Raw genomic sequence first — 57,671 nt, forward strand, 5'->3', positions numbered from 1 at the left:
GCGCCCATTGGGCGTCCGTCAGTACAAAACGATCCATACAAAGCCTGAATCACATCTGACGATAAATGGAAATCCTAAATCCCCACAAGCCTTAGAAAAGGACTTAGGCAAAGTTCTTGATAGGATGCCTTGCCAAGAAACGAAATTAGCCATTCGATATCTGAACCGCTGGCCACCACAGGTTCAAAAATATGTATCCGGTCAAGCAGTATTCTGCCCAGTCTCACTTAAGGCAGATACAGCAGGCGGCGGTGCGATTGAAGCAGCAAAGCGCGTTCGCAATAACCTGTTTCACGGTGGGAAACACACACCTCATTCACCTCCGTATCGAGACGAAAATCTAATCCGATGCGCAAGCCAAATTTTGAACGCTTGCTTGGAAGCGGATGCGAATTTGCGGAACGAGTTTGAACACCAAGTCTTTTGAAATCTAAGTTGCCGGAGCAATCTGATTTTTCTGCGCCAACGAAAAAGGCCGGCCCCATCGGGACCCGCCTTTCGTCAATCGAACAGCTCTTCCAGAAAGCTCTTCTTGCGCTTCTTCGGGTAGCCGCGCCCATCGTCGCGATCCGGACGATAACTCTGCTGCGCAAAGGGCGCAGGCTGCGGCGTCTGCGCGCTCGCCTGCGCGCTCCGTTCGATGATCTTGTCCAGTTCGCCCCGGTCCAGCCAGACGCCCCGGCATTGCGGGCAATAGTCGATTTCGACCCCCTGCCGATCCGTCATCGCCAAACCGACATGACAGACCGGGCAAAGCATCGCCGACACTTGGGCCTGATCCCGCATTATTCGCGTTCGCCCGTCAGGCTGAGCAGCATCTGGAACAGGTTGACGAAATTCAGGTAGAGCGACAGCGCGCCCATCACCTGCATCTTCCCAGCGACTTCATGGCCGGCATAATAGAAATATTCCGACTTGATGCGCTGCACGTCCCAGGCGGTGAGGCCGGTGAAGACCACCACGCCGATGATCGAAATGACCATCGCCATCGCGGACGAGCCGATGAAGATGTTGATGAGGCTGGCGACGATGATGCCGATCAGGCCCATGATCAGGAAGCTGCCCATCTTCGTCAGGTCACGCTGGGTGGTATAGCCCCACAGCGCCATGGCGAGAAACATCACCGCGGCCGAGAAGAAGGCCTGCGCGATGCTGCCGCCGGTGAAGACGAGGAAGACGCTGCCCAGCGACACGCCCATGACGGCGGCGAAAGCGTAGAAGGCGGTGCGCGCGCCCGAGGTGCTCATCTGCTCCATGCGGAAACTGAAGAAGAAGACGAAAGCCAGCGGCGCGAAGATCGCGACCCACTTCAGCGGCGTGCCATAGATGGCGGCGGCCAGCGCCGGGGTGTTGCCGACCAGCGCAGCGACCAGACCGGTGATGACCAGGCCGATACCCATATTGCGGAAGACGCCCAGCATATGCGCGCGCAAGCCGGCATCGGTCTGCGCCGTCTGGCTGGCACCATAGCCCGGCGTGCGAACGGGATTATTCATGAGAAACACTCACTCCATCATCAAAATGTGGTTCGAGTGGCCCGGCGCAGTGTCCTGCGGTCCTGAGAGGGGGCTTTTGACCGCAAAACCTGCACCGAGCGCACTCGATGCGGTCCGACATCGCGACAGGATCAAGGGGGAGATCCATGTCGCCAGAGGGGCCCGGGCCGCACCAGCAATATCGGATGACGAAACGCCGCCTGCAAGGGATCGGCCCGCCCGCAACATTTTATTACAATTGCAGCCGATCCCCCCGGATCATCCAGCTTGGCGCACTTGCCCCACCGCCCTGATGAAGGCCCAGACATCGGCGGAGAAAGGCGGCGTATGTTCGGCCTGCCATTCACCGATATTGTCGTAAAGCTGCGTCACCCCCTGCGTCATGGCAGGGGTGGCCACCGCCATGAAGGGCGCCAGCAGCGCTTGCCATTCGTCATAAAAGGCTCCGGCCTGCACCGACGCCGGGTCAAGCGGCAGGGCATCGTCGATGCGGGCGGTCAGGTCCGCCCATTGCGCCCCATAAGCCGCCTGATCGAAATCGGCGGGCAAGGCCCCCTGCGCATCGGCGAAATCCGCTTCCGCCTGCGCGCTCATATAACGATCGGTCACATTCTTCCATTTTTCCTGATCCATATCGATATCTCCGGTTCGGATCAGCGAGCAAAGGGTCGCGGCATCGAGCGGCTCGCCACGGTCGATGCGGGACAAAGCGGTGGCGAGATGGGCGCGCGCCTGCGCCAGCCCCTGCGCCTGTTCATCCAGCACGGCGATCTGGGCCCGCAGCAGCGGCGCCAGATCGACCGGCCGGTCGTTCAACAGTCTTTCAATCTGGGACAGGCTGAACCCCGCCCGCTTGAGTGTGATGATCCGGTGCAGCCGGGCCAGTTCGTCCCGGCCGAACAGCCGCCGCCCCGAAGCGGTGCGCAAGGGCGCGACGAGGCCGCGCCCTTCGTAGAAACGCAGCGCCCGACTGGTCAGGCCGGTCAGGCGGGCAACAGCGGCGATATCCATCAGATCGGTCATGGAGCGGGGATAGCGGTTGACGCTGGGTCAAGTTCAAGCGCTTTTTTGCCTTATTCGCGCTGTTGACGCCCGGCCCTTCTGACGACATGGCTGGCCATCATGTCCGACGACCAGCATATCCCCGCGCCGCTGCGCCTGTTCAACAGCCTGACCCGCACGATCGAGCCGTTCGCGCCGATCGAGGATAATCATGCGCGCGTCTATAGCTGCGGCCCGACCGTCTATAATTATGCCCATATCGGCAATCTGCGCGCCTATGTGTTCGTGGACACGCTGCGCCGGACCCTGTTGTGGAAGGGGCTGAGCGTCACCCAGATCATCAACATCACCGATGTCGGCCATTTGACCAGCGATGCCGACGCCGGTGACGACAAGATGGAAGCCGCCGCACGCGCGAGCGCGAAGAGCATCTGGGATATCGCCGCCCATTATACCGAAGCATTCAAGTCGAACGTCGCCGCGCTCAACATCATGGCGCCCAGCGAATGGACGGTCGCGACCGACTATGTGCCGCAGATGATCGCATTTGCAGAGAAGATCGCGCCGGATCATTGCTATGAACTGGAGAGCGGCCTCTATTTCGACAGCACGACCGTCCCCGATTATGGCGCGCTGGCCGGCGGGCGGGATGACGCCGCGCATGCCCGGATCGATCCGGTCGCGGGCAAGCGCAACGCATCCGACTTCGCGATCTGGCGCAAATCGCCGCCGGGCGAGCAGCGGCAGATGGAATGGGACAGCCCCTGGGGCAAGGGTGCGCCGGGCTGGCATCTGGAATGCTCCGTCATGTCGCAAGCCCGGCTTGGCCAGCCGTTCGACATTCATACTGGCGGCATCGACCATCGCGAGATTCACCACCCGAACGAGATCGCCCAAAATCAGGCCTTCCATAGCTGCTGCGGCGAACCCAATGCGGCGACGGCGGGCTTCACCGGTGCGCGCTGGTGGATGCACAATAATTTCCTGGTCGACCGGCAGGGGAAGATGAGCAAGTCCAAGGGCGGCTTCACCACCCTGTTCAGCCTGATCGATGCGGGCGTGCATCCGATTGCCTATCGCCTGCTCTGCCTTGGCGCCCATTATCGCAGCGAGCTGGAGTTCAGCGCGGACAATCTGGCGGCGGCGCTGACGCGGCTCAAGCGGCTGGTCATGGGCGTAGAAGGCCTGAAGGCCCGCGCCGAGGGCGTGACCTGGCAATCGCCGCGCATCGACTATTTGCGCGCCAATCCGCACCCCAAGCTGGCGCCACTACTGGAGCAGTTCGACGCTGCAATCGCCGACGACCTGATGACACCGCGCGCCCTTCCCCTGCTGGAGGAAGCCATTGGCATGAAGAAGGTGCCGGTGGACGAGAAGCTGTGCCTGATCGCCGCTTTCGATCAGGCGCTGGGCCTCAACCTGCTGACGCTGAGCCGTGCCGACCTGCGCGTGCAGCCCAAGGATGCGCAGATCACGCCGGAAGAGATCGAGGCCGAACTGGAACGCCGCACCGCCGCCCGCGCGGAAAAGGATTTCGCCCTGTCGGACGAGATTCGCGATGCCCTGATCGCGCGCGGCGTGGAGGTGATGGACGGCGATCCGTTGCGCTGGGACTGGCGCCTGACGCTGGCCTGATATCGTAACGGCGGGGGGCTGACCCATGCTTCACTTGACGCCTGCCTGCGTCCGGCCGAAGACATATTCGGGTCGATAGATGGTGGGGGCGCGATGAGTCTTTCCGCTTACCGATCGGCTGTCCTGTTGGCGCTGCTTCTGGCGACGCCTGAGGTGATCGCTGCGCCGGTCGCCTTTTCCGCTACCGATCCGCGCCATGCCTGGCTGCACCGGCTGGAGACGCAGGCGTTCGACCTGTACAATAGCGATGATTATGCGCTGTCCATGTCGCAGAAGACGCGCGACGCCTGGTTGCGCCTACACGCCGCAGCGGTCCGGACGAAGGTAAACGGAAAGGCACATCCGCTGGCCGGCGTGGCGCTGGTCAACCTAGCCGCCATGGATCAGATCGACGGCAAGAATCCCGATGCGCTGACCCGGTCGAATGAGGGGCTGGCGCTGCTGGCGCCCTTTGCCGACGCTTATCCGATCGCCTGGATGCAGGGCCTGTCGGTCAAGGCCTATGTCCAGATCGCGCTGGGCGACGTGCCAGGCGGCGCAGACACGCTGGCGCAGGCGAGCCATTATATGGATGGCTATATCGCCCGGACGCCGGCCGACAAGCTGGACAAGGATACGCAGATGCTGCGGTCCAACATCGCCTTTTCCCATGCGCAGGCGCTGACCCGACTGGGGCGGAATAGCGAAGCGGTCGAGGCGCAGAAGGCCAGTATGGAAGCCCGGATCGCGGCGGCCGGGCCGGATAGCGCGGATACGATCGGCTCCTATTATGGCTATGCCCAGATGCTCCAGCGTGCGGACCGGGATGCAGAGGCCGAAGTCTATGCCCGACTGGCGGTGGACAAGGCGACCGACCATGTCGACCGCAAGCATCCAAGCTATGCCCGTGCGCTGGAGGCACTGGGCCTGCTGCTGTCGCGCACCGGGCGGCGCGCGGAAAGTCTGGACTATCTGCAACGCGCCATCGCCATCAAGCGCGAGACGGTGGGCACGGACAGCCTCTATTTCCAGTTCGGCCTGCAAAATCTGGGATCGGTGCTGCTGCCGCTGGAACGCTATGCCGATGCAGAGCCGCTGTTTCTGGAGGCCGAGCGCGGCTTCCGCAAGATCGAAGGTGAGGGCAGCCCGCAGTCGGCGCGCGCATTGGCCTTCGCCGCATCAGCGGAACTGGCCGAAGGGCAGCGCGAACAAGGGATAGACCGACTGGAGATCGCGCTGGCCCGGGTTCATGCCGGATCGGACAAGGATCGCGAGATCGGCCAGCGCGTCTATCCCTATCTGATTCCTGCGCTGATCGCGGCGGGCCGGACGGATCGAGCGCGTACCGCCGCTACTGCCTTTGCCGCGGAAACGCAGCAACTGGACAATGCGCCCGCCTTCCCGCTGGCGCAGGCGGCGATGCTGGCGTCCTGGACGACGCCGGATCATAAGGCGCTGAGCGACAATGCCCGGCGGCTGGCCGGGGTGGTGCGCGACGGCGCAACGATGAACGACAATGGCGAACTGACGGAGGATCAGCGCGCCGCTCTGGATTCGCTATTAGCTGTTGCGGCGGAGACGCAGGATAGCGCATTGGCGCTAGACGCGATGGCCGTGCTGGCGGGATCGCGCATCGCACAGGCCAATCGTCTGGTTGCGCAGCGACTGGTGGCCGACCCGGTGCTGGCCAGCCGGGTTCGTGCGCTACAGGACAAGGGCAAGGCGCTGGAAGCGGCGGACCGGGACTTGCTGAAGGCGCTGGCGGTGGACAGCGGCGTGGCGGAAGCGCGCGCCGCACGCGCAGCGGTGGCGGCCGATGTCGAGGCGGAACGCGCCGCGATCGCCCGCGCCTATCCCCGCTGGGTCGAGGCACGGGGTGGCGAGCGACCCGATCTGTCGGCGTTGCAGGCTGGCCTCGGCAAGGATCAGGCGCTGCTGGCGGTGATGCCGGCCTTTGACGGCGTCTATCTGCTGGCGGTGAGCGCCAGGGGCACAAGGATCGAGCGGGCGAAGCTGGATCGCGCGGCCATGGTGGCGCTGGTCAATCGGCTGCGCCTGTCTCTGACCCCGGCGGGGTTCGATCAGGCGGCCGCACAGACGCTGTACGACCAGATTTTCACGCCCGGCATATTGGCGGCGCTGGGCAAGGCCCCGATGTTGCGGATCGTGCCGACGGGGGCCTTCGCCTCCCTGCCCTTCGCCATGTTGCCGCAGCGCCCCGTGGCGAAGGTGGATCGCCGCACGCCCTGGCTGATCCATCGCTTCGCGATCGAGGTGCAGCCGGGCTTTGCCATCGATGCCGACAAGCGCACCCGGATCGCGGCGCGTGACCAGCGTTTTCTGGGCATCGGCGCGCCGCAGGCCTTCGCCAGTGCCGTGTCCATCCCGGTTTCGCGCGGCGGCAATGCGCTACTCGCGGCCAATCATTATTTCCGCAATGGCGGGGCGGATGCGCGCGCCCTGTCCGAACTCCCTCCCCTGCCCGGGTCGTTGAACGAGTTGCAGGCAGTCGCCCGGCGCTTCGGTGCGGACCATGCGACATTGCTGGTCGGCGCGGATGCCAGCGAAGGGGGACTGAAAGCGCAGGACCTGTCTGCCTATGGCGTGATCCTGTTCGCGACCCATGGGCTGGTAAGCGGCGAGATGGAGGGCGTGACCGAACCGGCGCTGGTCCTGTCCCCCCCGGCAGATGCGAACCCGGATGAGGATGGCCTGCTGACCGCATCGGAGGTCGCGTCGATGCGGATCGGTGCGGACTGGGTGATCCTGTCCGCCTGCAATACCGCAGCGGGCAATGATGCGCAGGCGGCGGCCTATTCGGGGCTGGCGCAGGCGTTCCGCTATGCGGGTGCGGGTTCGCTGTTGGTGTCGCACTGGCCGGTGCGGGATGATGCCAGCGCCTTCGTGACGCTGGAGACGGTAAAAGGCGCCAATCGCGGCCTGCCGCGCGCGGTCGCGTTGCAGCGCGCGATGCTGAAGCTGATCCGAGCGAAGCAGGACAATGCGGCGCAGCCCTATATCTGGGCGCCCTTCATCCTGATGGGCCGATGACGCCGCATCCGGGATAGTCCTTATAGGTTTCCGCAAACGGAAAGCCGATGATCCGGAGTGAGGCGGCCCAGCAGAGAGCGCCGTTCCCGGAGTGAAGGACTGTTCCGATGATCGCACTTGAAACCCGCTATGGCTTCCGTTTCGACATCCGTCTGGCGACGCACAGGGATGAGCCGGCGCTGGCCGATTTCTTTGCTGATGTGACGGACGAGGACCGGCGTTTCCGCTTCCTGTCAGCGGTGCGGCAGGTGAGCCCGAGCCAGTTGCATGCCATGACCGATTTCGATCATCACCGGCATGAGAGCTTTCTGGCCTTTGCCCCGGAGAGTGGGGCGATCATCGCGGCGGCGACGCTGGCGGTGGACCCGGAGGGCAAGACCGGCGAAGTCGCCATCTCCATCCTGCCCGATCATAAGGGCAAGGGGATCGGCTGGACGCTGCTGGACCATGTCGCGCAGGAAGCGCGGGCCTGGGGCGTGACACGGCTCCAGTCGATCGAGAGCCGGGACAATCGCGCCGCGATCAGCCTGGAGCGGGAAATGGGCTTTTCCGCCCGCGCCATTGAGGGCGATCCGGCGCTGGTGCTGCTGGAGCGGGCCTTTTAACCCGCTTCCAGCGCCGCGCCAGCCTCCATCCAGACTTCCTCGGCCGCTTCCAGCTTCTTTTCGACGTCCGCGCGCTTGACCATCAGCTGGCTGGTGGTCAGCTTCGCTTCGGCGCCGGTGGCCGATTTGGGATCGGACAGCACGGCGTCGATGCGCTTGCGCTCGGCGATCAGGCTGGTCATCTCGCGCTCGGCCTTGTTGACCGCGTTCTTGAGAACCTTCTGCTTTTCGCGCCATTCGGCGGCGGCCTTCTTGTCGGCCTTGCGGTCGACCTTCGGCGCATCGCCGCTGCTGCTGGCATTGCCGTCCGCCTTGCGCAGGATGATGTCGGTATAATCGTCCAGCGACCCGTCGAAGGGCTGGGCCGTGCCATTGTCGACCAGCACCAGGCGATCGGCGACCAGTTCGATCATGTGGCGGTCGTGCGACACGATCACCACCGCGCCGCTATATTCGTTGAGCGCCTGCACCAGCGCCTCGCGACTGTCGACGTCGAGGTGGTTGGTCGGTTCGTCGAGGATCAGCAGATGCGGCGCGTCGCGGGTGATGAGCGCCAGCGCCAGACGGGCGCGCTCGCCACCGGACATGGAGCCGACCTTCTGCGTCGCGCGCTCGCCCGAAAAGCCGAAGCGACCCAACTGGGCACGCACCGCACCGGGGGTCGCACCCTTCATGACGCGGGTCATATGCTCCAGCGGCGTGTCGGTAACGTCCAGTTCCTCCACCTGATATTGGGTGAAATAGCCGACATTCATCTTGGCCGAGCTTTGCATCGTCCCCTCCATCGGGGCGAGTTGCGCAGCGATCAGGCGGGCCAGCGTGGTCTTGCCGTTGCCGTTGCGACCGAGCAACGCCAGCCGGTCGTCCGGGTCGATGCGCAGGTTGACGCGCTTGAGGATCGGCGTTTCGGTGTAACCGACCGAGGCCATGTCCATGGTGATGAGCGGCGGACGCAGTTCCGCCGGGCTGGGAAAGCCGAAATGCAGGGTCGGATCTTCGATCGCGGCGGCAATGGGCTGCATCCGGGCCAGCGCCTTGGCACGGGACTGGGCCTGTTTCGCGGTAGAGGCGCGGGCCGAGTTGCGGGCGACATAGTCCTGCAACTTCTCCCGCTCCGCCTGCTGCTTGGACCGGGCGGCTTCCTGCTGGGCGAGGCGTTCGGCGCGCTGGCGCTCGAAAGCGTCGTAACCGCCGGGATAGAGGGTGATCTTCCCGCCTTCGAGGTGGAGGATATAGTCCACCACATTGTTCAGCAGATCGCGTTCATGGCTGATGACGACCACGGTGCCGCGATAGGCCTTGAGGAAATTTTCCAGCCAGAGCGTGGCTTCCAGATCGAGATGGTTCGACGGTTCGTCGAGCAGCAGCAGGTCGGGATTGGAGAAAAGCAGCGAAGCGAGCGCCACGCGCATCTTCCAGCCGCCCGAATAGCTGTCGAGCGGGCGACCCTGCATTTCCTCGTCGAAGCCGAGGCCGACGAGGATGCGGGCGGCGCGGGCCGGGGCGGTATAGGCGTCGATCGTGGTCAGCCGCTCATAGATATGGCCGAGGCGATCGGGGTCTTCGGTATGCTCCGCCTCCGCCATCAGGGCGGCGCGTTCCTTGTCGGCTTCCAGCACGGTGTCGAACGGGGTCGCGGTGCCGGAGGGGGCTTCCTGCGCGATATAGCCCAGCCGCGTGTCGCGGGGCATGTCGCAACTGCCCTCGTCCGGGTCAAGCTGGCCGATCATCACCTTCATCAGGGTCGACTTGCCCGCGCCGTTGCGGCCGATCAGGCCCACACGGCTGCGCGGCGGCAACGCAGCGGCTGCGCGGTCAAGGATAGTGCGGCCGCCCAGGCGCACGGTGATACCGTTCAAGTTAAGCATGGGGGCGGCCTGTAGCAGAGGTGCGCCGGGTGGTGAAGGTGTTGGCGGTGCGTTTTGCAGGGGGGCCTGGCGTTGCGAAGTTCACAGCGTTGTGGGCCACGCAAAAGTGGGGTGGACGCACGGGTGCCATGGATTTCGCAATAGGAAAATTTTTGCGAAATGGCGCGCGTTGGGATGTGGGCCGACGCGGGACGCGAAAGGGCGGACGGTGGGAAAGAGCGAAGTGGATTATGGCGCAGGGGCGGGGTGTAGGATAGAGTTGGTGGTCGCGGAACGGGTTTTCTTGGGAGGCGCTATCAAAAAAAGCGGCCGTGCCACCTGCTTGCATCGCGCGCACTTATCTGGCGAAATCTGAAACCGCATGGCTATCTTCGCCCGCCGCCGCCTCCAGACGATGCTCGACGAGCTAGCCCGGTTAATGGACAACGAGCAATCTCGCGACCTGACGCAACGCATGGAAAGCAAAAAGATTGAGCAGGCATTGCCTGCCGAGATGGAACTTGGCCTTATATGGGCAATTGCCGAGCTGGGGCCCGTTGAGATCGAGCCGGAATGGTATAGCGAAAGGTTTAGCGCAAAACGTTTGCCGGACCTGTTCTCGGACGATCTAATCCCCGGACAGGAAACAATCATTGAAATTACCGCACTATCTGATGCGGTGCTGCCCGCAGATGAAGGCATGCGCAACGCATCCGGCAAACTTTCGGAAGAAGCGGGCAAACTCCGACGCGGTGCCGGACGACATATTTCGTACTACTTTTATGAAGAAACGGTACGGATCGGACGGGATTCGATCAGGCGTGTATGCGTCCCGACCAAACTTGTCATATCCGATGCCATCAGGACACAGCTTTGCCATTGGATCAAAGGCCAAGATCGAAAGGACGGAGACAAGCTTCAGTTGGCTGATGGGATGCTAAAGGTCGTGCTGACTTGGCATGCCCACGCGCAGAGTCGATATAATTTTACAACCTCAATGCCACCCGAAATCAGGCACATTTCGGATAATTATATCTTCAACGCGCTGGAGGGAAAGGCGAAGCAGCTTCGCAATACACATTTCAAAGGCATCCGGTGCGTGATCTTGGCAGATGTCGGCAGCACCGCGCTTCGTCGGTTTGATAACTTCGACTATACCAACCGGGTCTACAATGGCGGTCAGATCGCCGACCATTTCTTCCGCAGCAAAGCCAATCCCGGCATCGACGTCATCGCGATCGTTACGCCGAACCGTAAAAACTGGGGGCTGGCCGGCTTCCGCGAAACGATTGAATGGAAAATTGGACTGCATTGCCGTCCATGCGTCAACATTGATCCCGCTGGATTCGAGCGTCTCGCTGAGACATTGCCGCCACCTCGACGGGAAGGGTATCAAAGTAGACAGCTACATGAGCAATCTGTCTTCGCACCTAACGCAAAGGGAAGATATTTGAGCACCCAAGTTTCTTGGCGAAAGGGCGATAAATCGGAGATCAAATTTTCCGCCCGCGCGATCCTTGATCTGCTCGCTGGCCGGATAACTCCGGAGCAGGCGAAAAGAGCTTTCGATTCCCTAGCCGGTAAAGCCCTCAAAGCGCATCTTGATCGCGGAGAGACTATCGCTGATCTACGCCTCGAGCCGGGCGGCCCCGATCAAGATGATGACCACATCGTTTTCACCTTTAGCGATGACCCCGCCGCGCGCGAGCTTAAAGCTTCCGAATAGCAATAGGCTGCTGCCTTATGTCCGCGACACAGCGTATCCATCGTCAGCGGGTTGACGACTTTGCCCATCAAGGCGCGGGGGCGATGCCACGGACACCACCCCCGCGATAAGGATCAGAAGTCGACCGTCGCGGAAAGCCAGAGGCGGCGGCCTTCCTGATTGATCGAATAGGCCGGAGTGAAGGCCGTGACATTGGCCGCCGTCTGATAGGGGACGTAGACGGCATAGTCGGTGTCGAGAATGTTGTAGATCGTCGCCGACAGGCGGAAGGCGGGCGTGATCTGGTAATTGCCGCCAAGGTGGAAGACTTCATAGCTGCGGAAGTCGCCCAGCGCCGTCTGCTGTATAGTATTGCCGCGATAGCGAGTGGAGCGGATTTCGGCGCGGGCCCAGAGGCTGGCCTTGTCATCCAGTTTCCAGCGCAGATTGCCGTTCAGCATATGTTTGGGCATGCCCACCAGCGGCAGGCCCTTTTCCGAGCCGCTCAACTGTTCGGTTTCGGTGTAGGTATAGTTAGCCGACAGCGACAGGCTGGGCGTGAAGGCGAAGCGAGTTGCGACCTCGACGCCGCGGGTGCGGGCCTTGTCGATGTTGATCTGCTGGCCGAACTGTTCGACATTGGGGAAATTGCCGACATCGACGCAACCAGCCGGCGGCTGACCCTGGAAGCCGGAGAAGGTGCAGTTGTTGACGCCGGGGCCGGACGCGATCTTGTCATCGAAATCATTGTTGAACAGGGTGACGTTGCCGCTGAAGAAGCCCTGATTGTCGAAATAGAGGCCCGCTTCATAGCTGGTGCTGGTTTCGGGCGTCAGGCCCGGCGACCCCAGCAGCGGCACGCGGCCCTGACTGCCGAAGCCGATGATGCCGCTGGCGATCTGTTCCACGCGGGGCGTCTTGAAGCCCCGGCTGACGCCGCCCTTCAGGGTCAGGGCATCATTGATGTTCCATACCGCATAGGCGCGCGGCGACCATTTGTTGCCGAAGGTCGAATGATCGTCATAGCGGGCGCCGCCGGTGATGTTGAAGCCCTCGGTCACGGTGAGGGTCGCTTCGGCGAAACCGGCCCATTGGGTGAATTTGAACGGTTCGGGCGCGACGCCCTCGACCATGCGCGCCTTCCAATATTGGCCGCCTACGGTGAAGGCCAAAGCGCCGAATTTGCCGGCGAAGCGGGAGTCGAGAATATCGTTGCGCGCCTCCAGCTTGCGCGGGCTGCCCGGCACCGCGCCCGGCGTGCCATTGGGGATGAGGCGGCCGATGGTTTCGGTGTCGTTGCGGGTCAGCGTGGTGTCGAGCTGGCCAAAGCCCATGCGCCAGCTATGCGCGGCGACATAGTTGGTGCGGTTGAACCGCTGTTCGGGGGCATAGCCGCCCGATCCCAGCGTGCCGAGCTGGCCCCGGCTATTGTCATAACGCTGTTCGTTGCGGTCATATTCGAACCACAGGTCATGATCGGCATGGGGCGTGATGCTGAGGCGGGCGCCATAGGTGTAGACGTCGGATTCCACCGGATTGCGGCCCAGCGTCAGCGCCGGATCGCCGGGGATCTCGATATTCGATCCTTCGCGGTGGAAGACGCTGCCGCGCAGCGTCAGGCCCACCAGATCCTTGACGATCGGCCCCTGGGCAAAGCCGTTGATCGACTGGATATTGCCGAAACGATCATCGCCCTGAATGGTGCTTTCGGCGGTGGCGGTGCCGACCCAGCGGCTGCCGACCTTGCGCGTGATGATGTTGACGACACCGCCCATCGCGTCCGAGCCGTACAGGGTGGACATGGGGCCGCGCACCACTTCGATCCGGTCGATGGCGGAGAAGGGCGGCAGGAAGCTGGTGGAGGTTTCGCCAAAGCCGTTGGGCGTGACGCCGCCCGGCGCATTCTGGCGGCGACCGTCGATCAGGACCAGCGTATAGTCGCTGGGCATGCCGCGAATGGAGATGTTGAGGCCGCCGGTCTTGCCCGCTTCGCCGCCGACATCGACGCCCTGCACGTCCTGAAGCGCCTCGGCGAGGCTGCCGAAACGCTTTTCCTGCAATTCCTCGCGGCCCAGCACGGTGATGCTGGCGGGGGCTTCGGTGATATTCTGTTCATAGCCGGCCGCGGTGACGACGATGGCGCTGCTAGATTGATCGTCCGCGTCTGGCGCGGGCGCATCGGCGGCGAAGGCGGGTGTCGCGAGCGCGGCAGCCAGAACAAGCAGGCTGCTACACAGCGCAAAAGGACGCGCAGAAAATGCTGAAGACATGGAAACCCTCCCCCGAACTAAGAACGCGAATAAGTCGCATTAGAGATGAGAGGCCTGTGCGGAGGCGGTCGGCAGCGGTCAATTGCGCGACGCGGCCGAGCGGCGTGGGCAATAATTCCTTACAGGAAGGGCATCAGATGGCAGGGAGCGCGCGCTAGGCTGAAATATTCACGCTACATTTGCAATATTCAGCTACAATCAGAGCGGGATGACTGCATGTTGAATCGTCATTGCGAGCGCAGCGAAGCAATCCATGGGCGCGCCATTGGATTGCTTCGCTGCGCTCGCAATGACGGCGTGGGGCAAAGCAATCTCATCTCACACTCTATGAGGCCGTCCCCTGCCCTTTCACCTCGGCATAGAGGGTAAATTGGGCGTTCAGGCCGCCGACGCTCGACTGGCCGACCCACAGGTCGAAGACGCCCGGTTCGGCAAGGCGCTGATTACGGGCGCCGACAAATTCCAGATCGGTGCGCGACAGGGAGAAGCGGACGGTCTTGCTTTCGCCCGGTGACAGGGTGACGCGCTCCATATGTTTGAATTCCCGGATCGGGCGGGTGCGGCTGGCGACGCGGTCGCGGGTGTAGAGTTGGACGACCTCGCTGCCTTTGCGCTTCCCCTTGTTCGTGACGCGGGCCGTGACTTCGATCGCGGCGTCCCAGCGAAGCGCCGTGTCGGACAGTTTCAACTGGTCGAGCGCAAATTCGGTATAGCTCAGGCCATGGCCGAAGGGGAAACGGGCGCTGTTGTCGGTGGTGGCGTAGCGCGCCTTATATTCGGTGCTGCCCTTGTCGACCACGGGGCGGCCGGTGGATTTGCGGTCGTAGAAGAAAGGCTCCTGCCCGCTTTCCCAGGGGAAGCTGACGGGCAGCTTGGCCGAGGGATCGACCTTCCCCAGCAGGATATCGGCGATGGCATGGCCCGCCTCGCTGCCCAGAAACCAGGTCGCCAATAGGGCGTTGGCGTTGGCGACACCATCATGCAGGGCGAGCGCCCGGCCATGGCGCAGCAGGACAGCGACGGGCTTGCCGGCCGCGACCACGGCGTCGGCCAGCGCCTGTTGCGCGGCGGGGATTTCGATCGTGGTGCGGGACTGGGCTTCGCCCGACATGGCCTGCGATTCGCCGATGGCCAGCAGGACGATATCGGCCGCCTTCGCCGCATCGACCGCGGCGGCTATGCCACCGTCGATGGTCGCACTGATGTCGCTGCCGCGCGTGACGGTCAGTTGCGACGGATCGGGGAGCGCGGCGCGCAGGCCGGTGGCGATATCCACGCCCTTGTCAGGGTCGCCATAAAAGGCCCAGGGGCCGTAGAGATTGGCATGATCCTCGGCAAAGGGACCGATCAGGGCGATCTTCTGCCCCTTCGCCGGATCGATCGGCAGCAGCCCGTCATTTTTGAGCAGCACGACCGACTTGGCGGCCGCTTCGCGCGCCAGGGCGCGGTGCGCGGGCGTGAAGATGCGGGTTTTTTCCACCTCCTCATTCAATGATCGATAGGGATTGTCGAACAGGCCGATCGCCGCCTTCACATAAAGGATGCGACGCACCGCCACGTCGATCGTGCCCATGGGGACGGCGCCGCTCTTCACCAGATCGGGCAGGTAGCGGATATAGAGGCCGCTCTGCATCGACATGTCGACGCCCGCCAGCACGGCAAGGCGGGCGGCATCGCGATCATCCTCGGCAAAGCCATGGGCGACCAGTTCCTCGTCCGCGGTGTAATCGGAGAAGACGAAGCCCCGGAACTTCATCTCGCCGCGCAATATGTCGGTCAGCAATTCGCTGTCGGCGGTGGCGGGAACGCCGTTAATCTCGTTGAAGGCGGCCATGGTGGTGAGAGCGCCGGCCGCGAACGCCTGACCAAAGGGCGGCAAATGGGTTTCGCGCAGCGTTTCTTCGCTGATGTCGACATTGCCATATTCAAGGCCGGCGGCGACCGCCCCATAGGCGGCGAAATGTTTCGGGCAGGCCAGCAGCGAATCGTCGCGGCGCAAGTCACGGCCCTGAAAGCCGCGAATGCGCGCGGCGGAGAGGAGGCCGGTGAGGGTCACATCCTCCCCTGCCCCTTCGACCACGCGGCCCCAGCGCTGGTCGCGGGCGACATCGACCATGGGGGCGAAGGTCAGATGCAGACCGGCGGCGGTAGCTTCGACCGCCATGGCGCGGGCGGTGCGCTCCACCAAGGCGGGATCGAAGCAGGACGATTCGCCCAGCGGCACGGGGAAGATCGTCTTGAGGCCGTGGATCACATCCCCGGCGAAGAGCAGCGGGATGCCAAGGCGGCTGTCCTTGACCGCCATGTCCTGCGCGCGGCGGGCGCCAGCGACGCCGATGCCGTTGAACAGGCACCCGACCCGGCCCCGGCGGACTTCCTGCGCCAGCCGCTTTTCATCCTGAATGCCGGCCTGCGGATTAGGCGGGTTGAAGGGACGGAAACTGTCGGCAAGGCAGGTCATCTGCCCGGCCTTTTCCTCGATCGTCATGCGCGCGATCAGATCATCCACCCGCGCCACGTCATCGGCGGCAAGCGCACTATGGGGGCGGATGAGCGTAAGGGCGCTACCCAATATTCCGGACAGGAGGGTGCGGCGGCGGATGGTGGTCATGCTGGCAGGAATAACGAGCCCCGATGAATGCAACTTGTCCGGATGAATGCATCAGGACGATTTATGTTGCACCGCAAGATGCAGCATATCGTCCCGGTAAAGGCGCAGCCTCCCAGAATTATTCTACCGGCCGCAACTCCGGCGCCTGTTCTTCGGGCATATGGTTGCGGCGCGCAATGCGGGGGGCTGCGCTGTAGGTGCTGAAGCTTTCCATCGGGATGGCGGAGCCGCAATAACCGCATTCGGCCATCATCCGGCCCACGATCCATTGCTGGCCACCGCAGCCGGGACAATGATTCTGCCCGCCCACATGATAGAGCGGCATGAAGCCCCTGGCACCCAATGCCGAAGGCGGCGAAACCGTCGCTGTGATCATCGACCAAGCCCTTTTCTCAGTTGACCTTAGTCAAGCAACGGGTCGGCCAGCAGATGGTTTCATTAACAGAATGAAATGATCGGATATTTCGCGGTTTCCGTAGCGGATATGGGCGAAAAATAAATTGGCGGGGCTGTGGATAACTAGCCCGAAAGCCCCATGGGCATTGCGCATCCCCGTGCGGGGGAGCGTGGTGGACAGGGCTGGATTCGAACCAGCGTACGGGAAACCCGGGCAGATTTACAGTCTGCTGCCTTTAACCACTCGGCCACCTGTCCAGTGCCCTACCCGGTGAGGAATTTTCGTTCCCCGCCGCGCTGGAGGCGGCTCAATGGCGAAACGAGGCTTGCCTGTCAATGGGGTGATGTGAAAAGAGCGAAATCATGAAAAAGCCCAATCGCTCCACCAAGCCCAAGAGCGCCTTCCCGCGCTTCTATGGACGTCACGCCGTCATCGCGGCCCTTGCCAATCCCGACCGCATCGTGCGCAAGATCTGGGGCACGCGCGAAGCGCTGGGCCAGCTCGACCTGCCGCCGGTGCTGCCGATCGTCTATTCCGATGTCGCCGACATGGGCCGCATGGTGCCTTCCGACGCGCCGCATCAGGGCATCGTCGCCGAAGTCGAGCCGCTGGACGATGTCTGGCTGGGCGAGATTCTGGAACAGGGGCAGGATGACAAGCGGCCGATCCTGGTGCTGGATCAGGTGACGGACCCGCATAATGTGGGCGCGATCCTGCGTTCCGCCGCTGCGTTCGACGCGCTGTGCATCGTGACGCAGGACCGGCATGCGCCGCCCGAATCGGGTGTGCTGGCGCGTGCGGCATCGGGTGCGCTGGAAAGCGTGCCATGGGTGCGCGTGGTCAATCTGGCGCGCGCGCTCGAAGAGATTGCGGAAGCGGGCTATTGGCGAATCGGGCTGGATGGCGATGCCAACGCCACGCTGGGCGAGGCGATCGGCGAATCGCGCGTCGCGCTGGTGCTGGGCGCCGAGGGCGAAGGGCTGCGCCACAATACGATCGCCCATTGCGACATCATCGCCAAATTGCCGATCAGCCCGCGGATGGAGAGCCTGAACGTCTCCAACGCGGCGGCCATCGCGCTTTACGCCGCCACGACGCGGTAACAGCCGACAAGGGGGGAGAGGTTGATGCACCGTCTGTTTCGCAGCCTGAGCGCGCTGGCAGGCCTGCTCACCCTCTCCGCCTGTCTGGTGACGCCGGGCAAGTTCGAATCGAGCCTGGACATTCGCGCCGATCGCAGCTTCGCCTTTGCCTATAAGGGCGAGATATTGGCGTCCGACATGGACAGCGATGCTTTGTCCGGCACGACATCCTCCGGCGATGGCGACGGACAGGAGGGCGAAGCGAATGCCAGCCCGACGCTGATGCAGATCGCCGCCAAGGAAGAGGATTTCAGCGATCCCGACGCCAAGGATGACGCCGCGCAGATGCAGGCGATCGCCACGGCGCTGTCCAAGGAGAAAGGCTTCCGGTCGGCCCGCTATGTCGGCAATCACCGGTTCGAGATCGACTATGCGATCAATGGCCGACTGGACCACGCCTTCCTCTTCCCCTTCAACATCGACGCGCAGATCGTCCTGCCCTTCGTCGCGGTGGAAATGCGCGGTGCGGACCGGGTGCGCGTGAAGGCGCCGGGCTTCGCCAATGCATTCGACAAGAGCCATGGGATGGGCGGCATGGGCGGTTTAGGTGGAACGGGGGGCGGCAATGATGAGGCCGCCAAGGCGCTGAACGGCACCTTCACGCTGACCACGGATGCCGAGATCATCAGCGTGAATCAGGAAGAGGGTGCGGAAAGCGTGCCGCAGGGCAAGAAGATCGTCTGGACGGTTACGCCGATGACGAGCGAAGCGCCGATGGCGACGCTGCGGCTGAAGCCCTAGATTTCTATGCGCGGGCAGCAGGCCTTTGCCCCGCTGCCCGCGCAGATAGTCGGTGTCAGTCTTCCGGCGCGATGGTGACGCGCAGGCCGTCCATAGCGTCGTTCAGCACCAGCTGGCAGGACAGGCGGCTGCTCTCGTTGCGATGGTCGGAACTGTCGAGCAGATCATTCTCATCCTCGCTGAGCGGCGGCAGGATGTCGGCAAAGGCGGGATCGACATAAATATGGCAGGTGGCGCAGGAGCAGCAGCCGCCGCACAGGGCCAGCAATTCGTCGAAGCCATTGTCGCGAATGACCTCCATCACCGACAGGCCATTGTCGCCATCGACAGCCTGTTCCTCACCCGCACGGTTGACCACGATCAGTTTCGGCATTTATCCAGTCCCCTCGAATTTTTCTCCGCCGCTCTGAATGAGAGGGGCCCGGAAATCAAGGGGCACGGCGGAACAGTTATGGTGTCGACCACAGATCAATTACGCGCCAGCCTGGACGCGATCGCTCTGCTGGAGCCGGGCTTCGTCGCGGCGATCGGCCGGCTGGGCTATCCCGAACCGCGTGTGCGGGAACCGGGCTATGAAACGCTGCTGCGGACGATCGTGGGCCAGCAGGTGAGCGTCGCGTCGGCCGCGGCGGTGTGGCGCAAGCTGGAGGCGGAACTGGGGCTGGGCTGCGCGCCCGAAGCGCTGCTGACGCGCGATTTCGATAAGTTGCGGGCCTGTGGCCTGTCGCGGCAGAAGCAGGGCTATGCCCGCAGCCTGGCCGAACTGGTGGTGTCGGGCGCGCTCGACCTGCATGCTCTGCCGCAGGATGACGAGGCGGCGATCGCCCAGTTGATCCAGACCAAGGGGATCGGGCGCTGGTCGGCGGAAATCTATTTGCTGTTCGCCGAAGGGCGGCCCGATATCTGGCCGGCGGGCGATCTGGCGGTGCAGATCGCGATCGGCCAGATGCTGGGCCTGCCCGAAAGGCCGAGCGAGAAATTGACGCGGGAGGTGGCGGAAGCCTGGCGCCCGCATCGCGGCGCAGCGGCGATCATGGCCTGGCACCATTATAATGCTGGCGCGGATATGCTGAAGACCTGAGCGCTTGTTTGGAAAATGCGCGGAAAAGCGCATTTTCAAGGCCGCACCTGATGAGGCATCAGAAAGCGTCGGCTTCCAGCGCCATGGTGGTGGCCTTGCCGGCCGCGATGCTGTCGGCCAGCCCCTTTGCCTGCGGCAATATCCGCTCGGCGAAATAGGCGGCGACGCTGCGCTTGGCGCTGTGCAGCGGCGTGTCGTCCGTGGCGGCGGCGGCCATGCGGGTCCAAATCCAGCCCATGGCGACCAGCGCGAACAGGCGCAGATAATCGACCGCGACAGCGCCCGACGCATCGACATCCGCGCCGCGCAGGCCCGTCGTGACGTCGCGCAGCAGGGTTAGCGCATCCTTCGTGCGGCCACCGATAGCGCCATCGTCCAGATCGGCGGCGATCAGGTCGAAAAAGCTCTCCACTACGGCGCCACCGGCCATGGGCAGCTTGCGCCCGACCAGATCCATCGCCTGCACGCCGTTGGTGCCCTCGTAAATCTGGGCGATGCGGGCGTCGCGGACATATTGTTCCATGCCCCATTCGCGAATGTAGCCATGGCCGCCGAACACCTGCTGCGCGCGCACCGCGCTTTCGAAGCCGAAATCAGTGAAGGCGGCCTTTACGACCGGGGTCAGTAACGCCACCAGCGCATCGGCCTTCGCCCGCTCCGCCGCATCGGGATGGGCATGGGCGCGGTCGAGTTGCAGCGCGGTCCAGCCGGCCAGCGCCCGCCCCGCTTCCACAAAGGCGCGAATGTCGAGCAGCATGCGGCGCACATCGGCATGGTCGATGATCGCCACCGGCCCGCTTGCGCCATCGGCGCTGCGCCCCTGCAACCGGTCGCGCGCATAGCCGACCGCCTGCTGATAGGCGCCGCCAGCCACGCCCAGCCCCTGAATGCCGACCATCAGCCGTTCGGCATTCATCATGGTGAACATGGCGGCGAGGCCCCGATGCGCTTCGCCCACCAGCCATCCGGTCGCGCCGTCATAATGCATCACGCAAGTCGGCTGCGCATGGATGCCCATCTTCTTTTCCAGCGACCCCACCGACATGCCGTTGCGCAGGGTGAAGGCGCCGTCGGCGTCTAGCAGATATTTGGGGACGAGGAACAGGCTGATGCCCTTCACCCCGGCCGGAGCATCGGGCAGGCGCGCGAGGACGAGGTGAATGATATTGCCGCCGAAATCATGATCGCCCGACGAAATGAAAATCTTGGTCCCGGTGACAGCGTAGCTGCCTTCGTCATTGGGCACGGCCTTGGTCTTGAGCAGGGCCAGATCGGTGCCTGCGCTGCTTTCCGTCAGGGCCATGGCGCCGGTCCATTCGCCGCTGACCATCGGCGGCAACCAGGTCGCCTTCAGATCCTCGCTGGCATGGGCCATGATCGCTTCGCAGGCGCCGCGCGTCAGGCCGGGGAACAGGCCGAAGGACAGGTTGGTGGCGGACAGCATCTCGTCCAGCCAGAGTTGCAGGATGAAGGGCAGGCCCTGCCCGCCATAGGCCGGATCGGCCGATAGCGACGTCCAGCCCGCCTGCGCGAAATCGCGCCATGCCTCCGCAAAGCCGGTCGGGGTCTGCACCGCGCCGTCGACCAGTCGGCTGCCTTCCTCATCGCCATGGCGATTGAGCGGGTGGAGCCGTTCGGCGCACATGCGGCCGGCCTCTTCCAGCACCGCCGCCGCGAGGTCCGCATCCACATCCTTGCCGATATCCGCCATCGCCCCGTCGAAGCCGAGAACCTGCGTCAGCAGGAAGCGATAATCGTCGATCGGCGGCACATAGCTGAACATGGCAATCCTCTCCTGGTCTGTATGTTTTTTCTACACCAAACACCTGTTACAGTCAATTGAGGGGATGGTCGACAGGGTGCGAGCGTTGTTGGAGGGCGTTGCGCGCGTCCTTCGACAAGCTCAGGACGAACGGGGCTTGTTCAAACTGAATGGTTTATTCGTGTCGGAAGATAGCCATGATCTGCGCCGCCACCTGCGCCGGGGTCAGACGGCCAGGGCGATACCATTCCGCCGCGGAATTAAGCTGGGTCAGGAGCAGGTTGCGATAGAGGGAGCGGTCGATGGAGGGCGGCAGCGGCAGGTCCGCGACCAGGGCGCGAAACTGATCCTCGAACCGGTCGCGCCGGGCGAGCAATTGTTCGCGCACCGCAGTGGGCACTTCGCGGAAATCATTCATCATCGGGGTGGTGAGGGAATCCGGCGCAAGCTGGATGTCCAGCAGGGTCGAGCAGGCCGCCTCCAGCCGCGCCCAGGGATCATCCTGCGCGCTGACGGCCATGGCGATCAGGCGCGCGGCCCGATCGAGCGCGCTGTTGTGCAGGTCGACGAACAGCGCATCCTTCGACTTGATGTGGTGATAGAGCGAGCCGCCCAATATGCCCGCCTGTTCGCCGATGTCGCGCATGGACGTGCCACGATAGCCCTTGCGGGCGAAGAGCCGGGCGGCGATCGCCACGATCTGCTGGCGGCGGCTGCGCCCTTCCTCGATCGTGCCGGAAGCTATGCTGTCGTCTGTCATCGGCATGAGGGTAGCATAAGCGGAACGAAATGGGCCAGCCATGGGTGCATGGCTGGCCCGTGTCGCGGCTTTGAGGGGACGTTTTGACCGTCAATCCGTGCTTTTTAATCCTGGCGTTTTTCAAGAAAAACGCATGGACGCACAGTGACGCTCCCCAGGCTTACGCTCTGCCGCTCGCCCTCCCGCGGGCGATGGATGTCATCCTATCGTAATATGGCTGAGTCGTCTCGCCCCAAATGCGCGTTCGGCGCGGGATTGGCGCGGTTCGGCGTGTCAGGGTTGTTCCGGAAATAGGAAATGCCGCGCTTAACTTCGCATATGTCCCGCACGTTTCGACATGATATGTCGCGTGACGGAAATTATATATCCTACACCGCACGACCAGCCGCATCACAGGCCGGTCGCCATATTATCAGGACCAAGCCGCATAGGATAGGAAACGACGCCGGTCAGGTGCGACAATATGCCTCCCGCTGATCAAATTCGCTCATGGTGATCCGGTTTCGGCCTTCCTGCTTGCTGATATAAAGCTGGCGATCCGCTTCGGAAATCCAGTTTTCCGCCGACATGCCGGGCAGGCAGCGGGCGCTGGCGACGCCGATGCTGACGGTGATGAAGGGGCTGACCCGCGACTGTTCATGCGGGATGTTGAGCGACTGGATCTGGAGCAGGATTTCCTGCGCCACCAGCTCCGCCCCGTGCCGATCGGTGCCCGGCAGGATACAGGCAAACTCCTCCCCACCATAGCGGGCGGGCAGATCGGTCGCGCGCTTGACCGCGCGGGTCAGGGCGGCGGCGACCATCATGATGCAGCGGTCGCCCGCCGGATGGCCATAAGTGTCGTTGAACTGTTTGAAGAAATCGATGTCGAGCATGATGACCGACAGCCAGTCTTCCGAACGGGCCAGCCGGGCGCTTTCGGTCTGGAGCGCGCGTTCGAGGTGGCGGCGATTGCTGAGGCCGGTCAGCGCATCGGTGACGGCCAGCGTCGCCAGCTGATCGCGCAGGCGCTTCAATTCCACATGATTGCCCACGCGCGCCCGCAATATGGCCGGCTGGATCGGCTTTGTGACATAGTCGATCGCGCCGAGCGAAAGGCCGCGCATCTCATCTTCCGTATCACCCAGACCTGTGGTGAAGATGACCGGGATATCGACCATCAGCGGGTCGGCCTTGATCCGTCGGCAAACTTCGAAACCGTCAATGCCGGGCATCAGCACGTCGAGCAGGATCAGGTCGGGCTGGGCCGTGCGCGCCGCATCCAGCGCCTGTTGCCCGGAGGTGGCGAAGCAGACTTCATAATCATCTTCCAGCACCGCGTTCATGATCTCGATATTCGAGATTTCATCGTCGACGATGAGGATCGTGCCCTTGCTCATGAAATCACCCCCGTTCGTTCTTCGGGCCGGATGCTTTCGCCATCGATCAGCGCCAGCGCGGCTTCATAATCCAGTTTGTCCAGCGCCTGCTGCACAGGGTGGCTGGCGCGCTGATCATTGGGCAGGCCCAGTGCATCGGCGAAGCGGCCGAAGCTGGCGCGCGCGCCCAGGCTGCGGCGGCGCAGCAGATCGCGCAATTCATTGCGGGTCGCATCGATCGCGGCGGTATCGGCCGGCGCGATCGTGACGACGCTCGTCGCCTGCCCCCCGCCGGTCAGGCTGCGCGCCGCGACGATGGCAGGCGCGATGCTGCTGTCCAGTTCGGCGATCGCACCGCGCGCCTGATCGACTTCCCCGCCCGCCAGCATGCGTTCGATATCGGCGGCGATCGCCTGAACCTGCGGCAGTTCCAGCGACCCGGCCACGCCCTTCAGGCTGTGCGCCAGCCGCCGCGCGTCCGGCAGCATGCCGGTGCCGATCAGCACCCGCAATTCCCCGGCGACATCGGCATAGGTGCTGCCAAAGGTCACGATCAGCTTGCGCAGCAATGTCGCCTTCCCATTGACCCGCAGCAGCGCGCCCTGAATGTCGAAGGGCGGCAGGCTGTCGGGCAAGGCGCCGTCGGGCACTTTGACCTGGGCGACTGGCTGCGGCGCGGGCGCAGCGGCAGCGACCGGTTTCAGCCAGTGATTGAGCGTGCGCACCAGCCCAGCCGGATCGACCGGCTTGGCCACATGGTCGTTCATGCCGGCGGACAGGCAGCGCTGCTTTTCCTCCTCATAGGCATGGGCGGTCATGGCGATGATCGGCAGGCGGTCGGCCGACCAGCTTTCGCGGATGATCTTCGTCGCGGTGACGCCGTCCATTTCGGGCATCTGCACGTCCATCAGGACGGCGGCATAGCGGGCGCCATGGTCGCGCATCATGTCGCAGGCGATGCGGCCATTTTCGGCGCAATCGACCAGCAGCCCGGCGTCGCACAGCAATTCGGTCGCGATTTCGCGGTTGATCTCATTATCCTCGACCAGCAGGACATGCAGGCCGCGCAACGGCTCCGCCACCATCGGCAGCGCATCCGTCATGGGGGCGACGGTCACGACGGGCGCGACATCATCCTGCGCAAACACGTCGATGATCGTGTCGATCAGCGTCCTGGGCACGACCGGCTTGGTCAGGAAAGCCGCGATGTCGCCATCCTGCGCATGGTTCACGAAATCGTCGGCACCATAAGCCGTGACGATCAGCGTCTTGGGCCGGGCGCCCTGATATTGGGCGACGCGCATCTCCTCGACCACCTGCATCCCGTCCATGCCGGGCATCTTCCAGTCGAGCAGCACCAGTTCATAGGGTTTGCCGCCCTGATCGGCCGCGTCGATCGCGGCCAGCGCCTCATGCCCCGAAGCAACGAGATCGACATTCATGCCCCAGCCGGCGAACACATCATGCATGATCTGGCGCGAGGCAGGATTATCGTCCGCCGCCAGCACACGCAGGCGCCGGATCTGGTCGGGCAAGGGCGTTTCCAGCGCGACGAAGCTGTCTTCCAGCGCCATCTGGATGCGGCAGGTAAAGGTGCTGCCTTCGCCCACCTGGCTGTCGACGCGGATGCTGCCGCCCATCTGTTCGACGATCTGGCGGCAGATGGCGAGGCCAAGGCCCGTGCCGCCGAAGCGGCGCGTGGTGGAGCTGTCGGCCTGCGTAAAGGAATGGAACAGAGCGGCCTGCTGTTCGGGCGTCATGCCGATGCCGGTGTCGCGCACCGACAGTTCGAGCATGGCCTGCCCCTGTTGTTCGGAAACGAGGGCAACGCTGATCGTGACGCTGCCTTCCTCGGAGAATTTGACGGCGTTGCTCAGCAGGTTGAGCACCACCTGACAGAAGCGCATTTCATCCCCCACCAGCCGGTCGGGCACGGTGGGGGCAATGCGGGACACCAGCTTCACCTGCTTCGCCTCGGCATTGTCGGCGACCAGATGAATCTGGTTCTCGATCGCGCGGCGCAGGTTGAAGGGGTTGGATTCCAGCGTCAGCTTGCCCGCTTCATTCTTCGAGAAATCGAGAATGTCGTTGATCAGGCGCAGCAGCGACACGCCGGCCTGATTGATCTTGCCGACATAATCCTGCTGCTTGGGATCAAGATCGGTGCGCATCACCAGATGGCAGAAGCCCAATATGGCGTTCATCGGCGTGCGGATTTCATGGCTCATATTGGCCAGGAACATGCTCTTGGCGCGATTCGCTTCCTCCGCCTCGCGGGTGCGCTCCTCCAGCGCCGCATTCTTGGCCAATATCTCGTCGCCCATGCGCTGGTTGCGCTGGAAGCTTTCCACCAGCTTGTCGCTGAGCCACACCAGCACCGCCGTCTGGAAGGCGACGATGCCGGCATGGAGCAGCACCCGTTCCAGATTACCCTGCCCCGGAAACACCGCATAGGGCAGAAGATAGAGCAACAGCAGATGATGCGCCGCGGTGGCAGTGGCGGCGGCCAGGATCGCGCGCTTGTCGCACCAGGCGATGGTCAGCGCCAGCATGGCGAAGAAATACATGTGCATGTCCATCTGCCACGGATGGCCGCGCAGCAGGAACAGCAGGATCGCCGGTTCCCCGACCAGCGCGATGGCGGACAGGCAGCGGGTCGCCGGTGCGATCCCCTGCCGCCACCACATCAGATGATAGACCCCCGCCAGCAGCGCGCCCGCCGCAGCAGCCCCGATCGGCGAATGGCCGGTCAGCAGGGCGACGGTGGCGAGCAACGGCACATGCGCCCAGAAGAGCGGCACGAGGAACCGGCCGAAATGATAACGCAACGTATCGAGTTCGATGGTCATAGGCTCTGTTCCCGTGTGGAGGGGTCGAGGCATCCGCCGCGCGGTGGCGCTGCGACGGCCAGCCAGGCGCCTGCTTTGCGCAGGGCGGCGGGGAAATCGGGCCGGTCGGACCCGGCGATGACGATGTTGGAGAAACGGCCCGCCTGCACCAGCCGACCATCGGCCGCGCTGACGAGGTTGACGGTCTGGGCCAATGTGGACCCCGGCGCGGCGATGACGAGATACCAGCCCGAATCCCGCCCGTCATAGAGGGAAGCGATACCCAGCCCGATCAGGCCGACGAACAGCAGCAGGATGGCAGGAAGATAGACGAACAAGCGCTCGCCCCGCCTGCGCTGTACCGCAACAGACTGGCTCTCTGCCCCCATCCGCGAGGAGGAGAGGACCTTGATATGGAATCGGGCCTGTTCCTGTCTCATGCCTGCATGATGACCAGAAGAGGGTTTTATATTGGTTAATCGAACCTAATTATCGTGCGACGAACCGTGACAACATGCGCCTGGGCATTGATATCCTTGCGAAAGTTCATAAGCGGCGAATGGGGGCAAGCGATCGCCCATGATGGGCGCGCAAAACAACTCCAATGCATGATGCGGCCGACTGGAAAGACAGGATTCGCCGATCAATGCTGATCAGGCAGATGCATGAATCACCCCTGTAATAGACGGGTAAAAACTTGGCCTTTTCTGAACTTTATCAACCATCATCCAGAAATGAAGGCCATCCGGCGATATCGTTTCGAATGTGAAATATTATCGCGACATTCGGTTTTTCTTCTTTCCCGTCAATGGGAAGGCGCAATCACGACCCCGCGCCGCCGCATCAATGACCGCCGCGAAAGACAGGCTTAAAATTTTGTTAGGCATTGAAGGATAGCAAATTGCGTGGGCCAGCCACTCAAGGAGCCATCATGCGCGCTGACACGACCAGCCTTCTCCAACGCCTCGGGCAAAAGGATTTTCGCTATCGCGAATTTCATGACGCCTTTGCGGACATGGAGCTGTGGCCGATTTTCGAAGCCTTGCTGGCGGACGAACGGGTGGTCGGCAGGCCGATGTCGGCGCTGGCCGAAAAGGAAGCCGCGATGCGCGCCAGCGAGGCGAAGCACTATGCGCCCGCCGCTCGCCCGGCCGACAGTCCGGATATGTTTTCGCGTTACGCCGAGCCCGGCCCTGCCGCAGCGAGCCGCCCCGGCGACGATCTGCGCGGCTTTCTGGGCCAGCTATCCTCCAAGAATTCGGGGTAGAGATCATGCCGCTTCTGCTTTGCCATTCGCCCAAGGGCGGTGTGGGCACCAGCTTCATCGCCGCACAGCTTGCCATCGCGCTGGCCGAGCGCGGGCATGAGGTGACGGCGCTCGACTTCACCTTCCAGGATTCGCTGAAGCTCTATTTCGGGCTGTTGCCCGCGCAGCCGCTGCCCAACATGGTGACCCATGTCGGCGAAGCGACGGTGGTGTCCGGGGTCGAATTGCTGGCGGCCCATGAGCTGGGCAGCGATCCGGGCTTTCGCAAGCGGCTGAATGCCGACGCCGCCTCCCCCTTTGCCGGGGACCGATTCTATATCGCGGATCTGGCGGCGGGCGACCGGGAGACGAAGGACCTGCTGCTGCCCCATGCGCTGCTGCATATCTGCGTGATGGACCCGCGCCCCGGATCGCTGGTCGCGCTGTCCAAGGTGCAGCCGGGCACGCCGACGATCGAATTGCAGAATACCGCCTTCATCCTGAACCAGCTGGACGACACGCATCGGCTATCGCGCCATTCGCACATCTTTCTGCGCGAACTGGTCGGCGACCGGCTGATCGGGACGGTCCGCCGGGACGAAGCCGTCAATGAAGCCGCCGCGATGTTCGAGCCGATCGGCCGCTTCGCGCCCGCCAGCGTGGCGCTGGCCGACCTTGCCAAGCTGGCGATCGCGGTGGAACGCCGCTGTGGTCTGGGGCTGACGCCGGAGGCGCAGTCATGAGCCGCCTGTGGCAATGGATGAGCGGACCGGGGCTGATTGCTCTGGCCGTGCTGCTGGCGGTATTGGCCGTCACCGTCCCGCTGAGCCTGTCGGCCCAGTGGGGTTTCGCGTTCCTGACCATTGCCGGTGGCGTCGTGCTGGGCCGGATCGGCACGCGCCGCGCGCTGCTGACGCTGGCGATCCTGTCGATCATCGTGTCGACCCGCTATATGTTCTGGCGCACCACGGCGACGCTGGAATTCGGCACATTCCTGGAATTCATGCTGGGCAGCGGGCTGTATCTGGCCGAATGCTATGCCTGGTTGATCCTGATCCTGGGCTTCCTGCAGACGGCATGGCCTCTGAAGCGCCAGATCGTGGAAATTCAGGGCGAGCCGGACCAGTGGCCCTTCGTCGACGTCTATATCCCCACCTATAATGAAAGCCTGTCGATCGTCCGCAACACCGTGTTCGCGGCGATGGACATGGACTATCCGGCCGACCGGTTCCGCGTCTTCATTCTGGACGATGGCCGTCGACCCGAATTTCAGGCCTTCGCGCGACAGGCCGGTTGCGGCTACCTGACCCGTGGCGACAATCTGCACGCCAAGGCGGGCAATCTGAACGCCGCGATGAAGAAGACCAACGGGTCGCTGATCGCGATCTTCGATTGCGACCATGTGCCCACGCGCGCCTTCCTCCAGATGACGGTCGGCTGGTTCCAGCGCGATGCGCAACTGGCGCTGATGCAGACGCCGCACCATTTCTATTCGCAGGACCCCGCCCAGCGCAATCTGGGCACGGTGCGCGACCTGCCGGGCGAAGGCGACCTTTTCTACGGCGCGGTCCAGTCGGGCAACGACCTGTGGAACGCGACCTTCTTCTGCGGTTCCTGTGCAGTCATCCGCCGCGAGGCGCTGATGCAGACCAACGGTTTTGCCGGCGAGACAGTGACGGAAGACGCGCATACCGCGCTGAAGCTGCAACGCATGGGGTGGAACACCGCCTATATCGGCGCGCGCCTGTCCGCCGGCCTCGCCACCGAGCGACTGGTCGTGCATATCGGCCAGCGCATCCGCTGGGCGCGCGGCATGACGCAGATCTTCCGCATCGACAATCCGTTGCTGGGGCGCGGCCTGAACTGGCAGCAGCGCTTTTGCTACCTGAACGCGATGCTGCATTTCCAGTTTCCGCTGCCGCGGATCGTGTTCCTGACCAGCCCCCTCGCCTATCTCGTCTTTGGCCAGAACATCATCCATGCGTCGGCATCGATGATCTTCGCCTATGCGCTGCCGCATCTTTATTGTTCGATGGCGTCGGGCGCGATCACGCAGGGCGGCGACCGCCGTCCCTTCTGGGGCGAAATCTACGAAACCATCCTGGCCTTCCATCTGGTCAAGCCGACGGTGGTGACGCTGTTCCAGCCGCGCAAGGGCAAGTTCAACGTGACCGACAAGGGCAGCACGCTGGACCAGACCTATTTCGATTTCGCCACCGTGCGGCCGCACCTGATCTGCATCGCGCTGATGCTGGCGGGGATCATCATCGGCTTCGTCAAGCTGTTCTTCTTTTCCCACCTGTTCAACATTCAGGGGGACTCGCTGACGCTGAACGTCATCTGGGCGGTATTCAGCCTGATCATCCTGATCGCGGCCGTCTCCGTCGCGCGCGAAACGCGCCAGACCCGCGAGCATATCCGCATCGATTCGCAACTGCCGGTCACCCTCTACATGCAGGACGGCTATGTGATCGAGGCGTGCACCACCAACATTTCCATGGGTGGCGTCGCCATCACCATCCCCAAGGATTTTTCGATGCGCGACCGGCAGGTTTCCCACATCTCGCTGCCCATGGGCGACGAGACGCTGACCATTCCGGTCGACACCGTACGACTGGACCGGGGCGAAGCCAGCCTGCGGTTCCGGCCGCTGGACACCACCCTTTCGCGCCAACTGGTGCGGGCCGTACTGGGCCGGGCCGACGCCTGGGAACCATCCGCCCCGCGCAAGCCGGTATCCACCCTCCGATCGTTGCTGGACATCATCATCGTGGACATGGTCACGCTCAAGCGCATCTTCTTCCTCAACCGCACGGAACGGCGCGATCATAAGCGCCAGATCGCCGCCGCGAAGGCAGAGGCCGCCAAGGCAAGCGCCGGCAAGGCCGTGGCGAAGGCGGCGGCGATCGCCGCGCTGATCGCCCTGCCCTTCGCCAACGCGCCGCAGGTCCGTGCGCAGCCCGCCCCCACCGCTGCGCCTGCCGCAGCGTCGGCGGCGAGCGGCGTGCGCAACCAGCGACTGAGCTTCCGCGATCTCCAGCTCAAGACGCCGATCCGGCTGGCCGGTACGCGCGGCGAAATCGGCATCCCGTTCGGTCTGCGCCGCAACGAGGTGGTGACCGACGCCGCGCTGACGCTGAATTTCGCCTGGTCGCCCGCGCTGCTCGGCGATCTCAGCCAACTGGTCGTCATGCTGAACGGCGAAGTGGTGCGCACCATTCCCCTGCCGTCATCCGAATCGGCGGGCCAGAATATCCGCATTCCGGTCAATCCCGCTTTGTTCCTGCCCGGCGACAACCAGCTGAACCTGCGTCTGGTGGGCCATTATGCCCGCGATTGCGAAGACCCGTTCCACAGCTCGCTCTGGGCCAATATCAGCAATGTGCGCTCCTGGTTCGACATGACGATCCAGACGCTGCCGTTGCAGCCTGATCTGGGCCGTCTGCCCGCGCCCTTCTTTGACAAGAGCGACAATCTGCCGCTGCGCCTGCCCTTCATCTTCGCCGGGTCGCCCCGCGCGAACGAGCTGGAGGCGGCCGCCAGCATCTCTTCCTGGTTCGGCAGTCTCGCCAGCTATCGCGGCTTCAGCTTCAAGCCGGTCTACAACCAGATCCCGCAGGGCAATGCGATCATCTTCGCCACGCCCGACCGGCCGATCGCCGGCCTGCCGCTGACCTTCACCGGCCCCAGCGCCGCCGTGATCCGCAATCCGCGCGACAATTTCGGCGAACTGCTGGTGATCATGGGCCGCAACGGGCAGGAACTGAAGCTGGCCGCCGCCGCACTGGCCAGTGGCCGGGGCCTGTTCGGCGGGCAGAAGATGGGCTTCGACGGGGTGCGCATCCCGACCTATGCCCGCTATGCCGCGCCGCGCTGGCTGCGCACCGATCGTGCGGTGCAGCTGGGCGAGATCATGGACGCCAATGCGTTGCAGGGCATGGGTCTGCCGCCCGGTCCGCTGTCCGCCCGCTTCCGCGTGGCGCCCGACCTGTTCTTCTGGCCGCGTCAGGGCGGCACGCTGGACATGAACTATCGCTATCCGTCCGCCCCCTGGCTGGACAAGCGGGCGTCGCGCCTCGACGTGTCGATCAACAGCCAGTATCTGCGCAGCCTGCCGCTGGGCGGGGCAAGCTGGTGGGAGCAGCTGATCGGCAAGACGGGCGCCAGCTCGCAGGACAGCAATGCGTCCATCGTACTGCCGCGCTACAATCTGTTCGGCCAGAACGAGCTGATCTTCGACTATAATCTGATCATCGCCGACAAGAAGAAGTGCCAAGGCACGTTGCCCGACAATGTCCGCGTATCGGTGCGGCCGACCAGCAAGATCGACCTGAGCCGCGCTTACCATGCGCTGCACATGCCCGATCTGGCGACCTTTGCCGGTGCCGGCTATCCCTTCACCATCCGCCCCGATCTGGGCGAGACGACGGTGCTGATGGGCGAACGTCCGTCGACCGGCGCGGTCGAAGCCTTCCTGATGCTGATGGGCCGGTTCGGCGACTCGACTGGTGCTGCCGCAACGGCCGTCACCGTGTCCAACGCGGTCGAGCCGGACCGGCTGGGCGGGCGCGACATATTGGTGATCGGCGCCAGCAGCGTGGCGGGTTCCGGCCAGCTTTTCGGCGGGGCCCCGGTCCGCTATGAAAATGGCCGGCTGGACGTGACGGAATCGACCCCGGTCGATCGCATCTTCGGCTTCTTCTCGCCCTTCGAACGGTCGAGCCATGACGAGGTCGCACAATTCTTCGCCGCGACATCGGGCTTCAGCGGCGTCACCGGTTTCGAATCGCCGTTCGAGCGCGGCCGCAGCGTGGTGGCGGTGCTGGCCGATGATCCGGGCACCCTGCCGCAACTGGTGAGCGGCATGGCCGACACCCGGATCAACGCCCAGATCCAGGGCGACCTGTCGGTCGTCAATGGCGACGGGATGAGCAGCTTTGCGGTCGGGTCGGGCTATTGGGTGGGCTATCTGCCCTTCTGGATGAAGGCGGCATACTGGCTAAGCCAGCGTCCGTTGCTGATGGCCGCCTGTGGCCTGCTCGCGGCGCTGATCCTGACAGGTCCGCTCTATCTCTATCTCAGCCGACAGCAACGCCGCCGGCTGGGCGAGTCGGAGGAAGCATGATGCGTAAGCTGTGGCTTCTGGTCGGCTGCGCCGGCCCGGCCCTATCTCTGGCGACACCCGTACTGGCCGAAGTGCCGGGTGTGGCGGCGCTGGTGGAACAGGGACGCTATTGGCAGGGCAAGGGACGGCAGGATCTGGCCAATCAGGCCTTCCGCCGCGCCCTGACGCTGGACCCGAACAGTGCGGCCGCCCGCGCTGCGCTGGCAGGGCCGCCGCGCAAGGCGGCAACGCCCAAGCCGGTAGCCGCCGCGCCGACGCCGCAGCCGGTTCGTGCCGCTGCAACGCCAGCGCCTGCCCGGACCTGGCAGCCCTCGCCCGCACCCCGCGCGGTCCAGCCGAGCGCCCCGGCGCAGCGTGGCGGATCGTCCCGCGCGGCGGGTTTCAAGGCGCTGGATGACGGCAATCTGGCCGAGGCGGAGCGCGATTTCCAGCGCGCCGTCGCCGCCAACAGCCGCGACGCCGATGCGCAGGGCGGGCTTGGCCTCGTCCGGCTGCGGCAGGGCAATTTCGCCGAGGCGCGCGACCGGCTGGAGCAGGCATCGCGTCTGGGCAATGCCGCGCAATGGAATGAGGCGCTTCAGTCCGCCCGCTTCTTTGCCGGGCTTGGCGAAGCGCGCGCGGCGCTGGCGCAGAACCGGCTGAGCGAAGCGCAGAACACGGCCGAACAATTGATGCGGTCTGGCTATCCGCAGCGGGGACCGGCGATCGAACTGCTGGCCAGCATCTATGAAAAGCAGGGCCGCTATGCCGATGCGGCGGACCTGTATCGGCAGGCCAAGGAAAATGGCAGCCAGAACGACACCCGTCTGGCGAGCCGCGCGGCGCGCGCCAAGGCGCTGGCCGCCGCCGCCAATGGCGACGAGATCGGGGCGGAACAGGCGTTCCATTCCGGCCTGTTGCTGGGCCAGAATGATCCGTGGATCCGGCTGGAATTTGCGCGTTACCTGCTGGCGCGGGGGCGTGGTTCGGAAGTGGAATCGCTGCTGTCGTCGCTGTCCAGCTCCAGCGATCCCGACTGGCTTTATGCCGGGGCGCTGCTGAACGCGGAGATGGGTCGCGATCCTGCCGCCGAAGCGCTGATCGGGCGCATCCCGGAGATGCAGCGGACCGAGCAGATGCGCAATTTCGCGGTCGGGCTGAAGATCGATGCCGCGGTCGAGCGGGCCAAGGCGCTGGGTGCGCAGGGCCGTCAGGCCGAAGGCTTGTCGGCGGTGCGGCAACTGGCGGCGACGCCGGGGCTGGATGCCGCGCGGCAGGCGAGCCTGGCCGATGCGCTGTACGAACTGGGCGACCGGGAGGGGGCTGCGTCGCTGGCGCAGCAGGCGATGTCGGGCGAGATCAGCGATCCGCAGGCCTATGAACCGATCGTACGGGTGCTGGCCAAGACCGGCCGGGACGCCTTTGCCACGGCGGCGATCCAGCGGGCCGGGCAACTGGCCGGGCCGTCCGCCGAAGGGCAGAAGGTCATGGCGCGGATGAACGGCGTGATGGCGGCGTCTCAGGCCGACCGGATGCGTCTGGCGGGGCAGAATGCCGCTGCGTTCGACCTGCTGCAATCGGCCTGGAACGCAGCGCCGGGCAATCAGGAAGTGCTGGGCGCGCTGGCCCGCCTCTATCAGTCGGGCGGAATGCCGGCGCAGGCGGCGCAGACCTATCAGATGCTGCTGGCCCAGTCGCCGACCGACCGGGGGGCCACGATGGGCCTGATCGAAACGGCGGGGGCGGCGGGCGACCGGGAACTGGCCCGGCGGACGATGGACCGCGCCTTGCAGGCCAATCCCAATGATTATGAAATCTACATGGCGGCGGCGCGGATGGAGAAAGCGCGCGGCGATGATGGCGCGGCCGTGCGTTATCTCAAGCGCGCGCAGGAACTCTATACGCGCCGCAGCGGGGCGGCCGGGACGCTGACCAGCGCCAATCCGTTCGCCACGACGGTTTCGGGCAATAATCCGTTCCGCAACCAGCAGGCGTCGGCCGTGGCCGCGCCGATGGCCAATCCCTTTGCGCTGAGCGGCAGTTCACGCCTGCCCGCTACGTCGGCGCCGATCGCGCCGGCCAATAGCGGCTATGGCTATGCCGCGCCGAGCCAGCCCTTCCCCACCGGCGGCACGCCGTCGGCCCCGATGGCCGGTGGCGGGAGCGGCAATATCGGCTCTTCTGCTTATGCGGATGCGAGTGGCGGCCCGGCAGGCGATCCGGTGCTGGGGCGCATCCAGTCCGAAATCAGCCAGCTGACCCGCGAATCCGGGCCGCGTGCGGACCTGAACACCGGCTATCGCGAGCGGTCGGGTGAAACCGGGCTGAGCGCGCTGCGCGAAATGACCGGCACCGCGCAAGTGTCGACCGGGCTTGGCAATGGCCGCATCTCCGCCAAGGCGCAGGCCGTGGCGCTGGATGCCGGCCGCCCGACCGGATCGGGTCTGGCGCGCTTCGGCCGCAACGGCACCGCCGAAGCCGAAGCCATCGTCGCCGAAGAGGAATCGGCGCTGACGCAAGCGAAGACGCAGCATGCGTCCGGCGTCGCTTTGTCGGCCGCCTATGAAACGCCGCTGCTGAAGCTGGAGCTGGGCACGACCCCGCTGGGCTTTGAGGATACGCAGGTGACATGGCAGGCGGCGCTCACCCCGCGCTTCTCGCCCTATACCACCGCGCGCATATGGGTGGAGCGCAAGCCGGTGACCGACAGCGTGGTCGCCTATGCCGGCACGCGCGATCCGGTGACGGGCGATCGCTGGGGTCAGGTGATGCGCACCGGCGGCGGCGTCTCCTTCTCTTATGATCGGGACGGCGCGGGCATTTATGGCGACTTCGCCTATAATCGCTATGCTGGCGTGAACGTGCCCAACAATCGCAGTTTCCAGGCGAATGTCGGCGGCTACCTGCCCTTCTATCGCGGCGATCGTTCGTCGGTGACGGGCGGCGTGAACGTCAATTATCAGGATTATGACAACAACCAGAACTTCTTCACCTATGGTCATGGCGGCTATTTCAGCCCGCAGAACTTCTTCAGCGTGAGCTTCCCCGTCCGGTACAGCTTTACCGACGACCGGATGGAAATTCGCGCGGGTGTGGCGCCGGGCTATCAAAGCTATTATCAGGAGCAGGTGGGGCTTTATCCCACCGATCCGACCGCGCAGGCGGCGCTGGACGCGCTCAAGGCACAGAATAGCGATGTGCGGTCCTATTATGATAGTATCAGCAAGACCGGTTTCGCCCTGTCGGCCGATGGCTCCTTCTATTATCGTGTGAGCCCGAGCACGCGGGTCGGCGGCGAAATCAGCAAGAATACTTTCGGCAGCTATGACGAGTTCAAGTCGATGATCGGCATCAAGCAATCCCTGGGGGGCTCGCAATGATTGAAGACGCTACGAAATTCACGACGCAGGCGCCCCCGGCCGATCGCGCGGACGACGCCGAACTGCTGGTGTCGCTGATCAGCGCGGAGATTTTCGCCACCGCGTCCAGCGCGCAGGCGGAAGGATTTTTCACATCGGTCGGCCACCGACTCGCGGCCATCGTCGCGATGGACGATGTCCATGACCTCCATGGGCTGACGACGCGGATCAATGCGCTGTGGCAGGCGTTGGGCTGGGGCGAGGTGTGGATGGACGTGCAGGGCAATGGCATAGTGGTGCATCATCACGGGCTGCCGCGCGGGTGGAATACCGATGCCAGCGGGCATTGGCCGGTCGTCTTGCGCACCCTGCTGACCAGCGCCTATGATCGCTGGTTCCGGGTGCTGGGCAGCGGCAACAGCCTGCGCACCACCGTGCTGCGCGCATCGGAGGAGGCGTTGGAACTATATCATGGGGTTTGACCGGCGCACCCTGCTGATCGGCATGGGACTGACTTTGGCGACAGCCTGCGCCCGCGCGGAAAAGCGGGGCGAAAACCGGACGGAGAAGCAGAGCGGCAGCCGGTCGGCCAGGCCGATCGAAAAGCGGAGGGAAACGGCGGTGACCGGCGGCGTCGACTGGCCCAGTTTCAAGGCGTCCTTCCTGGACCCCATCGGGCGCGTGGTCGACAATGGCAATGGCGGCGTCAGCCATAGCGAAGGGCAGAGCTATGGCCTGCTGCTGGCGGTGTGGAATGACGATCAGCCCGTATTCGACACGCTATGGAAATGGACGGAAAGCACGCTGGCGCATCAGGATATGGCGCTGTTTTCCTGGCGCTATGATCCGCGTGCCGCGATCCCGGTGAACGATCCCAACAATGCCACCGACGGTGACATCGCCATCGCCTGGGCATTGGCGCAGGCGGCGCGCAAATGGCGCAACCCCGCTTATGCGCAGCGATCGAGCGCGATCCGGCAAGCGATCCGGTCCAGACTGGTAATCGAGCGGTTCGGGCGGCAATTGCTGTTGCCCGGCCTCAACGGCTTTAATGGCGAGCCCAATGCCACGCTGAACCCATCCTATTATCTGTGGCCCGCGCTGGACGCCTTCCGCGATCTGGACGGGGACGCAGCCTGGGGCAAGATCATCGGCGATGGCGAGGCGCTGATGGAAAAGGCGCGGTTCGGGCCGCTGGCGCTGCCGACCGACTGGATCGACGTGACCGGCCATGACAGCGTGATGCCCGCCGCCGGGCGCCCTGCCCGCTTCGGCTTCGACGCGATCCGCGTGCCGCTCTATGCGCAGGCCGGGCGGCGGACCGAACTGGTCGCGCCGATCCGGCAATATTGGCAGGGCTATACCGGCAATCACCAGCCGATCCCGGCCTGGGTCGACGTGCAATCGGGCGAAGTCGCCCCCTATGCCCTGTCCGCCGGTGGCGCGGCGATCGCGGCGAACATATTGGGCGGCAGCGCGCCGGACCGGCTGTCGACAGACTATTTCGCCGCCTCGCTCCAGATGCTGGCGGCGCATCTGAAATAGAGTGACGGGATAAAGAGCACTTGGCAAAGCGCCCTTGCTATATCCTGTTTTAACCTGATCCGTTCGGGCTGAGCCTGTCGAAGCCCCGTTCTGTTCTTAAAGAAGTAGGGTCCCCTTCGACTGCCCGCCTGCGGCAGGCGCCCAGGACAGGCTTCGACAGGCTCAGGGCGAACGGGGTTAAGTGCTTACAATATAATGTAATACCAGAATGCGATGATGCTGCCCCACAAGGCAGTTCCCCGGCGAACGCCGGGGTCCAGTTCTGAGCGCGGAACTGGGCCCCGGCCTTCGCCGGGGAGCAACTGGCTATAGGTTCCTGTCAAGGCAACTTGGTATAAGATGCACTGAAATGGCCTGTTTCGCACATTTCCAAACAGGCCCTCAGTTCGGCCGGTCCGTTCCGTCGAACCATGACGTGGGCGCCTTGCTGGCGGCGGGCCAGACTTCGTCCAGCGTGGCCGGGTCGTAGATCCGGCCATTCTTCATGACGGCGCCGATCTTCATGGCGTTGGCGATATCGGGGCGCGGGTCGGCGTCCAGGATCAGTAGGTCGGCGAACTTGCCCGGCTCCAGACTGCCGACATCGTCGCTATGGCCGATCACCTCGGCCGAACCGATGGTCGCGGCGCGCAGCACCTCCATCGGGGTTGCGCCGCCGGCCGCAAAGGCCTGCATTTCCCACTGATAGCCCAGCCCCTGCATTTCGCCATGGCTGCCGATGCCGACGAGGCCACCGGCGCGCTGGATCGCCAGCGCATCGGCGGCGATCAGTTGCCAGCTTTGCGCTTCGGGCGGCATCCAGTGGCGATTGCGCAATTTCTCGCTGACGATGCCGGACGGTACGAAATGGCGGAATTTGGGATCGTCCTGCGGCCGTTTGTTGATGATGAAATCGAACAGGGCCGGGGTCGTGCCATAAGCGACCGAGATGGTCGGCGTATAGCTGGTGCGGCTCTGCGCGAAGAGGCGAACGATGTCGTCGCGCAGGGGCGAGACGGGGATGGCATGTTCGTTGCCGGAAAAGCCGTCGATCGCGTGGGTGAGGTTCAGCACCATGTCGCTGGCGCCCTCCGTCGTGGGCATCATGCCCAGTTCCTTCGCCGCTTCGACCATATATTGCCGCTGGGCGCGGTCGCCGATCATGTAGCTTTTGATGTTCCGCGTGCGATAATGGTCGCGATAGCGGGTGAGGATATCGACCGCATCCTGCTTGCTGCGGATTTCGGCGTTCACGAAGACGCCGGGGCCGGTCGACCAGGCGCGCGGGCCCCGCATCATGCCGGCGTCGATCATGTCCTGATAGGCGAAGACATCGGTGGTGAAGGGCTGGACATCGAGCGCGGAGGTGACGCCGAAGGCCAGATTGGCGGCGAAATCCCAATGCCCCTTATCCTGAATGCCGCGCCGGATTTCGAACCAATGGGCATGGGTATCGACAAAGCCGGGGACGATATATTTGCCGCTGACGTCGCGGACGCTGGCCCCGGCGGGGACGGTAAGTGATCCGGCCGGGCCGACCGCGACGATGCGATTGTCGGTGATCAATATGTCGGCATTGGCGATAGCGTCCTGCCCGCCCGCCATCGGCATAACGGTCGCGCCGCGCAGAACGATGCTGCCTTTGGGGACATCGCGCGGCAGATCGACCGGGAGGGCGAAGCTCTGCGCGGTCGCCTCTCCATTGCCGGATAGCGCCTGCGCGGTCGGCAGGCGGCGGAAGGTCGAGCCGACCGACCAGGTGACGGTGGCGCCCTTGTCCGCCCAGTCGGTGAAGTCCGCGCCGATCCGGGTCAGCCGGTTGCGCGCGACGCTGGCGGCGTTGAGATCGATCGTCGGCGGCTCGCTGCCATTGGCGGGCGGCACGTCGATCAGGTAGATTTGCGCGAAGGATTTGACGAGCGCGTGGCGGCCATCGGGGCTGAGGCGCACTTCGTCCACAGGGGCGGGTCCGGGGAAATATTGGCCAAGACCCGGCGCCACGACGCGCAGTTCCAACTGCGGATCGCCGCCCGCCAGCGGCACCGAACTGACGCCCGCGCCACTGTAGAAGAGCAGGCGGCCATCCTGCGCGAAATGCGGCAGGCGCGCGCCGGTGGCGTGGGTGATCAGCCGGGCGGGGCCACCCTGCGCCGACAAGGCGATAATGTCGGTCGGGCGGGAGGGATCGATTTCCGATATGGTGCGCAGCCGGTCATAATGATTGGCGCGAAGGGCGACGATTCCCCTGCCGTCGGGCGTAAAGACCGGCTGGGTGTAGAAGGCCGGGAATTGCGTCAGCCTGCGCGGCTTGCCGCCGGTTGACGGGATGGTCCAGACATGGCCGCCTTCGGTTGCGGTCCAGCTGACATAGACGATAGTCTTGCCGTCGGGCGACCAGCCGGGCTGGAAGGCATCGTCGGCGACGATCTTCCGCGGCTTTGCGCCGGGGGCGAGGCTCTGGACATAGAGGCCGCCCAGGGCGGTGAAGGCGACGCTCTTTCCATCGGGCGACTGGCGCGGGGCCTGTATCACGCGGACGCGGACCGGCCCTTCTTCCTCTTTCTGGTGGACGCGGGTCAGCGGACCGAGGCCGAGTTTGACCGGCGCGGTGAAGGGAATGTCGGTGCGGGCGCCACTGGCGATGTCCAGCCGTTGCAGCTTGCCGCCGACGCTCATCAACAGCGCCTTGTCACCGGGCATGAAGCTGAAGCGGGGGAGAAGATCGGCATAATAGCCGCCATCCTGCCCGTCCCGGTCGATCGGGAAGGCGATCCATCTGTCCTCGCCCGTCTCCAGATTGCGCAGGCGCAGCCCGTCCTTCATGCCGTCGCGGCTGGCATAGACGAGCAACCTGCCATCATGCGACAGGGCCGGACGCATGGCGCCACCGGCCGACTGGATGATCACCTCTTCCTGCCCGGTCTTCAGGTCACGGCGGGCGATCGACCAGTTGGGCAGGTCATTTTCGGTCCAGGTATGGCCGCGCTTGGTGGCATAATAGAGGGTGCGACCGTCCGGCGCGGCGACCGCGCCCATGGCGTTCAGCTTCGCATCCCAATTGTCGGGAGAACCGGCTTTCGTGATCTGGATGCCGCTGCCGCCATCCTTGTCGTATAGGAAGAGTTCGAACGCCAGGATCGAATGGACTGTGCGGGACACGGTGACGAAACGGCCATCGGCCGACCATGCGGGCGAGCTGTAGATGGCGACGCTGCTGTCATGGGACAATTGTTTGAGCCCGGTGCCGTCGACATTGGCGAGCCAGAGGTTAGTGACGCCCGACCGGTCGGAGATGAAGGCGAATTGCCTGCCATCGGGCGAAAAGACCGGGTTGCGTTCAAAGGCCATGCCGGTGAGCAGCGGACGGGCGGTGCCGCCGGTCGCGTCCAGCGCATAGATATCGCCCAGAAGGTCGAACAGGATCGTCTTGCCGTCCGGCGCCATGTCCGGCTGCATCCAGGTGCCCTCCTGCGCATCATAGGCGAGCATGCGGGTCGGCTGGAGGCTGAGTGCGTCCTTCTCCTGCGCATGAGCCATGGGTGCGGCGACGAGGGCGGCGCCCAGCAGGAGGGAGGCGGCAAAACGCATGGCGGCCTTTCTGGCAGTTATGGGATGCAAAGAAAATGGGGCCGCCCTCCCCACCGGAAAGGCGGCCCGATGATGCGACCTCTTAGAGGCTCCAGTCGAAGCGCAGGCCGAGCGTGCGGGGACGGATGATCGACCCCTGCGGCAGCGGCGAGGCATCATTGGCGAAGGGCGCGTTCAGGATGCCGAACTTGTCGAAGACATTGTTGGCGAAGGCCATCAGGCGGATCTTCTCACCCACGCCGATCGAGGCGCGCAGATCGAACATGTTGAAGTCCCCGCGCCGCGACACATCGTCGAAGCTGGTCGGCGCCGACGACAGGTAACGATGCGCGATGTCGAAGGTCGGTGCGCCGGACACATCGTTGAGGGTCAGCGTCAGATTATTGGCGACCGACCATTTGGACGAACCGGGTAGCACCGTGCCCTTAGGATAACCGCCCAGCCCGGCCGCGTCGAACGGATAGGGCAGGAATTCGGTGATCTTGGCATCCTGCCAGGTCACATTGCTGGAGAAGCGGACCATCCTGTTCACATTGACCGTGCCGGAAAATTCGACGCCGTTGATGCGCGCGCCACCGGCATTGACGACATAGCTGTAGTAGGAGGGCGCCGGGCCGAACAGGCGGGCCTGGATATTGTTCCAGTAGATGCGGAAGCCGGTGAGGTCGATGGCGAAGCGGCCGTCGGGCGTCTGCGTCTTCACGCCGGCTTCGTAATTCTTGACCTTGTCGCTTTCATAGGATTCCGGAATGCTTTCCAGCAGGCCGGCATTGGGGTTGATGCCGCCGACGCGATAGCCCTGCGAATAGGTGGCATAGACCATGACGTCCTTCGACGGGCGCCAGGCGACGGTCGCCTTGGGCAGGAAGCCATCTTCCTTCTGGTTGACGCTGCCGCTGCTGTCGGTCGGCGTATAGCCGCCTTCATAGCCGCCCAGTGCGCCGGCCTGATTGAGGACGTCCGCCTTGGCCGTGGTGTTGTAATAGCGGCCGCCGACGGTGATTTCGAACTGTTCCACCGGCTTGAAGGAGAGTTCGCCGAACACGCCGAAATCCTCGTTCGTGCTCTTGGTCTGATAGCCATAGAGGCGGTCGCCCGGCGTCAGCTGCGCGCCGGAATAGCCGCCGAACAGATCGGGATGGGCGTTGATATAGGCTTCGGCGCCCGACTGGAAAATCTGGTCGTAGCTGTTCTTCTTCGCCTGCATATAGCTGACGCCGACCAGCCATTTGAACGGGCCTTCTCCGGCCGACGCCAGACGGGCTTCGACCGTCTTGATCAGCGCGTCCGCCTCGCCCAGCGAATAGGCGGCCTCGTCCCCGGTGGTGACGCCGGTCACATAGGCATAGGGATAGGAGAAGACGGTGGTGTTGGTCTTCTTCGTGATCGAGCCCAGCGCGGTGAAATTGGCGACATCGCCGATTTCCTGATCGAAGCGCAGGCTGTTCATCCAGAAGTCGGTCTTCTGGCTTTCGGCGCGGGGCACGTCGCGGATATAGGGGTTTTTGAGGTCAAGATAGGTCTGGTCGTCCAGCTTGCTGTCCTGATAGCTGGACAGATAGGTGACCTTCGTCGTTTCCCCCAGATGCGCGACGATCGAGCCGCGCAGGCCGCGCGTGCGATAATCGTTCGAGCCGTTCACGCCGATGCCCGGATTGTCGAGATAGCCCGCATCCGACCGTTGCAGGGCGACGAGGCGCACGGCCAGCTGATCTTCCACCAGCGGGATGTTGATCATCGCCTTGGCGGCGTAATTGAGTTCGCCGCTGGCATTTTTGGTCGTGCCGACGATGCCGGACGCCGCAGCATCGATCTTGCTGGCGTCGGCGACATTGGCGACATAGTTGACGAGGCCGCCGAGAGTCGAGGAGCCGAACAGCGTGCCCTGCGGACCGCGCAGCACTTCGACGCGCTGAAGGTCGAACGTGTCGACGTCCGGGATGCCGATCGGGAAGCCGGGTTCGACCACCGGCACTTCATTGAGATAATAGCCGACCGTGGTCTGGCCCTGTTCATGATAGGTGGTGGCGGCGACGCCGCGGATCACGACTTCGGAAATGCCGGGCTGATAATCGTTGAAGACGACGCCGGGCAGCCGGGTGATATAATCCGACAGGCTGTTGGCGTTCATCTTCTTGAGCTGTTCGCCAGTGACGGCGCTGATCGGCATCGCGACCTGACGAATATCCTCGTCGCGCTTGCCAGCGGTGACGATGATGGTTTCGCTTTCGTCAGCCGGGGCCTGTGCCATGGCCGGGGCGGAGAACAGGGTCGCCGCCGCCAGCGCGGCGAGACTGACCGACTTTACATGCGTAATCGTCTTCATTGGACTTCCCCTTCGAAAAGGAAGGACGCCGTTTTCGGTCGCCCTTCCGAAAATTCACCTCATGCGCTGAACCGTTCCACGCCGTTGACGATGGTCTTCAGCACCTTCGTCGCGCCGGTCTTTGCCGGGTCGATCGCGAACAGATTGGCGTCCATCACCACGAAATCGGCCAGCATCCCCGGCGCGATCCGGCCGACCCGGTCGTCCTGAAAACCGGCAAAGGCATTGGTCGCAGTATAGGCGTGCAGCGCCTGCGCCATGGTCAGCTTCTGTTCGGGCAGCCAGCCGCCCGGATTGGCGCCGTCGATCGTCTGGCGCAGCACGGCGGCGGCCACGCCGGTCAACGGATCGAGCGGGGCCACCGGCCAGTCGGACCCGAAGGCGACCTTGGCCCCGGCGTCGAGCAGCGATTTGAACGCATAGGTGCCCTTCAGCCGTTCGGCGCCCACGCGCTGGATCGCCCAGCGGCCGTCATCGATCGCATGATAGGGCTGCATCGAGGCGATGACCTGCTGTTTGGCGAAGCGCGGGATCGCGCTGGGCGCCAGATGCTGGGCATGTTCGATGCGGAAGCGGCGATCGCGCGCGCCGTTTTTCGCGGCGGCGGCAGCGAAGATATCCAGCGCTTCGTCATTCGCCTTGTCGCCGATGGCATGGATGGTGATCTGAAGGCCGGCCGCGTCGGCATCATTTGTCCATTGCTGGACGTCTGCTTGTCTGTGGATCGGCATGCCCGAATTGGCCGGCGCGTCGTCATAGGGGCGATAGAACATGGCCGTGCGCGAGCCCAGCGAGCCGTCATATTGCAGTTTCAGCCCGCCCCAGCGCACCCAGTCGTCGCCGCGTCCCTCGGCATCGACCAGCGCCTTCACCTTCGCCCAGTCTTGCAGGGGCAGGAAGGAATAGAAGCGCATGTCCGTCTCGCCCTTGGCGCGCAGGCGGCGCAACGCGGCATGAGTATTCCAGTCCAGTTCGGTGGTGTGGACCTGAGTCACGCCCTTCGACAGGCCATGGGCGATGCCCTTGCGCACCGCAGCTTCGCGATCGGCGTCGGTCAGCGGGGGGATGGCGCGCTTGACCAGATCCATCGCCGCGTCCTTCAGGATGCCGGTGGGATTGCCATCCTTGTCGCGCACGATCACGCCGCCCGGCACATCGGGGGTGTTGCGATCGATACCGGCCAGCTTGAGCGCCAGCGAGTTGAGCGCCAGCATATGGAGGTCGAGCCGCTGGACCGCGACCGGCGTGTCGGGCGTCACCGGGTCCATCCAGCTGCGATCGGGCAGTTCGCCGCCCCATAGTTCCGCGTCCCAGCTTCCGCCCTGCACCCATTGGCCGGGTTTGAGCTGGCGTGCCGCTTCGCCGACGATACGGGCGAATTCCTGCGGGCTTTTCGCTTCGCGCAGATTGGGCTGGGTCAGGAGATCGGAGCCGATCAGGAAATGGGTGTGGCAATCGATGAAGCCGGGCATGACGAAGGCGCCGCCCAGATCGACGATGCGGGTGCCCTTGACCGCGTGCGCCTTGACCGCTGCGCTGCCCAGCGCCGCGATGCGACCATTCGCGATGCCGATGGCGGAGAGAGCCGGCGCCCCCTGCCCCGTCCAGACCAGCGCATTGACATAAGCGGTGTCGAGCGCCTGCCCCTTCGCCCAGCCGCGTGTCGACAGCAGCGCCAGTGCGACGCTCCCCGCGCCCCCGGCCAGCAGATCGCGACGGCTGATGCTCATGCCTCTATCTCCTTTTCAAGGCGGTCTTCATTGTAGAGCCGCATCCAGTCGCGCAGCGGGCCATGGTCCATTCCACCGACAATCTCGTTGATGCCGGTGCGCGATTCGTCGCGGCCCAGCTTGAAGCGGCCATCGATCGCGCGGACATGCGCGCGGAAGGCGATGATGTGCGGCAGCATCTTGGGCAGCCGTTCTTCGGCATCGCTGACCTTCCACGGCGCGGCGCGGCCTGCCTCCATCCGGTCGGTCAGCCGCTCGATCGAGTCGCGCGTTTCGTCGGGCACGAAGCTGACATCGACGGGGATCGACGCCATGGCATAGTTCCAGGTCGGCACCCAGACGGGATTGCCGAGCAGTTCGGGTGAGATATAGCCCTGTGGCCCGTTGACCAGGATGAGCGCGGAGGGCTGGGCGCGGAGCAGAGCGACCTGCGGGTTGGAGAGGGCCATATGGCCGAACAGCGCGACCAGCGATCCGTCGGCATCGCATTCCGCCAGCAGCGGCAGCGGACTGGCGCCGAAGCCGGATGCGCCCGCCGACACCAGCCAGCAAAGCGGGTATTGATCGATCAGGGCGACAACATCGTCGGAGTCACGCGGCGGATATTTCATGCGTGCGACAATGAGTCGCAATGGACCCGCCGGAAACATCCAATTCCCTAAAGCGGAGGGGTCCAAGCATTTTTACTTGTCGGCGCAGCGGCGCAATGTCCGCAACACCTCCCGCGCTTCTTCTTCGGTCAGGCTGGCAAAGCCGATGCGCAGGCCGCGCTCAGCGCTGTCGTCGGCCGCATAGCTGTGCGAGGAGGCGAAGCTGAGGCCGAATTCGGGCGCGCGCGCCTCCATCCGGTCGAGCGCGGCGATGTCCCGAAAGCGCAGCCAGAAGGCGAGGCCCCCGTCGGGCAGACGATAATCGACCAGATCGGCCATTTCCTGTTCCAGCGACCGGGCGAAGGCATCCCGGCGGGCGGCGTAGATCTGCGCGGTCTTACGGACATGGCGGCGCACTTCGCCGGTCGCCAGCAATTCGGCGGCGGCATCCTCCGTCACGCTGTTGCCCATGCCGTCGATCAGCGAGATCTGATAGGCGAGCGCATCGATCACCTGTGGCGCGGCGGCGATGTAGCCGATGCGCAGCGCCGGCACGAGCAGCTTCGACATGGAGCCGGCATAGATGACCCGCGCCGGGGCATAGCTGGCCATGGGCAGCAACGGCTGTGCGCCGAAGTGGAATTCATGGTCATAATCATCCTCGATCACCGCGAAGGCGAATTGCCGTGCCAGTTCCAGCAGGCGCAGCCGCCGTTCGGGCCGCATCGACACGGTGGTCGGGAATTGATGATGCGGCGTGACGAAGATGGCGCGGACGCGGTGGCGACGACACTGGCGCTCCACATCGGCCACGTCGATGCCATCTTCGTCCAGCCCGACCGTCACGATCTTTGCCCCGCAGGCGCGGAAGGCGGCGACGGCGGGTTCATGGGTCAGCCGTTCGACCAGCACCGCGTCGCCCGGCCGGATCAGGACGCGGGCGGTCAGGAATACGCCCATCTGGCTGCCACGGGTGATGCAGATATGATCGGCCGTCACCATCAGCCCGCGTTGCCGTCGCAACATCTCGGCAATTTCCTGCCGCAACCGGGGCAGACCGCGCGGATCGCGATAGCCAAGGCCATTGTCACGGGACGCCTGCTCCACCGCCTTGCGATAGGCGCGGGCCAACGGATCGGCGGGGAAGAGGCGACCGTCGGGCACGCCTTCGTCCAGTTTGCGCCATGTCCCCGGCGCAATGGCGATCGGCCGGTCGGGAGGACCGAGGAAGGGATATTCGGTATCGCCGAACGGCGCAGCCAAGGGCGCGGGCGCGATCGATTCGGCCGAGGGGAGCGAGGTGGACACCATCGTCCCGCGCGTGCCGCCGCTGACCAGCCAACCCTGCGCTATCAGTTCCTCATAGGCGGTGACGATGGTCTTGCGATTGACGGCAAGCGCAGTCGCCAGATCGCGGCTGCTGGGCAGATATTCGCCCGGCAGCAGCCGTCCCCGCTCGATTTCATGGATCAGGCCGTGCGCGATCTGCATATAGCGCGGCAGATCGGCATCGTCGCGGAAGCTGGCGCGCAGGAGAACGGTCCAGGGCTTTGCCATGGGTCAGTCCAGCAGGTGCGCGAGTGACGGCGCAGCGGGGGGCCGGCCGGTGGACGCCAGTTGATCCAGCGTGGCGCGGGCCATGGCGCGATAGGGCGGCAGCAAGGCGGGGCTGTCGGCGGCCAGCGCCGTCAGATGATCGCGGATCGTGGCTTCGTCGCCGCGCAGCAAGGGGCCGGACAGGGCGGCAAAGCCCCGGTCGAGGCTGTTTTCCAGCGCGGCGCGGACCAGTGGCCCGATCAGCGCCTGCGGATCGGCGACGCCCGCCATCTTCAGCGCATCACATGATCCGGCGAGCAAAGTGACCAGATGATTGGCGGCGTGGCAGAGCGCCGCATGATAGAGCGGCCGCTGCGCCTCCGCCACATATTCGGGCACGCCGTGGAGCAGCGCCACCAGTTGCTCGGCCGCATGGGTCGCGGCCGGACCGTCGCCAGTGATGACGAAACGGGCGCCCGCCATGCGCGCCACTTCCCGGTCCGGATCGCCGGTGAAGGTCATGGCCGGATGGATGGCGGCGGTCAGCATGCCCCTGTCCCGGAGCGGCGCGAGGATGGCGGCGCCGCTGCGTCCGCTGACATGGCAGGCGAAAGCGGAAGAAGGGCCAGCGGCGGCGAGTGCCGCGATGACGGCCGCGAGTGCATCGTCCGACACGGCGATCAGGATCAGATCGCAGGCGGTAAACGTCGCCAGCGATTCCGCTGCCTGAACAAGCCCCATATTACCGGCGACGGTGCGGGCCTGATCGGGATCGCGTCCCCAGAGCATCAGTGGTTCGGCGCAATGCCTGTGCAGGGCCAGCGCCAGAGCGCGCGCGACGCGCCCGGTTCCGACGATTCCGATCTGGCGATAGGCAATAGTCTGCTGCATCGGCCCTGCTTAGCGACTGGTCCCGCGCGCGCAAAGCCGGTCGATCGACATGATCCGCGGTGGCTGATGGTCAGGGCGGAAGGGAAGCGCATCGCCGACAGGCAGCATGGCGATGGCAAGAGAGGCTCAAGCCTTTTCGGCGAGCGATGTCGGCCGTCAGGTGGATGCTGGCGCGCGACCGGAGTCGCCGCGCCAGCACCAAACAAGGGATCAGCCGTTCAGCTTGTCCTTGACCGCCTTGGCGGGGGTGAAGCCCAGCTTCTTCGACGCCGCGATCTGGATGGTGGCGCCGGTGGCGGGGTTGCGACCCTCGCGCGCTGCGCTTTCCTTGACCTTGAACTTGCCGAAGCCGTTCAGCGATACTTCCTCGCCCTTGGCAGCAGCGTCGGCGATCGCCGCGAACACGCCGTCGACGATCTTCTTGGCGTCGGCCTTCGAAAGGCCGCTGGCGCTGGCGACGGTGTCGGCGAGGTCAGCATTGTTCATGTGAGGGGGTCCTTTCCCTTGGTAGTTGAACTGGCGACTTAGCCATTCCATCCGGTCTGGTCCATCCGCCTTTGCACGACAAACCGCCTTTATTGGGCGGATTTGGGGGTCTGGGTCAGTCTGCGGACTGAAGGAAGGCGGCGCACATACGCCCGAGATCCTCTTTCAGTTCCCTCCAGTCGCCTTCCCACGCCGCGCCGGTGGCCGACCCGAATCCGAGATAACGGGCAATCGCAGCGTAAATGACGCGATAGGCGGACTGCACCGCCCGGTCCGGATCGGGCTGCCGAATCTCGCTACGATGGGTCAGCAACAGGCCCCGGACCCGGTCGGCAATCTGGGCGTAACTTTTCTTGCCGGCCGCCGAGACGATGGGATCGGTGGTGGCGCGCAGCATCATCGGCCGCATCAGTTCGGCATGGTTGCGCAGCGTTTCGGCGATGCTTTCCACCAGCAGCATGACGAGCTGGCGCAAGTCCTGCGCTTCCGCCTCGGCTCGCGCGATGCCGGCGAGCTGATCGGCATTGACGACATCGAGCACGCGGGCCTGAACGGCGCGGATCAGATCATCCTTGCTGTCGAACCGGCAATAGATGGAGCCGATCGACACCTTACCCCGCTTGCCGACTTCCTGAAGGGTGAAATCGTCATTGCCGCGTTCGCGCAGCAATGCCTCGGCCGCCGCGATCATCCGTTCGAACGAGGCCTGACTGCGCTGCTGGCGCGGGGCGCGGAGCGAAGCGAACAAGGGGGGCATGTCATCCATCGCATGGCTGCGGCGCGGCTGGTCCCGCCATGATCCAGCCGCACCGCACCGGCATCAGAAGTGGAAGGCCAGACGGCCGCCATAAGTGCGGGGCGCCTGGAACTGATAGGTGTTCACCCCGGCGACGAAGTTGCGCGCCGCATTGGCATAGACCGCTTCGTCGGTGAAGTTGCGCACGTATAGTTGCACTTCCAGCGGGCCATCCACCTGCGGCAGCCAGGTCAGCGAGATATTGCCCGTGGCATAATTGCCCTGCTTGGTATCCGCATCGTTGAACACGCTATAGTAGAAGGCGGAGCTATACTTTCCGTCGATGCGCGGCTTGATCGTGCCGTCGCCGATCGGGAAGACATATTCGAGGCCGCCGGTCAGCGACAGACGCGGCGCGTTGGGCAGGCGGTTGCCGCTGATGTCGCGCGGATTGCTGTTGCCATCGACGACGGTGCCGACATCATCGGCGAAATTGGCGTGAAGCCAGGTGCCGTTCAGGTCCGCGCGCAGGCCGCCCAACAGGGCGACGATCTGCGCTTCGGCGCCATAAATCTTGGCGCTGCCCACATTGAAGGTGCCGCTGCCATCGGAAATGACGGCGGTGGTCTGCGACGCCTGATAGCCCTTGTAATTCTGGTAGAAGAGCGCGGCGTTGAATTGCAGCTTGTTGTTCAGGAAGCGGTTCTTGGTGCCGAGTTCGAAGGCGTCGAGATTTTCCGGACCATAGTCGACCGACGGCGCGCTGCCGTTGGAGTTGAAGCCGCCCGACTTATAGCCCGTGTCATATTTCACATAGACCATATTCTGGCTGGTCGGGGTCCAGTCGAGACCGATATGATAGGTCGGCTTGGACTGGCGCACAGAACCATTGCCAGGCGTCGTGATCAGAATGGCCGGGGCGTGGCCACCGCTGGCGACTTCCAGATCGAGAACGGCCTGGCCCTCTCGGTCCTTCTTGTCCCAGGTATAGCGCGCGCCAGCCGACAGCTTGAACATGTCGCCAAATTTATAGGCGGCCTGGCCGAACACGGCATCCGACTGGGTCTTCACCTTATAGTCGAACTTGATCAGATAACGATTGGCGTAGGGGCCGGAGCGGACCATCAATCCGCTGTCGATGGTGTTTTCCTCATCAAAGTGGAAATAGCCCGCCTGCACGGTGAAGGGGCCGTCCTGCGGCGTGGCGATCCGCACTTCATGGTTCCAGGTTTCCGGGCTCTCGCTTTGCAGGAATTGCTGGCGGGTCGCGCCGCCCAGCGTCGAAGCGTCGGTGGCGTGCCCCCACTTCTGATTGTCGTAACCGCCAGCATAGGTCAGCGTCAGCCCCAGGGGCAGCGCGTCATAGCTGAATTCCCAGCGGATACGATCGCCATTCAGCTTCGTGAAGGTCGGCTGATAATTGGGGAAGCGCTTTTCGTCGGTGATGCTGGGTACGGTCGAAATGGCCGATTGCAGGGCCAGGTCGCCCACCGCATCAATGGCGTCATGCTGATAGCTGATCAGGCCGGTGAAGCCTTCGAACGGCTGGAAGGCAACCTGGGCGCGGCCCGACAGCGTCTTTTCATCATCGCCTTCGGCATTGATGACGGTGATGTCGCGATAACCGTCGCGCCGGCGGGAAATGCCCGAGAAGCGGAATTGCAGCTTGTCATTGACCGGCAGGTTGACGCCCGCCTCGACATTGATCGTGTCGTAATTGCCGACTTCGATCGAGCCGTAGGCGGAGCGTTCATTGGTCGGCTTCTGGGTGATGATGCTGATCAGGCCGCCGGTCGAGTTGCGGCCGAACAGGGTGCCCTGTGGCCCCTTCAACACTTCGACACGGGCCAGATCGTACATCGACGTGCCGATCGAGAAGCTGCGGTTGGTGAAGAAGCCGTCACGGGCGATCGGCACCGAGGGATCGCCGATTTCGGTCACATCGGTCGAGGCGATACCGCGCACCGCGACATAGGCGGCGCCGGTGCTGCTGGTGACGTTGACGCTGGGATCGATCGTCTGGAGCGACTGGACGCTGGCGACACCGGCGGAGGCGAGGTCGTTGCCCGAATAGACGGTGAGCGCGGTCGCGGTCTTCTGCGCGCTGCTGGCGACGCGATTGGCGGTGACGACGATTTCGCCCAGTTCATTCTGGGGCGCGGCGCTGTCGGTGCCGGCCTGCGGTGCGGTGTCAGTCTGGGCGGCGGCGCCCTGCGCGGCGCAGGCCAGCGCGGCAGCAGCCGTCGACATCAGAAAAGTGGAAAAAGCGGTGCGCATCGAATCCTCCCCATACGCTTATGTCGCCCCTGTTTCGGGGCCGATAATTGTATCCGGCCCTTGTGCAGAGGGACCGGATGCCCCTTTGCTATTGTCCATTTTGATAAAAATCAATATTCAAATTCTAGTTTCTATATTCCAAGAACCGGGCGAACCGGATTGATAAGGGGCAGGATGATGAAAAAGCGCCATTTTTTCCGATCGACCGCTGCGTCGATGTTGCTGATCAGCGCTGCCGGACAGGCGCAAACGGACCCGTTGCGCGACGGATTTCGCGATCCGCCCGCCAGCGCCCGCCCCCATGTCTGGTGGCACTGGATGAACGGCAATGTCGAATCGGAGGGGGCGAAGCGCGATCTGGAATGGATGCAGCGGATCGGCATCGGCGGCGTCCATCTGTTCGAGGCGGGCATGGATGTGCCGACGATCGTGCCGGAACGGCGCGTCTATATGAGCGAAGCCTGGCGCAAGGCGCTGAAGGACAGCGTGGCCACCGCCGCCGCGCTGAACCTGCCGCTGGGGATCGCGACATCGGGCGGCTGGAGCGCGACCGGCGGGCCGTGGGTGCGGCCGGAAGATGCGATGAAGAAGCTGGTGTGGAGCGAAACGCTGGTGGAAGGCGGGCGGCGCTTTGCGGGCGCCCTGACGATGCCACCCGCCATGGCCGGCCCCTATCAGGATGTGCCGTTGACGATGGTGCAGCCGGGCGAAGCGGACGGGCCGGCGCTCTATCGCGACGCACGGGTGATTGCGGTGCCGGCGGCGGAACGCGATGCGATCCCGGCGCAGAGGATTGCCAATAGTGGGAAGATCGATGGGCCGATGCTGGCGGACGGCCATTATGGCCCTGCCCTCACGCTATCGGCGGAACAGGGCAAGGCCTGGGTCGCCTATGCCTATGACCGGCCGCAGACGATGCGGTCGGTGACGGTGGGCCTGCCCGGCCCGCGCGGCTTCGGCACGCCTGCCCCGCCGATCGCGACGTTGGAAGCGAGCGACGACGGCGTGCACTATCGCCCGATCGCTGCGTTGCCACCATCCACATCGCCAGTGCGATCGGCGAGTTTCGCGCCTGTAACCGCGCGCTGGTTTCGCCTGCGCCTGACGCCCGATCCGAAGCCCAGCTTCATGGACAAGCTGACCTATGCGCCCGGCGCGCTGCGGCCACCCTTCCCCAGCGGCCCGGCCGTCCGCTATGCGCTATCGGAATTTGCGCTGCATGCTGAGGCGCGGGTGAGCCAGGCGGAGGAGAAGGCGGGTTTTGCGACCCTGCCCGATTATTATGCGGCGGCGACGCCGAGCACCGGAGGGATCACGCCGGACAAGGTGATCGACCTGACCGATCGGCTGCGGCCGGACGGCACGCTGGACTGGACGCCGCCGCCGGGGCGCTGGCGGGTGTTGCGCATGGGCTGGTCGCTGACCGGGCATCGCAATGCTCCGGCGCCCAAAGAGGCCACGGGGCTGGAGGTGGACAAGCTGTCCGCTTCGCGCGTCACGGCCTATATCGACCATTTTCTGGGCCTGTATCGCCAGTCGGTGGGCGACGATCTGATCGGCGCGAAGGGCATAAGGTCGATGCTGAGCGACAGCATCGAATCAGGGCCGCAAAACTGGACCGAGGATCTGCCGGCGCAGTTCGCCAGGCGGCGCGGTTATGATCCTGCGCCGTGGTTGCCGGCGCTGACCGGTATCGTGATCGGTAACGCGGCGAAGACGGATGCCTTCCTGTGGGACTGGCGCAGGACGATCGCCGATCTTTATGCTGAGGCGCATTATGGCGTGCTGGCGGAGACGGCGCATCGGGCGGGCATGACCTATTATGCCGAGGCGCTGGAGGATCATCGGCCGCAATTGGGCGATGACCTCAGCATGCGCGCGCATGCCGATGTGCCGATGGGGGCTATGTGGACGCTGGCGCCGGGCGCGGCGCCGAACCCCACCTATGTCGCCGACATAAAGGGCGCGGCCTCGGTCGCCAATCTTTATGGCAAGGCGGCGGTGGGGGCGGAGTCGCTGACCGCTTTCGGCCATCCCTGGGCCTATGCGCCGGCCGATCTCAAATCGACCGCCGATCTGGAATTTGCGCTGGGCGTCAATCGGCTGCTGATCCACACATCGGCGCATCAGCCCTTTGCGGATCGCGCGCCGGGCTTTGCGCTGGCCACCTTCCTTGGCCAATATTTCACCCGGAACGAGACATGGGCGGAGATGGCGGATGGCTGGACCGACTATCTGGCGCGCACTAGCTTCCTGCTGCAACAGGGACATCATGTCGCCGACATCGCCTATTTCTATGGCGAGGAAAGTCCGGTTACGGGTCTGTATGGCGACGCGCCGGTCAGCGATGTGCCAGCGGGGCATGACTATGATTTCGTCAATGCCGATGCGCTGGCTAACCGGCTGAGCGTAAGGGACGGGCGACTGGTGACGCCGGAGGGGCAAGCTTATCGCCTGCTCTATCTGGGCGGATCGAGCGCGAAGATGACTTTGGCGACGCTGTGCCGGATCGAGGCGCTGGCGCAGGCCGGGGCGACGATCGTGGGCCAGCGGCCGACGGGATCGCCCAGTCTGGCCGACGATCCGAAGGCGGTCGCGGCGCTGATCGACCGGTTGTGGAGCGGGCCGATCACAAGCGATCTGGGCGCGGCCTTGGCGGTTCGGCCCGACTGGACATGGACGGGTGAGGGATCGCTGGCGCTGCTGCATCGGGTGGACGGCGACAGCGACATCTATTTCGTGAGCAATCGATCGAACAAGGCGGTGGACGGGACGATCGACCTGCGGGTCAGCGGCCGGACGCCGGAATTGTGGCGCGCGGACAGCGGGCGGACGGAGACGGTCAGTTACGACATGGACGGGGATGGCACCCGCATTCCGCTCCATCTGGCCAAGGATGAGGCGCTGTTCATCGTGCTGCGCAAACCGACATCGGCAAAATCCGTGCGAATCGCACCGGTGCAGCGCCGGACGCTGGCAACACTGGGCGGCGACTGGCGGCTGAGCTTCGACGCCCGGCCCGGTGCGCCGACCGGCGAACGCACGGTGCCGCTGGGCGACTGGTCGAAGGCCAGTGATCCGCCCACCCGCTATTATTCCGGCATCGGCAGCTATAGCCGCAGCTTCACCCTGCCCAAAGGATGGACCCCCGGACAGGGCCGCCTGCTGATCGACCTGGGCAGCGTCGCCGATGTCGCGGACGTCCGCGTCAACGGACAGCGCGCGGGCGTGGCGTGGAAGGCGCCCTATCAACTGGACATCACCCCCTATGCGAAGGCGGGCAGCAATAGCCTGACCGTGCGGGTCGCAAATCTGTGGGTCAACCGGCTGATCGGCGACGCGCAGCCGGGCGCCACGCCCGTCACTCTGACCACCGGCCCGACCTATGCCGCGGATGCGCCGCTGCGCCCTTCGGGCTTGATCGGGCCGGTCAGTTTGATCGGCGTCAAAGAGGATTGACCTTCCCGATCCAGATTATATAAGAATAATAATTCTAATATTAATGGATGGAGGGGAGCCCATGTTCAAGCGCGGCGTCAGCCTGTATAGTTTTCAGGAAGAGCTTTTTCTCGGCCAGATGACGGTGGAGGACGTGGTCGCCTTCGCCGCGTCGATCGGCGCGAACGGGATCGAGATATTGCCCGAGCAGAATATGCCGGGCTTCCCGAACATCGACGATGCGACCGTGAACCAGTGGCTGGCGATGATGGATCGCCATGGCACCACGCTGACCTGCTACGACATGTTCCTGGACACCAAGCGGCGCAAGGACCGCCTGATGACCGATGACGAGCAGGTGGAATCGATCGTCCGCGACCTGAAGCTGTGCAATCGCCTCGGCATCCGGAACATGCGCGTGCTGGTGTTCGTGCGGCCCGACATATTGGAACGCTGCGTCCCCTATGCCGAGCAATATGACGTGCATATGGGGGTGGAGGTGCATGCGCCCTGGCATCTGGACCATGCCTGGATATTGCGCACGATCGAGGTGGCCGATCGGCTGGGCACCAAGCATCTCGGTATCCTGCCCGACATGGGCATTTTCATGAAACATTATCCGCCCGAATTCCGCGACCGCTTCCTGCGGCAGGGTGCTACGCCGGAAATCGCCGATTTCATCATCGACCAGCATGAACAGAAGATCATGTGCGAATATACGATCTTCGAAGTGGCGGTGAAGATGGGCGGCAACAAGGCGGATATCGCCATGGCCGAAACGCTGCGCCACGCACCCTATTCCAACCCGAAGCGCATCCGCGACTTCATCCCCTATTTCCGCCACATCCAGGCGAAATTCTATGGCATGGCGGACGACTGCACCGATCCCACCATCGCCTATGACGAGGTGATCCCGGAACTGGTGGCGGGCGGATGGGACGGCTATCTGTCGTCCGAATATGAGGGCAATCGCTGGGTGCAGGATGCCGGCCCGGTCGACAGCCGCGAGCAGGTGCGCCGCCAGCATGAGATGTTCAAGGCGCTGGCCGCCAGGGTCGCGGAACCAGTGCTGTGAGATTGCGCCTGCTGCTGACGCTGGGGGCCGCGCTGCTGCCCCTGCCCGCCATGGCGCAAGGCCCCGGCCCGAGCCGCGAGACGATCGCCACGCCGGTTCAGCCCGGCGCGATTGCCCTGCCAACCGCCACGCCCGGCCGCGACAAAGAGGTCTGGCATCTGGACAATGGCAAGGTCGCCGTGCGCAATGTCGTTCGCCCGACACTGACGCCGGTGCTCCCCGTCGGCCGACCCAATGGCATTGCGATGATCGTCGCACCGGGCGGCGGCTTTCTGGGCCTCGCGATCGAGAAGGAAGGCTGGGATGTCGCCCGCTGGCTCGCCAATCAGGGGATTACCGCCTTCGTCCTCAAATATCGGGTGATGCCGACCCCGGCGTCGCAACCGGAGTTCGCCGACAAGCTGGCGCGCGCGATCAAGGGGGAGAAGGTCGGCTTCGGTCCGCCGGAAGACACGACGCCCGAAGCGCTGGCCGATGGCATCGCCGCCGTCCGCTATGTCCGCGCCCATGCCGCCGATTATGGGTTGAACCCCAAAAGCATCGGCATGATGGGCTTTTCCGCCGGTGGTTTCCTGACGCTCAGCACCGCACTGGCGCTGCCGGATGGCGAGCGACCGGATTTCATCGCGCCCATCTATCCCAATATGGCGGCACGCCCGGTCCCGGCCGACGCCCCGCCGCTGTTCGTGGCGATCGCCAATGACGATTTCCTGCTGGCGCGCGGCGGGCTGGGCCTGATCGATAGCTGGCGACAGGCGAAGCGACCGGTGGAATTTCACCTGTTCGAAAGCGGCGACCATGGCTTTGGTCTGGGTAAGGTCGGCACGCCGACCGAGGATTGGCCCGCTCTGCTGCTGCGCTGGATCAGGCTCAACACGCCTGCGCGCTGACACCCTATTTCACGAAGGACCGTTTCGATGTTCGACAAATATCTCATCCTGGAAGACAGCCTCCGCGCCACCGAAAGCGGTTTCGCCTTCGACGCGCGGCTTGGCTATTATCGCGGCATCGGCCTGTCGATGATCGAGGATCTGGCCGTCACGCTGGATGGCGAAGCCCAGCCGCGCGAGTCGGTCCTGTTCGAGCAGAATGGCAAGAGCTGGAGCCTCGACGCCATGGAAGAGGCCTATGACGATCGCTGGGAGTTCGGCAGCATCGCCACCATCAGCGTGACGCGCGCGGGCGGGCTTGGTGTTGGCGAGCATAGCCTGACGCTCAAGGAAAAGCTGCGCATTTCCTACCTGCCCTTCCCGCTCTTTGCCGAGGACAGCAAGGTCATCACCGTCGCTTGATTTGCGTCATCCCAGCGAAAGCTGGGATCTCGTGGGGCTAAGTCGAACGCCACCGCCTGAGATGCCAGCTTCCGCTGGCATGACGGAAGTAGGGTTGACCGGTTTTCCATATCCAATTATCAGAATTAAAATTCTAGTTTAAATAAGGAGGGGGCCATGCGCTTTTCCGTTTTCTTGAATGCCCGCACGACGGCCGCCGATCA

At 64.2% G+C, this 57,671-nt stretch carries 41 protein-coding genes and 1 tRNA gene (1 of these 42 running past the window's edge); 19 read left to right on the forward strand and 23 right to left on the reverse strand.

Going from position 1 to position 57,671, the window contains the following annotated elements; translation table 11 throughout:
• On the forward strand, window positions 1-427 hold a 427-nt coding region (locus tag BMX92_RS27705), incomplete at its 5' end, for a hypothetical protein (protein WP_218145780.1).
• Window positions 428-501: 74 nt separating this feature from the next.
• Here the strand turns inward: BMX92_RS27705 and BMX92_RS12035 are convergent.
• The 3 genes from BMX92_RS12035 to BMX92_RS12045 all read right to left on the reverse strand — a co-directional run bounded on the left by BMX92_RS12035 (window position 502) and on the right by BMX92_RS12045 (window position 2,519).
• Window positions 502-786, reverse strand: a complete 285-nt coding sequence (locus tag BMX92_RS12035) for a TFIIB-type zinc ribbon-containing protein (RefSeq protein WP_093016748.1) — start codon at window positions 784-786, stop codon at window positions 502-504.
• The gene (locus BMX92_RS12040) at window positions 786-1,496 is read right to left on the reverse strand and encodes a Bax inhibitor-1/YccA family protein (protein WP_093016750.1); all 711 of its coding nucleotides are present in this window, start codon (window positions 1,494-1,496) and stop codon (window positions 786-788) included. The genes BMX92_RS12035 and BMX92_RS12040 overlap by 1 nt, the downstream gene beginning before the upstream one ends.
• Window positions 1,497-1,754: 258 nt before the next feature.
• Entirely contained in the window at window positions 1,755-2,519 is a 765-nt protein-coding gene (locus BMX92_RS12045) for a MerR family transcriptional regulator (RefSeq protein WP_093016752.1), read from the reverse strand.
• Between the two features lie 99 nt (window positions 2,520-2,618).
• On the opposite strand from BMX92_RS12045, the gene cysS reads away from it, so the two are divergent.
• The 3 genes from cysS to BMX92_RS12060 all read left to right on the forward strand — a co-directional run bounded on the left by cysS (window position 2,619) and on the right by BMX92_RS12060 (window position 7,768).
• Window positions 2,619-4,133: a cysteine--tRNA ligase gene (cysS, locus tag BMX92_RS12050; protein WP_093016754.1), complete on the forward strand. Its 1,515-nt coding sequence runs from the start codon at window positions 2,619-2,621 to the stop codon at window positions 4,131-4,133.
• 93 nt (window positions 4,134-4,226) lie between these two features.
• A complete protein-coding gene (locus tag BMX92_RS12055; protein WP_093016756.1) occupies window positions 4,227-7,163 on the forward strand; it encodes a CHAT domain-containing protein in 2,937 nt (978 codons plus the stop codon).
• 107 nt (window positions 7,164-7,270) lie between these two features.
• Window positions 7,271-7,768 carry a GNAT family N-acetyltransferase gene (locus BMX92_RS12060; RefSeq protein ID WP_093016758.1) on the forward strand — a complete coding sequence of 166 codons (498 nt, stop codon included), beginning with the start codon at window positions 7,271-7,273 and terminating at the stop codon, window positions 7,766-7,768.
• Here BMX92_RS12060 and BMX92_RS12065 read toward each other — a convergent pair.
• Complete coding sequence (locus BMX92_RS12065; RefSeq protein WP_093016760.1) at window positions 7,765-9,636, reverse strand: ABC-F family ATP-binding cassette domain-containing protein; 1,872 nt, start codon at window positions 9,634-9,636, stop codon at window positions 7,765-7,767. The genes BMX92_RS12060 and BMX92_RS12065 overlap by 4 nt on opposite strands.
• Window positions 9,637-9,997: 361 nt before the next feature.
• Between BMX92_RS12065 and BMX92_RS12070 the strand changes: the two genes are divergently transcribed.
• A complete protein-coding gene (locus tag BMX92_RS12070) occupies window positions 9,998-11,341 on the forward strand; it encodes a hypothetical protein (protein ID WP_093016762.1) in 1,344 nt (447 codons plus the stop codon).
• Between the two features lie 113 nt (window positions 11,342-11,454).
• Here the strand turns inward: BMX92_RS12070 and BMX92_RS12075 are convergent, their stop codons facing one another.
• The 4 genes from BMX92_RS12075 to BMX92_RS12090 form a co-directional block, all read right to left on the reverse strand.
• On the reverse strand, window positions 11,455-13,590 hold the full coding sequence (locus BMX92_RS12075; protein ID WP_256213403.1) for a TonB-dependent receptor domain-containing protein: 2,136 nt from the start codon (window positions 13,588-13,590) through the stop codon (window positions 11,455-11,457).
• A gap of 325 nt (window positions 13,591-13,915) precedes the next feature.
• Window positions 13,916-16,201, reverse strand: coding sequence for a glycoside hydrolase family 3 N-terminal domain-containing protein (locus BMX92_RS12080; RefSeq protein WP_093016764.1), 2,286 nt, complete (start codon window positions 16,199-16,201; stop codon window positions 13,916-13,918).
• A gap of 118 nt (window positions 16,202-16,319) precedes the next feature.
• Window positions 16,320-16,577, reverse strand: a complete 258-nt coding sequence (locus BMX92_RS12085; RefSeq protein ID WP_093016766.1) for a hypothetical protein — start codon at window positions 16,575-16,577, stop codon at window positions 16,320-16,322.
• Between the two features lie 191 nt (window positions 16,578-16,768).
• A tRNA-Tyr gene (locus BMX92_RS12090) sits at window positions 16,769-16,855 on the reverse strand.
• A 105-nt stretch (window positions 16,856-16,960) separates the two neighbouring features.
• On the opposite strand from BMX92_RS12090, the gene rlmB reads away from it, so the two are divergent.
• Window positions 16,961-17,701, forward strand: a complete 741-nt coding sequence (gene rlmB / locus BMX92_RS12095; RefSeq protein WP_093016768.1) for a 23S rRNA (guanosine(2251)-2'-O)-methyltransferase RlmB — start codon at window positions 16,961-16,963, stop codon at window positions 17,699-17,701.
• Between the two features lie 24 nt (window positions 17,702-17,725).
• A complete protein-coding gene (locus BMX92_RS12100) occupies window positions 17,726-18,481 on the forward strand; it encodes a hypothetical protein (RefSeq protein WP_093016771.1) in 756 nt (251 codons plus the stop codon).
• A 55-nt stretch (window positions 18,482-18,536) separates the two neighbouring features.
• Here the strand turns inward: BMX92_RS12100 and BMX92_RS12105 are convergent, their stop codons facing one another.
• Window positions 18,537-18,854: a 2Fe-2S iron-sulfur cluster-binding protein gene (locus BMX92_RS12105; RefSeq protein WP_093016773.1), complete on the reverse strand. Its 318-nt coding sequence runs from the start codon at window positions 18,852-18,854 to the stop codon at window positions 18,537-18,539.
• Between the two features lie 78 nt (window positions 18,855-18,932).
• On the opposite strand from BMX92_RS12105, the gene BMX92_RS12110 reads away from it, so the two are divergent.
• Window positions 18,933-19,562: a DNA-3-methyladenine glycosylase family protein gene (locus BMX92_RS12110; protein WP_093016775.1), complete on the forward strand. Its 630-nt coding sequence runs from the start codon at window positions 18,933-18,935 to the stop codon at window positions 19,560-19,562.
• 58 nt (window positions 19,563-19,620) lie between these two features.
• Here BMX92_RS12110 and BMX92_RS12115 read toward each other — a convergent pair whose 3' ends face one another.
• The 5 genes from BMX92_RS12115 to BMX92_RS12135 all read right to left on the reverse strand — a co-directional run bounded on the left by BMX92_RS12115 (window position 19,621) and on the right by BMX92_RS12135 (window position 26,710).
• Window positions 19,621-21,345: an acyl-CoA dehydrogenase family protein gene (locus tag BMX92_RS12115; protein ID WP_093016777.1), complete on the reverse strand. Its 1,725-nt coding sequence runs from the start codon at window positions 21,343-21,345 to the stop codon at window positions 19,621-19,623.
• Window positions 21,346-21,499: 154 nt separating this feature from the next.
• The gene (locus BMX92_RS12120) at window positions 21,500-22,084 is read right to left on the reverse strand and encodes a TetR/AcrR family transcriptional regulator (RefSeq protein ID WP_093016992.1); all 585 of its coding nucleotides are present in this window, start codon (window positions 22,082-22,084) and stop codon (window positions 21,500-21,502) included.
• 449 nt (window positions 22,085-22,533) lie between these two features.
• Window positions 22,534-23,463: a diguanylate cyclase gene (locus BMX92_RS12125; RefSeq protein ID WP_093016779.1), complete on the reverse strand. Its 930-nt coding sequence runs from the start codon at window positions 23,461-23,463 to the stop codon at window positions 22,534-22,536.
• Window positions 23,460-26,291 carry a response regulator gene (locus BMX92_RS12130; protein ID WP_093016781.1) on the reverse strand — a complete coding sequence of 944 codons (2,832 nt, stop codon included), beginning with the start codon at window positions 26,289-26,291 and terminating at the stop codon, window positions 23,460-23,462. Before BMX92_RS12130 ends, BMX92_RS12125 begins: the two co-directional genes overlap by 4 nt.
• Window positions 26,288-26,710 (reverse strand): hypothetical protein, encoded by a 423-nt coding sequence (locus BMX92_RS12135; protein WP_143066783.1) that lies wholly within the window; start codon window positions 26,708-26,710, stop codon window positions 26,288-26,290. Before BMX92_RS12135 ends, BMX92_RS12130 begins: the two co-directional genes overlap by 4 nt.
• Window positions 26,711-27,201: 491 nt before the next feature.
• On the opposite strand from BMX92_RS12135, the gene BMX92_RS12140 reads away from it, so the two are divergent.
• From BMX92_RS12140 to BMX92_RS12165, 6 genes are read left to right on the forward strand one after another with little or no spacing between them, the layout of a single operon-like run.
• Window positions 27,202-27,537 carry a hypothetical protein gene (locus BMX92_RS12140; RefSeq protein WP_093016785.1) on the forward strand — a complete coding sequence of 112 codons (336 nt, stop codon included), beginning with the start codon at window positions 27,202-27,204 and terminating at the stop codon, window positions 27,535-27,537.
• Window positions 27,538-27,542: 5 nt separating this feature from the next.
• Entirely contained in the window at window positions 27,543-28,259 is a 717-nt protein-coding gene (locus BMX92_RS12145; RefSeq protein ID WP_093016787.1) for a cellulose synthase operon protein YhjQ/BcsQ, read from the forward strand.
• Window positions 28,256-32,641 (forward strand): UDP-forming cellulose synthase catalytic subunit, encoded by a 4,386-nt coding sequence (gene bcsA / locus BMX92_RS12150; RefSeq protein WP_093016789.1) that lies wholly within the window; start codon window positions 28,256-28,258, stop codon window positions 32,639-32,641. Before BMX92_RS12145 ends, bcsA begins: the two co-directional genes overlap by 4 nt.
• On the forward strand, window positions 32,638-36,000 hold the full coding sequence (locus BMX92_RS12155; protein ID WP_093016791.1) for a cellulose biosynthesis protein BcsC: 3,363 nt from the start codon (window positions 32,638-32,640) through the stop codon (window positions 35,998-36,000). The genes bcsA and BMX92_RS12155 overlap by 4 nt, the downstream gene beginning before the upstream one ends.
• Window positions 35,997-36,461, forward strand: coding sequence for a cellulose biosynthesis protein BcsD (gene bcsD, locus BMX92_RS12160; RefSeq protein ID WP_093016793.1), 465 nt, complete (start codon window positions 35,997-35,999; stop codon window positions 36,459-36,461). The genes BMX92_RS12155 and bcsD overlap by 4 nt, the downstream gene beginning before the upstream one ends.
• The gene (locus tag BMX92_RS12165) at window positions 36,451-37,524 is read left to right on the forward strand and encodes a glycosyl hydrolase family 8 (RefSeq protein ID WP_093016795.1); all 1,074 of its coding nucleotides are present in this window, start codon (window positions 36,451-36,453) and stop codon (window positions 37,522-37,524) included. The genes bcsD and BMX92_RS12165 overlap by 11 nt, the downstream gene beginning before the upstream one ends.
• 381 nt (window positions 37,525-37,905) lie before the next feature.
• On the opposite strand, the gene BMX92_RS12170 is transcribed toward BMX92_RS12165, so the two are convergent.
• From BMX92_RS12170 to BMX92_RS12210, 9 genes are all read right to left on the reverse strand, one after another.
• Window positions 37,906-41,091 carry an amidohydrolase family protein gene (locus BMX92_RS12170; protein WP_093016797.1) on the reverse strand — a complete coding sequence of 1,062 codons (3,186 nt, stop codon included), beginning with the start codon at window positions 41,089-41,091 and terminating at the stop codon, window positions 37,906-37,908.
• Between the two features lie 82 nt (window positions 41,092-41,173).
• Entirely contained in the window at window positions 41,174-43,417 is a 2,244-nt protein-coding gene (locus tag BMX92_RS12175; RefSeq protein ID WP_093016799.1) for a TonB-dependent receptor, read from the reverse strand.
• A 59-nt stretch (window positions 43,418-43,476) separates the two neighbouring features.
• Window positions 43,477-45,147: an amidohydrolase gene (locus BMX92_RS12180; RefSeq protein ID WP_093016801.1), complete on the reverse strand. Its 1,671-nt coding sequence runs from the start codon at window positions 45,145-45,147 to the stop codon at window positions 43,477-43,479.
• Window positions 45,144-45,758: an FMN-binding negative transcriptional regulator gene (locus tag BMX92_RS12185; protein WP_093016803.1), complete on the reverse strand. Its 615-nt coding sequence runs from the start codon at window positions 45,756-45,758 to the stop codon at window positions 45,144-45,146. Before BMX92_RS12185 ends, BMX92_RS12180 begins: the two co-directional genes overlap by 4 nt.
• A gap of 72 nt (window positions 45,759-45,830) precedes the next feature.
• Complete coding sequence (locus tag BMX92_RS12190) at window positions 45,831-47,294, reverse strand: MocR-like pyridoxine biosynthesis transcription factor PdxR (protein ID WP_093016805.1); 1,464 nt, start codon at window positions 47,292-47,294, stop codon at window positions 45,831-45,833.
• A gap of 3 nt (window positions 47,295-47,297) precedes the next feature.
• Entirely contained in the window at window positions 47,298-48,164 is an 867-nt protein-coding gene (locus tag BMX92_RS12195; RefSeq protein WP_093016807.1) for a Rossmann-like and DUF2520 domain-containing protein, read from the reverse strand.
• Window positions 48,165-48,374: 210 nt separating this feature from the next.
• Window positions 48,375-48,650 carry an HU family DNA-binding protein gene (locus BMX92_RS12200; protein ID WP_093016809.1) on the reverse strand — a complete coding sequence of 92 codons (276 nt, stop codon included), beginning with the start codon at window positions 48,648-48,650 and terminating at the stop codon, window positions 48,375-48,377.
• 115 nt (window positions 48,651-48,765) lie between these two features.
• On the reverse strand, window positions 48,766-49,416 hold the full coding sequence (locus tag BMX92_RS12205; protein ID WP_093016811.1) for a TetR/AcrR family transcriptional regulator: 651 nt from the start codon (window positions 49,414-49,416) through the stop codon (window positions 48,766-48,768).
• Between the two features lie 54 nt (window positions 49,417-49,470).
• The gene (locus BMX92_RS12210) at window positions 49,471-51,663 is read right to left on the reverse strand and encodes a TonB-dependent receptor (protein ID WP_093016813.1); all 2,193 of its coding nucleotides are present in this window, start codon (window positions 51,661-51,663) and stop codon (window positions 49,471-49,473) included.
• Window positions 51,664-51,840: 177 nt separating this feature from the next.
• Between BMX92_RS12210 and BMX92_RS12215 the strand changes: the two genes are divergently transcribed.
• From BMX92_RS12215 to BMX92_RS12235, 5 genes are all read left to right on the forward strand, one after another.
• Window positions 51,841-55,122 (forward strand): glycosyl hydrolase, encoded by a 3,282-nt coding sequence (locus BMX92_RS12215; RefSeq protein ID WP_256213404.1) that lies wholly within the window; start codon window positions 51,841-51,843, stop codon window positions 55,120-55,122.
• A gap of 61 nt (window positions 55,123-55,183) precedes the next feature.
• Window positions 55,184-56,176 (forward strand): sugar phosphate isomerase/epimerase family protein, encoded by a 993-nt coding sequence (locus BMX92_RS12220; protein WP_256213405.1) that lies wholly within the window; start codon window positions 55,184-55,186, stop codon window positions 56,174-56,176.
• Complete coding sequence (locus BMX92_RS12225) at window positions 56,173-57,066, forward strand: alpha/beta hydrolase (protein WP_256213406.1); 894 nt, start codon at window positions 56,173-56,175, stop codon at window positions 57,064-57,066. The genes BMX92_RS12220 and BMX92_RS12225 overlap by 4 nt, the downstream gene beginning before the upstream one ends.
• A gap of 27 nt (window positions 57,067-57,093) precedes the next feature.
• Entirely contained in the window at window positions 57,094-57,468 is a 375-nt protein-coding gene (locus BMX92_RS12230; protein ID WP_093016815.1) for a C-glycoside deglycosidase beta subunit domain-containing protein, read from the forward strand.
• A 156-nt stretch (window positions 57,469-57,624) separates the two neighbouring features.
• Window positions 57,625-57,671, forward strand: partial view of an LLM class flavin-dependent oxidoreductase gene (locus tag BMX92_RS12235; RefSeq protein WP_093016817.1) — the 5' portion only. The gene runs 1,063 nt beyond the window's last position; the window shows 47 of its 1,110 coding nt (coding positions 1-47); it begins with the start codon at window positions 57,625-57,627; its stop codon lies beyond the right edge, outside the window.

Source organism: Sphingobium sp. YR768 (assembly GCF_900111125.1).
In the GTDB taxonomy this organism is placed as follows: Bacteria; Pseudomonadota; Alphaproteobacteria; order Sphingomonadales; family Sphingomonadaceae; genus Sphingobium.

Excerpts from the sequence above, each read along its gene's own strand:
- BMX92_RS12035 (WP_093016748.1), bottom strand. The coding sequence starts at position 786 with ATGCGGGATCAGGCCCAAGTGTCGGCGATGCTTTGCCCGGTCTGTCAT.
- BMX92_RS12040 (WP_093016750.1), bottom strand. The coding sequence starts at position 1,496 with ATGAATAATCCCGTTCGCACGCCGGGCTATGGTGCCAGCCAGACGGCG.
- BMX92_RS12045 (WP_093016752.1), bottom strand. The coding sequence starts at position 2,519 with ATGACCGATCTGATGGATATCGCCGCTGTTGCCCGCCTGACCGGCCTG.
- cysS (WP_093016754.1), top strand. The coding sequence starts at position 2,619 with ATGTCCGACGACCAGCATATCCCCGCGCCGCTGCGCCTGTTCAACAGC.
- BMX92_RS12055 (WP_093016756.1), top strand. The coding sequence starts at position 4,227 with ATGAGTCTTTCCGCTTACCGATCGGCTGTCCTGTTGGCGCTGCTTCTG.
- BMX92_RS12060 (WP_093016758.1), top strand. The coding sequence starts at position 7,271 with ATGATCGCACTTGAAACCCGCTATGGCTTCCGTTTCGACATCCGTCTG.
- BMX92_RS12065 (WP_093016760.1), bottom strand. The coding sequence starts at position 9,636 with ATGCTTAACTTGAACGGTATCACCGTGCGCCTGGGCGGCCGCACTATC.
- BMX92_RS12070 (WP_093016762.1), top strand. The coding sequence starts at position 9,998 with ATGGCTATCTTCGCCCGCCGCCGCCTCCAGACGATGCTCGACGAGCTA.
- BMX92_RS12075 (WP_256213403.1), bottom strand. The coding sequence starts at position 13,590 with ATGTCTTCAGCATTTTCTGCGCGTCCTTTTGCGCTGTGTAGCAGCCTG.
- BMX92_RS12080 (WP_093016764.1), bottom strand. The coding sequence starts at position 16,201 with ATGACCACCATCCGCCGCCGCACCCTCCTGTCCGGAATATTGGGTAGC.
- BMX92_RS12085 (WP_093016766.1), bottom strand. The coding sequence starts at position 16,577 with ATGATCACAGCGACGGTTTCGCCGCCTTCGGCATTGGGTGCCAGGGGC.
- rlmB (WP_093016768.1), top strand. The coding sequence starts at position 16,961 with ATGAAAAAGCCCAATCGCTCCACCAAGCCCAAGAGCGCCTTCCCGCGC.
- BMX92_RS12100 (WP_093016771.1), top strand. The coding sequence starts at position 17,726 with ATGCACCGTCTGTTTCGCAGCCTGAGCGCGCTGGCAGGCCTGCTCACC.
- BMX92_RS12105 (WP_093016773.1), bottom strand. The coding sequence starts at position 18,854 with ATGCCGAAACTGATCGTGGTCAACCGTGCGGGTGAGGAACAGGCTGTC.
- BMX92_RS12110 (WP_093016775.1), top strand. The coding sequence starts at position 18,933 with ATGGTGTCGACCACAGATCAATTACGCGCCAGCCTGGACGCGATCGCT.
- BMX92_RS12115 (WP_093016777.1), bottom strand. The coding sequence starts at position 21,345 with ATGTTCAGCTATGTGCCGCCGATCGACGATTATCGCTTCCTGCTGACG.
- BMX92_RS12120 (WP_093016992.1), bottom strand. The coding sequence starts at position 22,084 with ATGACAGACGACAGCATAGCTTCCGGCACGATCGAGGAAGGGCGCAGC.
- BMX92_RS12125 (WP_093016779.1), bottom strand. The coding sequence starts at position 23,463 with ATGAGCAAGGGCACGATCCTCATCGTCGACGATGAAATCTCGAATATC.
- BMX92_RS12130 (WP_093016781.1), bottom strand. The coding sequence starts at position 26,291 with ATGACCATCGAACTCGATACGTTGCGTTATCATTTCGGCCGGTTCCTC.
- BMX92_RS12135 (WP_143066783.1), bottom strand. The coding sequence starts at position 26,710 with ATGAGACAGGAACAGGCCCGATTCCATATCAAGGTCCTCTCCTCCTCG.
- BMX92_RS12140 (WP_093016785.1), top strand. The coding sequence starts at position 27,202 with ATGCGCGCTGACACGACCAGCCTTCTCCAACGCCTCGGGCAAAAGGAT.
- BMX92_RS12145 (WP_093016787.1), top strand. The coding sequence starts at position 27,543 with ATGCCGCTTCTGCTTTGCCATTCGCCCAAGGGCGGTGTGGGCACCAGC.
- bcsA (WP_093016789.1), top strand. The coding sequence starts at position 28,256 with ATGAGCCGCCTGTGGCAATGGATGAGCGGACCGGGGCTGATTGCTCTG.
- BMX92_RS12155 (WP_093016791.1), top strand. The coding sequence starts at position 32,638 with ATGATGCGTAAGCTGTGGCTTCTGGTCGGCTGCGCCGGCCCGGCCCTA.
- bcsD (WP_093016793.1), top strand. The coding sequence starts at position 35,997 with ATGATTGAAGACGCTACGAAATTCACGACGCAGGCGCCCCCGGCCGAT.
- BMX92_RS12165 (WP_093016795.1), top strand. The coding sequence starts at position 36,451 with ATGGGGTTTGACCGGCGCACCCTGCTGATCGGCATGGGACTGACTTTG.
- BMX92_RS12170 (WP_093016797.1), bottom strand. The coding sequence starts at position 41,091 with ATGCGTTTTGCCGCCTCCCTCCTGCTGGGCGCCGCCCTCGTCGCCGCA.
- BMX92_RS12175 (WP_093016799.1), bottom strand. The coding sequence starts at position 43,417 with ATGAAGACGATTACGCATGTAAAGTCGGTCAGTCTCGCCGCGCTGGCG.
- BMX92_RS12180 (WP_093016801.1), bottom strand. The coding sequence starts at position 45,147 with ATGAGCATCAGCCGTCGCGATCTGCTGGCCGGGGGCGCGGGGAGCGTC.
- BMX92_RS12185 (WP_093016803.1), bottom strand. The coding sequence starts at position 45,758 with ATGAAATATCCGCCGCGTGACTCCGACGATGTTGTCGCCCTGATCGAT.
- BMX92_RS12190 (WP_093016805.1), bottom strand. The coding sequence starts at position 47,294 with ATGGCAAAGCCCTGGACCGTTCTCCTGCGCGCCAGCTTCCGCGACGAT.
- BMX92_RS12195 (WP_093016807.1), bottom strand. The coding sequence starts at position 48,164 with ATGCAGCAGACTATTGCCTATCGCCAGATCGGAATCGTCGGAACCGGG.
- BMX92_RS12200 (WP_093016809.1), bottom strand. The coding sequence starts at position 48,650 with ATGAACAATGCTGACCTCGCCGACACCGTCGCCAGCGCCAGCGGCCTT.
- BMX92_RS12205 (WP_093016811.1), bottom strand. The coding sequence starts at position 49,416 with ATGGATGACATGCCCCCCTTGTTCGCTTCGCTCCGCGCCCCGCGCCAG.
- BMX92_RS12210 (WP_093016813.1), bottom strand. The coding sequence starts at position 51,663 with ATGCGCACCGCTTTTTCCACTTTTCTGATGTCGACGGCTGCTGCCGCG.
- BMX92_RS12215 (WP_256213404.1), top strand. The coding sequence starts at position 51,841 with ATGAAAAAGCGCCATTTTTTCCGATCGACCGCTGCGTCGATGTTGCTG.
- BMX92_RS12220 (WP_256213405.1), top strand. The coding sequence starts at position 55,184 with ATGTTCAAGCGCGGCGTCAGCCTGTATAGTTTTCAGGAAGAGCTTTTT.
- BMX92_RS12230 (WP_093016815.1), top strand. The coding sequence starts at position 57,094 with ATGTTCGACAAATATCTCATCCTGGAAGACAGCCTCCGCGCCACCGAA.